This window comes from Bifidobacterium sp. SO4 (genome assembly GCF_018555355.1).
Classification (GTDB): Bacteria; Actinomycetota; Actinomycetes; order Actinomycetales; family Bifidobacteriaceae; genus Bifidobacterium; species Bifidobacterium miconisargentati.
This window is the reverse complement of record NZ_JAFEJP010000004.1, coordinates 1-57671: the sequence shown is the minus strand read 5'-3', so window position 1 is coordinate 57671 and position 57671 is coordinate 1. Positions and strand designations below refer to the sequence as shown.

43 protein-coding genes and 1 riboswitch (1 of these 44 running past the window's edge) are annotated in these 57671 nt (G+C 62.4%); of the genes, 32 read left to right on the top strand and 11 right to left on the bottom strand.

All coding sequences use genetic code 11. From position 1 onward, the window contains the following. The 3 genes from JS536_RS04305 to JS536_RS04295 all read left to right on the top strand — a co-directional run. A protein-coding gene (locus JS536_RS04305; protein ID WP_214355920.1) for an SDR family NAD(P)-dependent oxidoreductase crosses the window boundary here: on the top strand, window positions 1-17 show its 3' end. It extends 772 nt beyond the left edge of the window; the window shows 17 of its 789 coding nt (coding positions 773-789); its start codon lies beyond the left edge, outside the window; its stop codon occupies window positions 15-17. 447 nt (window positions 18-464) lie between these two features. Continuing rightward, window positions 465-2969, top strand: a complete 2505-nt coding sequence (locus JS536_RS04300) for a YhgE/Pip domain-containing protein (protein ID WP_214355919.1) — start codon at window positions 465-467, stop codon at window positions 2967-2969. Further along, the gene (locus JS536_RS04295) at window positions 2969-5200 is read left to right on the top strand and encodes a YhgE/Pip domain-containing protein (protein WP_214355918.1); all 2232 of its coding nucleotides are present in this window, start codon (window positions 2969-2971) and stop codon (window positions 5198-5200) included. The genes JS536_RS04300 and JS536_RS04295 overlap by 1 nt, the downstream gene beginning before the upstream one ends. A gap of 549 nt (window positions 5201-5749) precedes the next feature. Here JS536_RS04295 and JS536_RS11965 read toward each other — a convergent pair. Beyond that, a complete protein-coding gene (locus JS536_RS11965) occupies window positions 5750-5878 on the bottom strand; it encodes a hypothetical protein (RefSeq protein ID WP_274608213.1) in 129 nt (42 codons plus the stop codon). A 311-nt stretch (window positions 5879-6189) separates the two neighbouring features. Between JS536_RS11965 and JS536_RS04290 the strand changes: the two genes are divergently transcribed. Continuing rightward, window positions 6190-7224, top strand: coding sequence for a LacI family DNA-binding transcriptional regulator (locus tag JS536_RS04290; protein ID WP_214355917.1), 1035 nt, complete (start codon window positions 6190-6192; stop codon window positions 7222-7224). Window positions 7225-7322: 98 nt separating this feature from the next. Here JS536_RS04290 and JS536_RS04285 read toward each other — a convergent pair whose 3' ends face one another. After that, entirely contained in the window at window positions 7323-7934 is a 612-nt protein-coding gene (locus JS536_RS04285) for a TetR/AcrR family transcriptional regulator (RefSeq protein WP_214304832.1), read from the bottom strand. 206 nt (window positions 7935-8140) lie between these two features. Between JS536_RS04285 and JS536_RS04280 the strand changes: the two genes are divergently transcribed. Then, a complete protein-coding gene (locus tag JS536_RS04280) occupies window positions 8141-8842 on the top strand; it encodes an ABC transporter ATP-binding protein (protein WP_214355916.1) in 702 nt (233 codons plus the stop codon). A 2-nt stretch (window positions 8843-8844) separates the two neighbouring features. Next, window positions 8845-12240 carry an FtsX-like permease family protein gene (locus tag JS536_RS04275; RefSeq protein ID WP_240544255.1) on the top strand — a complete coding sequence of 1132 codons (3396 nt, stop codon included), beginning with the start codon at window positions 8845-8847 and terminating at the stop codon, window positions 12238-12240. 15 nt (window positions 12241-12255) lie between these two features. On the opposite strand, the gene JS536_RS04270 is transcribed toward JS536_RS04275, so the two are convergent. The 4 genes from JS536_RS04270 to JS536_RS04260 form a co-directional block, all read right to left on the bottom strand. Continuing rightward, window positions 12256-12903, bottom strand: a complete 648-nt coding sequence (locus JS536_RS04270; RefSeq protein ID WP_214355915.1) for a DUF6198 family protein — start codon at window positions 12901-12903, stop codon at window positions 12256-12258. 2 nt (window positions 12904-12905) lie between these two features. Continuing rightward, window positions 12906-13415 (bottom strand): MarR family transcriptional regulator, encoded by a 510-nt coding sequence (locus tag JS536_RS04265; protein WP_214355914.1) that lies wholly within the window; start codon window positions 13413-13415, stop codon window positions 12906-12908. Between the two features lie 526 nt (window positions 13416-13941). After that, window positions 13942-14070, bottom strand: coding sequence for a hypothetical protein (locus tag JS536_RS11960; RefSeq protein ID WP_274608213.1), 129 nt, complete (start codon window positions 14068-14070; stop codon window positions 13942-13944). A gap of 292 nt (window positions 14071-14362) precedes the next feature. Then, window positions 14363-15622 (bottom strand): MFS transporter, encoded by a 1260-nt coding sequence (locus tag JS536_RS04260; protein WP_214355913.1) that lies wholly within the window; start codon window positions 15620-15622, stop codon window positions 14363-14365. 468 nt (window positions 15623-16090) lie between these two features. Here JS536_RS04260 and JS536_RS04255 point away from each other — a divergent pair, with 468 nt between their 5' ends. The 13 genes from JS536_RS04255 to JS536_RS04195 all read left to right on the top strand — a co-directional run bounded on the left by JS536_RS04255 (window position 16091) and on the right by JS536_RS04195 (window position 38274). Continuing rightward, on the top strand, window positions 16091-17458 hold the full coding sequence (locus JS536_RS04255) for a glycosyl hydrolase family 28 protein (RefSeq protein WP_214355912.1): 1368 nt from the start codon (window positions 16091-16093) through the stop codon (window positions 17456-17458). 38 nt (window positions 17459-17496) lie between these two features. Next, window positions 17497-19725 carry an alpha-galactosidase gene (locus JS536_RS04250; RefSeq protein WP_214355911.1) on the top strand — a complete coding sequence of 743 codons (2229 nt, stop codon included), beginning with the start codon at window positions 17497-17499 and terminating at the stop codon, window positions 19723-19725. Between the two features lie 36 nt (window positions 19726-19761). Further along, the gene (locus JS536_RS04245; RefSeq protein ID WP_214355910.1) at window positions 19762-21426 is read left to right on the top strand and encodes a glycoside hydrolase family 43 protein; all 1665 of its coding nucleotides are present in this window, start codon (window positions 19762-19764) and stop codon (window positions 21424-21426) included. Window positions 21427-21601: 175 nt separating this feature from the next. Continuing rightward, window positions 21602-22915 (top strand): extracellular solute-binding protein, encoded by a 1314-nt coding sequence (locus JS536_RS04240; RefSeq protein WP_240544261.1) that lies wholly within the window; start codon window positions 21602-21604, stop codon window positions 22913-22915. A gap of 58 nt (window positions 22916-22973) precedes the next feature. Beyond that, the gene (locus JS536_RS04235; protein ID WP_214355908.1) at window positions 22974-23948 is read left to right on the top strand and encodes a sugar ABC transporter permease; all 975 of its coding nucleotides are present in this window, start codon (window positions 22974-22976) and stop codon (window positions 23946-23948) included. Further along, entirely contained in the window at window positions 23948-24856 is a 909-nt protein-coding gene (locus JS536_RS04230) for a carbohydrate ABC transporter permease (RefSeq protein ID WP_214355907.1), read from the top strand. Before JS536_RS04235 ends, JS536_RS04230 begins: the two co-directional genes overlap by 1 nt. A 4-nt stretch (window positions 24857-24860) precedes the next feature. Next, window positions 24861-25964 carry a LacI family DNA-binding transcriptional regulator gene (locus JS536_RS04225; RefSeq protein ID WP_214355906.1) on the top strand — a complete coding sequence of 368 codons (1104 nt, stop codon included), beginning with the start codon at window positions 24861-24863 and terminating at the stop codon, window positions 25962-25964. Between the two features lie 280 nt (window positions 25965-26244). Next, a complete protein-coding gene (gltB, locus tag JS536_RS04220; RefSeq protein ID WP_214355905.1) occupies window positions 26245-30816 on the top strand; it encodes a glutamate synthase large subunit in 4572 nt (1523 codons plus the stop codon). Between the two features lies 1 nt (window position 30817). Continuing rightward, a complete protein-coding gene (locus JS536_RS04215) occupies window positions 30818-32356 on the top strand; it encodes a glutamate synthase subunit beta (RefSeq protein ID WP_214304438.1) in 1539 nt (512 codons plus the stop codon). Window positions 32357-32696: 340 nt separating this feature from the next. After that, window positions 32697-33602 carry a C39 family peptidase gene (locus tag JS536_RS04210; RefSeq protein WP_214355904.1) on the top strand — a complete coding sequence of 302 codons (906 nt, stop codon included), beginning with the start codon at window positions 32697-32699 and terminating at the stop codon, window positions 33600-33602. A gap of 187 nt (window positions 33603-33789) precedes the next feature. Beyond that, window positions 33790-35430, top strand: coding sequence for an ABC transporter substrate-binding protein (locus JS536_RS04205; RefSeq protein ID WP_214355903.1), 1641 nt, complete (start codon window positions 33790-33792; stop codon window positions 35428-35430). Between the two features lie 318 nt (window positions 35431-35748). Next, the gene (locus JS536_RS04200) at window positions 35749-37701 is read left to right on the top strand and encodes a DUF5696 domain-containing protein (RefSeq protein WP_214355902.1); all 1953 of its coding nucleotides are present in this window, start codon (window positions 35749-35751) and stop codon (window positions 37699-37701) included. Window positions 37702-37809: 108 nt separating this feature from the next. Further along, window positions 37810-38274, top strand: coding sequence for a tripartite tricarboxylate transporter TctB family protein (locus JS536_RS04195; protein ID WP_214304442.1), 465 nt, complete (start codon window positions 37810-37812; stop codon window positions 38272-38274). Between the two features lie 181 nt (window positions 38275-38455). Here JS536_RS04195 and JS536_RS04190 read toward each other — a convergent pair whose 3' ends face one another. Beyond that, window positions 38456-39478: a zinc ribbon domain-containing protein gene (locus tag JS536_RS04190; RefSeq protein WP_214355901.1), complete on the bottom strand. Its 1023-nt coding sequence runs from the start codon at window positions 39476-39478 to the stop codon at window positions 38456-38458. Between the two features lie 325 nt (window positions 39479-39803). On the opposite strand from JS536_RS04190, the gene glgA reads away from it, so the two are divergent. The 8 genes from glgA (at window position 39804) to JS536_RS04150 (ending at window position 47922) form a co-directional block, all read left to right on the top strand. Next, window positions 39804-41054, top strand: coding sequence for a glycogen synthase (gene glgA / locus JS536_RS04185; protein ID WP_214355900.1), 1251 nt, complete (start codon window positions 39804-39806; stop codon window positions 41052-41054). 208 nt (window positions 41055-41262) lie between these two features. Next, window positions 41263-42111 carry an ATP-binding cassette domain-containing protein gene (locus JS536_RS04180; protein ID WP_214355899.1) on the top strand — a complete coding sequence of 283 codons (849 nt, stop codon included), beginning with the start codon at window positions 41263-41265 and terminating at the stop codon, window positions 42109-42111. Window positions 42112-42340: 229 nt separating this feature from the next. Beyond that, complete coding sequence (locus JS536_RS04175) at window positions 42341-43189, top strand: HAD family hydrolase (protein WP_214355898.1); 849 nt, start codon at window positions 42341-42343, stop codon at window positions 43187-43189. 106 nt (window positions 43190-43295) lie between these two features. Then, the gene (locus tag JS536_RS04170) at window positions 43296-44891 is read left to right on the top strand and encodes a hypothetical protein (protein WP_214355897.1); all 1596 of its coding nucleotides are present in this window, start codon (window positions 43296-43298) and stop codon (window positions 44889-44891) included. 23 nt (window positions 44892-44914) lie between these two features. After that, window positions 44915-45817, top strand: a complete 903-nt coding sequence (locus tag JS536_RS04165) for a TerB family tellurite resistance protein (RefSeq protein ID WP_214355896.1) — start codon at window positions 44915-44917, stop codon at window positions 45815-45817. 24 nt (window positions 45818-45841) lie between these two features. Beyond that, window positions 45842-46837: a hypothetical protein gene (locus JS536_RS04160; protein ID WP_214355895.1), complete on the top strand. Its 996-nt coding sequence runs from the start codon at window positions 45842-45844 to the stop codon at window positions 46835-46837. Window positions 46838-46848: 11 nt separating this feature from the next. Continuing rightward, a complete protein-coding gene (locus JS536_RS04155) occupies window positions 46849-47679 on the top strand; it encodes a nitrilase-related carbon-nitrogen hydrolase (RefSeq protein ID WP_214355894.1) in 831 nt (276 codons plus the stop codon). Window positions 47680-47718: 39 nt separating this feature from the next. Beyond that, window positions 47719-47922: a hypothetical protein gene (locus tag JS536_RS04150; protein ID WP_214355893.1), complete on the top strand. Its 204-nt coding sequence runs from the start codon at window positions 47719-47721 to the stop codon at window positions 47920-47922. A 119-nt stretch (window positions 47923-48041) separates the two neighbouring features. Here the strand turns inward: JS536_RS04150 and JS536_RS04145 are convergent, their stop codons facing one another. From JS536_RS04145 to JS536_RS04135, 3 genes are all read right to left on the bottom strand, one after another. Beyond that, window positions 48042-48893 carry an SDR family oxidoreductase gene (locus tag JS536_RS04145; RefSeq protein ID WP_214355892.1) on the bottom strand — a complete coding sequence of 284 codons (852 nt, stop codon included), beginning with the start codon at window positions 48891-48893 and terminating at the stop codon, window positions 48042-48044. 271 nt (window positions 48894-49164) lie between these two features. Further along, complete coding sequence (locus tag JS536_RS04140; RefSeq protein ID WP_214355891.1) at window positions 49165-50019, bottom strand: aldo/keto reductase; 855 nt, start codon at window positions 50017-50019, stop codon at window positions 49165-49167. A 170-nt stretch (window positions 50020-50189) separates the two neighbouring features. Beyond that, on the bottom strand, window positions 50190-50936 hold the full coding sequence (locus tag JS536_RS04135) for a phosphoesterase (RefSeq protein ID WP_214355890.1): 747 nt from the start codon (window positions 50934-50936) through the stop codon (window positions 50190-50192). A gap of 581 nt (window positions 50937-51517) precedes the next feature. Here JS536_RS04135 and JS536_RS04130 point away from each other — a divergent pair. Then, a complete protein-coding gene (locus JS536_RS04130; RefSeq protein ID WP_214355889.1) occupies window positions 51518-52261 on the top strand; it encodes a putative ABC transporter permease in 744 nt (247 codons plus the stop codon). Between the two features lie 113 nt (window positions 52262-52374). Beyond that, a riboswitch (TPP riboswitch) is annotated at window positions 52375-52538 on the top strand. Beyond that, window positions 52532-53275 carry a thiaminase II gene (gene tenA, locus JS536_RS04125; protein ID WP_214355888.1) on the top strand — a complete coding sequence of 248 codons (744 nt, stop codon included), beginning with the start codon at window positions 52532-52534 and terminating at the stop codon, window positions 53273-53275. It overlaps the preceding riboswitch by 7 nt. Before the next feature lie 6 nt (window positions 53276-53281). Here the strand turns inward: tenA and JS536_RS04120 are convergent, their stop codons facing one another. Next, window positions 53282-54004 carry a dienelactone hydrolase family protein gene (locus JS536_RS04120; RefSeq protein ID WP_214355887.1) on the bottom strand — a complete coding sequence of 241 codons (723 nt, stop codon included), beginning with the start codon at window positions 54002-54004 and terminating at the stop codon, window positions 53282-53284. A 272-nt stretch (window positions 54005-54276) separates the two neighbouring features. Here JS536_RS04120 and JS536_RS04115 point away from each other — a divergent pair, with 272 nt between their 5' ends. From JS536_RS04115 to JS536_RS04105, 3 genes are all read left to right on the top strand, one after another. Beyond that, window positions 54277-55518 (top strand): ATP-binding protein, encoded by a 1242-nt coding sequence (locus JS536_RS04115; protein ID WP_214355886.1) that lies wholly within the window; start codon window positions 54277-54279, stop codon window positions 55516-55518. 134 nt (window positions 55519-55652) lie between these two features. Then, a complete protein-coding gene (locus tag JS536_RS04110; RefSeq protein WP_214355885.1) occupies window positions 55653-56732 on the top strand; it encodes a tRNA (adenine-N1)-methyltransferase in 1080 nt (359 codons plus the stop codon). A gap of 205 nt (window positions 56733-56937) precedes the next feature. Then, window positions 56938-57495, top strand: coding sequence for a histidine phosphatase family protein (locus tag JS536_RS04105; protein ID WP_214304457.1), 558 nt, complete (start codon window positions 56938-56940; stop codon window positions 57493-57495). Window positions 57496-57671 lie beyond the last annotated feature (176 nt).

Below are 57671 nucleotides of genomic sequence, written 5' to 3'. Positions count from 1 at the left end.
ATGGTCGGGGTCTATAGCATCGCGGATGGGACGGAGGAATTCCGCCAAAAGGCTTTGTATGTTCGCGTGCTGACGAACGTCGCGCGAACATACAAAGGATTTGAGCATCGGAATCGACTGTAAGTTCGCGCTGTGTTCGTTGGCGCGCGAACATACAGTCGATTCGGTGGCCACGTCGATGTGTGGAAAACCCGCTGCCTGTGAATGCTTCTGGTTGATGCGGCGTAAATCATTGTTTGCAACCAGGTCATTCGAGGCGCGTGAGAGCATATCGTCCAAGTGCCGGTCGATGGTTGACCGCCTGACATGGATGCCGTTCATGCCGGCGAAATGAACACCTGCGTGGCCTCTGTTCATTGCAATGCGCCGAAGTATCCCGGATAATGTGTGCGTGTTAAATAGACACTCTGTTGTCTGATTAACGTCCGACATGTTCGACGGAAATCATCCGGAAAGGATTCGGCATGCGCAATGTGTGGAAGGTGTTCGCGCGGGATGCGCGGCGGGTGCTCGCCGTGCCGTTCGCGGTGCTGCTGCTCGTCGCCTCGTGCGTGATCCCGGGACTCTACTCCTGGCTCAACGTGACCGCGAATCTCGATCCGTACGCCCTGACCGGCAACGTGCCGATCGCCGTGGCGAACAACGATTGCGGCACCTCGGTCAACGGCAAGGACATGAACTTCGGCGACCAGACCATCACCGAACTCAAGAAGAACCACGACCTCGGCTGGCGGTTCACGGATGAGAACACGGCAATCGACGGCGTGGAATCCGGCGACTACTACGCCGCCATCATCATCCCCAAGGACTTCAGCGCGGACATGACCAGCGTGCTGCAGGGCACCGTCATCCGTCCGCGCCTCGACTTCTACGTCAACGAGAAGGCCAACTCGCTCTCGCCGCGCGTGGCCGAATCCGGTGCCGAGGCCCTGGAGAAGCAGATCAACGAATCCTTCGTCACCACCGTGAGCGCCACCGTGACCCGCGAACTGGCCAAGGAGGCCGGCGCGGCCAACGACAAGCTCGACGGCACCGCCGACACGTTGGACGGCAAGCTCGCCGAAGCCCAGCAGAGCATCGCCGACGCCCGCACCGGCATCACCGGCGCACAGGCGTCCATCGACTCCTCCCGTAAGACCATCGCCCAGGTGCGACAGGACATGACCGCGCTCGCGGGTCGTGCGGACACGCTCGCCGGCTCCATCGACGGCACCGCCAACGACATCAGCGCGGCACGCGGCGGACTGGCCGCCTTCGGACAATCCGCGAACGGCGCGATCGGACAGGCCCAGACCGGACTCGGCACGCTCTCCTCGCACGCGGGCAATGCCGTCGGCTCCATCAACGGCAGCGCCGCCGACCTCTCCGGACGTGTGGACGGCATGCTCGCCACCCTCGAATCGGCCAACGACCGACTCGGCGACGCCATCGACGCCATGGAATCCGACCCCGAACTCGCCCAATCCCAGGCCCTGCAGCAAGCCAAGGAACACCAGCAGGCCATCGAGGTGCAGATCGCCACCCTGCAAGGCATCAACAACGAGCTTCCCGGATCGCTGCAGGCCTCGGGCGACAAGATCACCTCATCGCTCGACTCACTCACGAAGAAGACCGAAGACCTCTCGCGCATTTTCGGCGAAGCGTCGTCCAAGGCAAGCCAGGGACTCGACGCCGTCTCGACCAGCCTCACCGGTCTGTCCGGCGCGGTCGGCGGCGCCGCGCAGGAACTCAAGGGCATGGATTCGAACCTGGCCCAGCTGAACGCCACCCTCGAATCCACCGCCACCGTGATGAAGCAGACCGACGACCAGCTCGGCCGCGTGTACGAGTCCGTGAACCGCACCCGCAACGACTTCGCCGTGCTGCGCGCCGGCGAGGCCTGGGCTAGGCTCAAGGGCCTGTCCGGCGTGGACGCCGACTCGGTCTCCGAATTCCTCGCATCCCCGGTGGAACTGGATTCGCGCGACTATTACCCGGTGAAGAACTACGGTTCCGCGGTCGCCCCGTTCTTCACCAGCGTGGGCTGCTGGGTGGGCTCGTTCGTGGCGCTCACCCTCTTCAGGCAGGACGCCGACTCGGACGGCATCGAAGGACTCACCGCACCGCAGGCGTTCCTCGGCCGTTGGCTGTTCATGATGCCGCTCGCCATGCTGCAGGGCGTGGTGATCTCGGTGGGCAATCTCCTCATCGGCATCCAGTGCGTGGCCCCCGCCGCCTACATCTTCGCCACGATGGTGTGCTCGATGACCTACGTCTCGCTGGTGTACAGCCTGGTCATGCTGTTCCGGCACATCGGCATGGCGTTGAGCGTGATCATCCTGATCCTCCAGGTGCCGGGCGCGGGAGGCATGTACCCCATCGAGATGATGCCGCGCTTCTACCGCCTGCTCAACCCCGTGCTCCCGTTCACCTACGGCGTCCAGGCGCTGCGCGAGCCGATCGGCGGCTTCTACGGCAACGACTACTGGACCGACCTGGGACGCACCGCCCTGTTCGCCGTGGTATTCCTCCTGGTTGCCGTGGCATGCCGACCGGCGCTGGCGAACCTCAACGACCTGTTCACCCGCGAACCTGCGGACACCGACCTGGTCAACGTCAGGAAGGTGGAGGTGGTCGGCGCGGACCGCAACGTGATGCGCACCGTGCGCAAGATGATGAACGACCCGACCTGGGGCGTCGGCGTACGCCGCCGCGCCGCATCGTTCGAACGCTGGTACCCGTACGCCAAGCGCATCGGATTCCACCTCATCTGGGCCATCCCCGTGGCCTTCCTCGCCGTGATGATGGTCACCGGCCCGCGCATCGGGTTCCTGGTGGCATGGCTGATCGCCGTGCTGACCATCGACGTGGCGCTCATCGTGGCCGAATACCTGCACCTCAACCTGCCGCGTCAGGCGGAGGAAACCCGCATGGACATGCGCGAGCTCATGCAGACCATGCAGACCAAACTCGGAAAGGCGATTCGCTGATGCGTAACATCTGGACCATCTTCACCGGAGACATCCGGCGCGCGGGCGGCAGCGTCATCGCGCTCATCATCTCCATCGGCCTCATGCTCATGCCCTCGTTCTACGCATGGTTCAACATCTACGGCAGTTGGGACCCGTACAGCAACACCGGCGGCATGAAGGTGGCCGTGGCCAATGCGGACAAGGGCTATCAGGGTGACATGCTGCCCGCCGCGGTCAACGTGGGCGACCAGGTGGTCAACGCCCTGCGCGCCAACGACGACCTCGACTGGACGTTCGTGACCGCGGACGAGGCCAAGGACGGCGTGCGCAGCGGCGAATACTACGCCGCCATCGTGATTCCGAAGGACTTCAGCTCGAACGTGTTCACGCTGTTCACCAGCGGGGGAGGAGCCTCCGGCAGCATCCGCCACGCCCGGCTCGTGTACTACTCGAACCCCAAGAAGAACCCGATCGCCTCCACGGTCACCAACCAGGGCGCCTCCGCCGTGCAGGCGCAAGTCAACGACACGCTCACCTCCACCATCGCCACCACGCTCATCGGCACGATGGACTCCGTGCTCGACTACCTTGACACGGACCAGAGCGGCCGGTCCGTCGCCACGTTGAGCGCATCGCTGCGGCAGGAATCCGAGGACCTCGCCTCGGCGGCTGAATTGAGCGCAAGCTACGCGGGACTCACCCGATCGGCGGCCTCCATGCTGCAGACCTCGTTGAAGGCGATGGATGGATCCAAGTCCTCCCTCTCCGGCCGCCAGACCGACATCGACGGCCTTACGGCTAAGCTCGACAAGGCCTCCGACGCCATCGACCAGGCCAACGCCGGCATGTCCGCCGGACTTGGATCACTGGCGGATGCCTTCGAAACCACCGGCTCGGACGTCTCCGCCGCGCTCGGCAAGCCGGCCGGCGCCGCGAACGACATGGCCGCGCGACTGCGCGCCATCTCCACCGACAAGGTGCGCCCGATGATCGCCAGCCTCACCGAATACCGGGACACGCTCGCCGGACTGCAGGGGCAGGCGCGCACGGACGCCGCCAAACACGCGCTCGGACTGGCCATCAAGGACGTGGACCGGACGCTCGCCAAGCTCGAGGCATACGACGCCAAGCTCAACGCGGCCGCCGACAGGGCCGTGGAAGGCGGTGCCGCAGCCGAACAGGCCGCCAAGGACATCCTCGACGAGGCCAACGTCTCGGCGCAGTCGATCCGCGACCTCGACAAGTCCTACCAGGCCAACGTCGTGACCCAGATGGGCAAGGTCTCCACCTCGGCGCGGCAGACCGGCAAGGATGCCGCCGCGCTCGTCACCGATGCGCGTTCGATGATCGCCGACGTGACCGGAACCACGCAATCCGGCGGACAGAGCGCGGGCGACGTGCTGGAGACCATCAAGGGGACCGCGTCCAAACTCGATGAGGCGCATGACACGCTTGCGGAGCAGTCAGGCAAACTCGCCCAGGCCGCGGACGCCATCGACGAGGCGATGGCCTCGGGCGGCGTGGACCAGGTGCGCAAGCTGTTCGACCAACCTGCCGACACGCTTGCCGCGGCCATGACCTCGCCGGTGACGCTCAACCGCAAGGCCATCTTCCCGGTGGCCAACAACGGCTCGGCCATGGCGCCGTTCTACACGCTCATGGCCATCTGGGTGGGCGTGATGTTCCTGGGCATCATCATGAAGCCGAACGTGTCCGAGAAGACTGTGGCCACGCTGCACAACCCCAAGGGCTGGCAGCTGTACATCGGACGCGGCATGACCTTCTCGCTGTTCGCGCTGGCCCAGACCACGATCCTGGGACTGGGGGACCTGCTGTATCTGCGGGTACAGACCGTGAACCCGTTCCTGTTCATGCTGTGCCTGTGGTGGACGGCATTCGCCTGCAGCGTGTTCATCTACACATTGGCCGCCGTGTTCGGCAACATCGGCAAGGCCGTGAGCACAGCCCTGATGATTGCGCAGATCGCCGGCACGGGCGGCACGTTCCCCGTGCAGATGCTGCCCGCCGGATTCCGTGAAATCTACCCGTACCTGCCGTTCTCGCACGCCATGACCGCGTTGCGCGAGACGGTCGCGGGTTTCTATGGAAGTACGTATTGGGAGCAGATGGGTCGCATGGGCATCTACCTCGCGGTGGCCCTGCTCATCGGCATCCCGCTCTACACCTCCATCAGCCGAGCCATGTCCCGCACCAACGATCTGGTGGCGAGCACGGGGGTAATGGGCTAGGCCGTAAGCGGACAGTCCGGTGGACTGTCCGCAGGCCTAGCCTGAGCGAGGCGACAGCCGAGCGAAGGTCGGATTGAGCCCGGCCGCAAGGCCGGTCCGTTCTTGCAGGGGCCGAAGGCGAGCCGTGAGGCAATCTAACAAGCTAAACCAAGCATGCAGATGACGATTAATCCTTCTGCCGTACGGGTTTGCTGTGTTCTGGTGTCCTTGGCTTCCTTTGTCGGGACGGTGCCGTGAGGCAAACGGCGGGGCCGTTTGTGGGCGATGTGCGGGGCGACGGCCGGGCCGATAGGCCGCGAACGGAGTTCGTCGTTGATGCGGGACGGGCTGTCGCCGGGGCCGACTGAGGGGAGTGCCGTGGTGGTGCACGTGCGCGCGGAAAAAGAATGAAGCGGACGTCGTTGTCCGATATATTCACTTATACCCGGATTGCGATCCGGTCTGTTGAATTATCGAATCTTCAGTTATGCGACCATATCCGGTCGGGGGAGGAACGCCGTTTGGCGTATCTCAGGGCGCTATGTTGGGCGTCGTGGCGAAGCCGTTGGTTCAGCGGGCGTTCTTGTCGACGTCGTTGATGATGTCGGCCATCACCTTGGAGTTGGACATGCCGGCCTGGGCCATGGAGTTGACGCCGTACATGGCGAGACCGCGCAGCATGGAATCCTTGATGGACATGATGTGTTCCTTTCGTTAGGCCAAGGCCCTGGGCCTTGAGCTCTTTTTTGTTCGGCTTCTTTCTGAAACCGGTTTCAGAATAGCGCGGCGGACCGTCCCCCGCAAGTGACCGTGTGGTCATCGGCGTTTCGCCCGGAATTCCGCCGTTCTTACTCCCACCTCAATCGAACCGGTTCGAGATTGTTGCGGTCGGGTTACGGGGGATATGTGGGCGTTCTTTTGTCGGCGATACCATCGGCCGTCGCCCTTGTGCCGCCGTCTTCCTATTGTTGGGGAAAAGAGAAACATCGTAACGGTTCAAAGGGGAGAACATGGCGAAAAGCACGGGGCGCGCACGCCCGGTCATCAAGGACGTGGCCAGGCTGGCCGGCGTATCCGCGCCGACCGTCTCCCGTTACCTCAACGGCACCGTGAACGTCACCGAGGACAAACGCCGCCGCATCGCCGAGGCCATCAAGGAACTCGGATACGAGCCGAGCGTGGTGGCGCGCGCCCTGTCCAACCGGGAGATGGATTCGGTGGTGGTCTTCGCCGCCAATCCGGACGCCTTCTCCACCTCCGCCACCAATCACGGCGTGGAGGCCGCCGCGCGCAAACGCCGGTTCCTCGTCACCATCGTCTCGCTGGACGAGTCGGACATGGATTCGGTTGAGGCCCGCGTGCGCATGGGCCTGGCCGTGCGTCCGGCAGGCGTCATCGTGTACGAATACGGATGGGCCGGCGTCGAGGCGCTCAAATGCCTGCCCAAGGACATCCCCACGGTGGTGGTGGGTGGCGGCTTCGGCGATGGCGACTACCAGGTCATCAACGCCGAACGTGATGGCGGCCGCTGGATGACCATGCATCTGCTGGATCTGGGGCACGACACCGTGTTCCATGTGGCCTGGGACAGGGAGACCGGCGACAATTCCCGTACGAACGGCTGGCGTGATGCGCTTGAGGAGCGGGGCATCGACGTGCCGGAGCCGATTCTCGTGCCGGCCGGCGACCTCAGGAAGGCCGTGGCCGCGGGCAAGGCCCTGGGGCGCCGCAAGGACGTGACTGCCGTGTTCGCCGCCAGCGACGAGATCGCCATCGCGGTCATGAAGGGACTCCGAGAGGCCGGTCGGCGCGTGCCGCAGGACGTGAGCGTGGTGGGCTTCGACGACATGGACTTCGACGCCATGTGGGAGCCCCCGCTGACCAGCTACACCCAGAACTTCCACGAGATGGGGGAGCGGGCCTTCCGTATGCTCTACGACCAGGTGCGCGCCAAGCGCGCCGGCCATGAGCCGCCGCAACCCCAGGTCGAAGTGGTCCAGGGCAAGCCGCGCCTGCGCGCCTCCGAAACCTCGCCGATTCGCTGATCCGCGGCGTTCCGGCCGTGAACCGGAGACGCCGCGGATCGCTTCCGCATCTCACCGCAATGGTACGCGGCGGGCGCATGGGCGTGCGTGGCGGGAGGTCACCACAGCACGTCGATGGGGGCGGTCGTCTTGTTGGTCTCGATGATGCGGCAGATCTGCTCGGGCGTCTCCTTGCAGCCGCGGCGGATCCACAGCCAGATGATGGAGGAGACGGCGGAGACCAGGATCTCCATCGCATAATCCGCGGGGATGCCGTTGTAGTTGGTCTTCGGCTCGGCTCCGAAATGCTGCGCCTGCGTGATGATGAGACGCTTGAGCACGGCCTTGACGCGGTCGTAGAGCTGCATGTCGTTGCCGGAATGGGAGATCGCGTCGAAGAACGCGAAATCGTCCTTGACGTAGTGCAGCGCCTTGGCGATGGACTCCTCCTTGAAGGCGTCGCATATGGCCCTGCCGTCCGCCGTCACCACCTGCCCGTCCCCGTCGGCGTTGTCGATGAGGATCTGCGTGAGATTGTCGATGGCGTCGTCGATGAGCTGCTGGCGCAGGTCGAACTTGTCGATGTAATGCATATAGAACGTGCCGCGATTGATGCCGGCCGTGCGGGCGATGTCGCTGACCGTCAACGAGTCGAAGCCCTTGGTTTGGACGAGCGACGTGAACGCCGCCTTGATCTTCGCCTCGGTTTTGGTGTTGCGTTTGCCGGCCATGTGATCCTCCTTTGCGTCATGCCTCCATCATCATAACAACACGTTGTTGATTTAAAGCCCGAATCACCACTTTTCGCCAAGGTGTCCAGATTGGACGTTTTGCCCGAATGTGGTCATTGACGCCCGTTTTTCCGTGGCTTTACGATGCAAATAAATCAACACGTTGTTTATTCAGCGTTGTACTGCACGGAAACGGATGCACCAACATGGCATACATCGAAATGGTCCACAGCTTCAAGCGCTACCACATGGGAAGCACCACCATCACGGCCAACAACGACGTCAGCTTCGGGATCGAGAAGGGTGAACTCGCCATCATCCTCGGCTCGTCCGGCGCGGGCAAATCGACCGTGCTCAACATCCTGGGCGGCATGGACACCAACAGCGAGGGCCAGGTCATTATCGACGGCAAGGACATCTCGAACTACACCGCCCACCAGCTCACCGACTACCGCCGCTACGACATCGGCTTCGTCTTCCAGTTCTACAACCTCGTGGCCAACCTCACCGCCAAGGAGAACGTCGAACTCGCCTCCGAAATCGTGAAGAACGCGCAGGACCCGGTCCAAACGCTCATCGACGTGGGCCTCAAGGACCGCATCGACAACTTCCCGGCCCAGCTCTCCGGTGGCGAACAGCAGCGCGTGGCCATCGCCCGCGCCGTGGCCAAGAACCCGAAGATCCTCCTGTGCGACGAACCCACCGGCGCGCTCGACTACAACACCGGCAAACAGGTGCTGCGGATACTCCAGGGCCAGAGCCGTGAAAAAGGCGCAACCGTGGTCATCGTGACCCACAATTCCGCCATCGCACCCATCGCCGACCGAGTGATCCACATGCACGACGCCCGTGTCAAATCCATCGAAACGAACGAGCATCCGATGGACATCAAGGATCTGGAGTGGTGAACATGACCGATTTCACGGACTTCATCGAACCGGACGAATCGCAGGGTCCGGGCGCTGGAGCGCGGACCCGCGCGGCCAAACGCAAACACCGCAACGGCCCTCCGCGCAAACGCATGCTCTGGAAGGACATCCGCATCACCCTGTCCAAAACCAAGGGACGGTTCATCTCCATCGTGAGTCTCATGGCATTGGGCTCGTTCGCCCTCGTGGGACTGTTCGTCACCGGGCCAGACATGCAGATCACCGGCACCGAATTCTACGGCGGCAACAACCTCGCGGACGTCACCGTCATCAGCGATTACGGGCTGACCCGGGACGACGAGGACATCATCCGCACCACGGACGGCGTGCGTCAGGCCGAATTCGGCTATTTCAAGGACGTGACCATCGCCGGCAGCGAACACAGCCTGCGCATCTACTCCACGCCGCGCACGGTCTCCACCTACCAGGTTGTGGAAGGCCGGCTGCCGGCCAAAGACGGCGAAATCGCGCTCGACGCCAAGGAACGCGACCGGTTCGCGGTCGACAGCACCATCACCATCGACGAACAGCCGGACATCGCCGGCGACACCGTCCTCACCCATACGAAATTCACCGTGGTGGGCTTCGTGAACTCCAGCGAGGCCGTATCCAACCTCAACATGGGCCAATCGACCGCAGGCAGCGGCGAACTCAACGGATACGCCGTGGTGCCCGCAACCACCTTCGACTCCGACGTGGCCATGATCGGCCGCGTGACCTTCACGGACACGCAGGATGTGGACTATTGGACCGCCGAATACCGCGACCGCGTGCAGGCCCACAAGAACACGCTCACCAAACGTCTGGCCAACCAGCCCGAGGCGCGCGCCGCCTCCATCAAGGAGGACCGTCGCACACAGATCGACAAGGCGCAGCAGCAGGTGGACGACGCCAAGCAGCAGCTCGCGGACGCCGAACAACAGCTCGCGGACGCCAAAACCCAGATCGAGGACGGCAAGGACCAGATCACCTCCGGCTCGATCGAAGCCACCGAACAGGCCTCCGCCGCGCTCGCCGAACTGTCCGGCGGACTGGCGCAGATCGCCTCCGCCGGCTCCACCATCACCTCCGCCCAGACCCAACTCGCGGCCGCAGCCCAACAGCTCACCCAAGGCCAAAGCCAGCTCGATTCCTCATGGCAACAGCTGGTCCAGGCCAAAACCCAACTCGACCAGGCGCGCGCAGTACTCGACGCCGTCAAACCCGTGCTGGACAAGACCGGACGGCTGCTGGCCCAATGGGAAAGCACCGGCCTGACCGGTCCGCTGTACCGTGACCTCGCCGGCAAATACGCGCAGGCCATCGACGCCTACAACGATGCCGTGGCCGAATACAACAACGCGCTGGCACAATACCAGAACGGCCTGCAGCAATGGCAGGACGGCGCCTCGCAGCTCAAACAGGGCAGCGCGGAATACCAGAAGAACGCGGCGGCGCTCGCGGACGCCGGCAGACAGCTCGCCTCCAAGCAGTCCGAACTCGGACAGGCCGTCTCCCAGGCCGCCGGAACCGCGTCGGGCGGTGCGGCTCAGCTCATCGAAGGGCAACGCCAAATCGAAAAGGCCGAGGACGAGTACGACGCCAAGAAGCAGGAATACGAGGACGCCAAGCCCGAAGCCGAACGGAAGATCGAGGACGCCGAACGACAGATACGGCTCGCCCGCGAAAAAGTGGACACGCTCGAAGTGCCGGCCTACTCCATCGACGGCCGACGCGAGGGACTGACCTCGGAAGGCTACCGCGTCTACGAGATCATCGCCGGCATCGTCAATAAACTCGCGATGATCTTCCCCGTGTTCCTCTACCTCGTGGCCGCGCTCGTCACGTTCACCACCATGGGACGCATGGTGGACGAGGAACGCACCAACTCCGGCACCTTGAAGGCCCTCGGCTACCACAACAAGGACATACTCAGGAAATTCACGTTCTACGGGTTCACCGCATCCACCCTCGGCACCGTCATCGGCGTCGCGGCCGGACACACGCTGCTGCCGCTCATCGTGAACCACGCCTACAGCACCGGCTTCACCATGCCGCGCATCGCGCTCGCCTTCCACCCCGTGATCACCGTGGTGGCGTTCGCGGCCGCATGGATCAGTGCCGTGGTGCCCGCCACGTTGGCCGCCGCCCGCGAACTGAAGGAGAAACCGGCCGCACTGCTCCTGCCGAAGCCTCCCGCCAAAGGCTCGAAGATCTTCCTCGAACGAATCACGCCCCTATGGAACCGACTGAACTTCACCCGCAAGGTGACCGCCCGCAACCTGTTCCGCTACAAATCACGCGGATTCATGACCATCTTCGGCGTGGCCGGCGCCGTCTCGCTCCTGACCGCGGGCCTCGGCGTGCAGGCATCCATCGGTCAGATCAGCGAACGCCAGTTCAGCGAACTCATCCACTACGACCTCATCGTGGCCGAGAAACCCGACAACAACGACGAGCAGCGCGCGAGCGTGGCCAAGGCCATGAAGTCGTCCGCGGTGAGCGAATCCATGCCGATCCGCTACGAGGAGCTCACCAAAACGGCCGGCAAGGAGGACGACAAGCAGTCCATCACCCTGCTGGTGACCGACGACGCCTACAATTTCGGCGACTACATCACCCTGCGCTCGCGTGCGGGGCACGCGCCCCAGGTGCTCACCGACCGCGGCGCCATCATCTCGGAACGCATGGCGGACATGCTCGGCGCGCAGGAGGGGGACACTATCGCCGTCACCGACTCCACGGGCGCCGAACGCAAGGTGCGCGTGGACGGCGTGACCGAAATGTACATCGGACATTTCATGGTCATGTCCTCCGGCGGCTACGAGCACATATTCGGCGAGGACTACCAGTCGAACGCCTATCTGGTGTGTCTCAAGGACCCGAGCATCGCCAATGCCGGCAAACAGGGCGCCCGGTTCATGAAGAACGACGGGGTCAGGGGAGTGGTGCAGAACACCACGATGAAGAACCAGGTGGCCACCATCGTCGACTCACTCGACCAGATCATGGAGGTGCTCATCCTCGTGGCCGGCCTGCTGGCCGTGGTGATCCTGTACAACCTGACGAACCTGAATGTCTCCGAACGCATCCGCGAGCTGTCCACCATCAAGGTGCTCGGCTTCCACACCAACGAGACCACCATGTACATCTACCGCGAAACCATCGTGCTCTCGGCGCTCGGCATCCTTGCCGGCTATGGGTTCGGTGCGGGACTGCACCGGTACATCATCACCGAGGTGCCGCCGGACGAGGTGATGTTCGACCCGGCCTTGGGCTGGCTCGCGTTCGTGGCACCCCTCGTGCTCATCGCCGTGGTGCTCGCCGCGCTCGGCTGGGTGGTCCACCGGCGCCTCAGGACCGTGGACATGCTCGCCGCCCTCAAGTCCGTGGAGTGACGTGAGCGGTGTACTCTACCTGTTCACGGGCTCTACGGAGGAGACGAAGCGGATGTGACGGTTGAAGAAATTCACGATGAGTCCGGTGATCGCGGCGGCAATGATCGTGCCGATGCCAAGGCCGTTGAGCCGGCCGAAGAAGAGGAACGAGAGCACGCCGGCGATGACGATCAGCGAGATGTCGAAGCAGACCTTGACCGTGCCGAAGCGCACCTTGGTCACCATCGAGAACGCGCGCACGATGCCCTCGCCGGGCACCATGATGAGCTTGGGGGAGACCTCCATGCAGATGCCGAACGCCAGTAGCGCCGTGCCCAGCAGCAGGCCGATGCCTCGCAGCCACCATTCGGCGGGGGAGAACCAGGTGAGCAGCATCATGCTGACGTCGAGCGTCGCCGCGAACCAGAACGTGACGGCCAGCTGCAGGTACTGCACCGGATGGAAGTCGCGGCGCAGCAGCAGGATCTCGATGGCCACGAATATCGCGTTCATCGCGAACGTGGTGACGCCGAAGCTGATCCAGGGGAACCTGAGCGTCACCACCCATGCGATGCTTGAAATCGGCGAGGTACCGAGGTTGCTTTTGGTGATGAGGGCGATGCCGAAGGATTCGATGGCAAGTCCGGCGAGCATCGAGACCAGGCGCTTGATGAAATATGGCATGGTCAGGCCTCCGATCCGGCTGCGGTGTGGAGGACCTCATCATGATGGGGTTCGGTGTTGGAGGCCGCCTGACCGGCGCGTTCGCGGGCGTCGGCCCGTTCGAGATTCGCGATGATGCACCGCAGCCCCTCACGCAACGACTGCCGCTCCTCATCGTTCATGCCGTCCGTGGCCGTGGTGTCGGCGGCCGCCATGATTTCGGCCACGCGCCCGGCGCAGTCGCGACCCTCATCGGTGAGAAACACCAGATATGATCGACGGTCGGACTCACTGGCTTCGCGGCGGACCAGGCCTTTGTGCTCCATGCGGGTGAGCAGACCGGTCATGGTCGATTTGTCGAGGATGCATTCGGCGCAGATCTCCTTCGCGGTGCGGCCGTCCTGTTCGTTGAGGCATTCGAGGATCTTCGGTTGCCCGGGCAGCAGGCCGATGCGTCTGATGGCCGCGTCGATGCGCCGGTTGGAGTGATTGAACGCCCGCAACAGCAGGAAATGCAGTTCATTGTCCAGCATGGAGTCTTCTTCCGATGATGGTCTTCGCGGGGTATGTTCCGCGATTCGATTCCATCGTATCGCCATATAGTTTGCATGCAAACTAATTTGTTCGACTAGCGAACCACGGCAGGTCCTTGAGTGGCAATGTGCGCGATGCCCTCGGGCTTGCTGTGTACGGGTTTGCCGTGTTCAGGTTTTCGTGGCTCCCTTCTGTGAGGACAGTGCCGTGAAGCAAACGGCAGGGCCGTTTGTAGGCAGTGTGCGAGGCGATAGCCGGGCCGATGGGCTGTGAACGGAGTTCGTCGTTGCGGGGCGGGCTGTCGGCGGGGCCGACCGGGGGAGTGCCGTAGTGGTGCGTATGCGCACGGGAAAAGAATGAAGCGGACGTCGTTGTCCGATATATTCACTTATCGCCGGATTGCGATCCGGTCTGTTGAATTATCGAATCTTCAGTTATGCGACCATATCCGGTCGGAGGAGGAACGCCGCCATATGCGTTCTCGGAGCGCTATCGGAAGCGCTTTAGGCAGTGAGGGCCGTTGGTTCAGCGGGCGTTCTTGTCGACGTCGTTGATGATGTCGGCCATCACCTTGGAGTTGGACATGCCGGCCTGGGCCATGGAGTTGACACCGTACATGGCGAGACCGCGCAGCATGGAATCCTTGATGGACATGATGTGTTCCTTTCGTCGGGCCAAGGCCCTGGGGCCTTGAACTTGTTTCCGCTTGGCTTCTTTCTGAAACCGGTTTCAGAATAGCGCGGCGAATCCCCCTTCGCAAGTTACCGTACGGTCATCGGCGTTTCGCCCGGAATTCCGCCATTCCTACTCCCGCCTCAATCGAACCGGTTCGAGAACATTGCGCCCAAGTTACGAATGTTGCGGGGAATACGGAAAAGGGGCGTGGCCATGACGAGCCACGCCCCTTGGGCAGGAGTAGTAGTCAGAGATCAGCGAAGAGCGGGGATCACTTCACGTTCTTCATGCCGAGGATGGACAGCGCGCCGAGGGTCAGCACGATGAAGCCCATCGGGAACAGGCCGGCGTAGCCGAACATGTGGAAGACCCAGGCGCCCAGCAGCGGGGCCAGCATCTGGCCGACGGTGCCCATGGCGTTGATGAAGGACAGATCCTTGGCGGCCTGGTCCGGGTTCGGCAGCACGGAGGTCATCAGGGACTGGTCGATGGCGATGAACAGACCGCCGCCGATGCCGGAGAGGGCCACGTAGATGGTGTACATGAGCGGGGTCTGTACGATGAGCGGCAGCCAGCACGGAACGCCGACGAGGAACATGCCGACGGCAGCCGGGATCTTCATGCCGCCCTTGAACAGCATGGAGACCGGACCGGAGAGGGCGGACATGAGCACGGCGAAGATCAGGCTCAGCAGGGACATGAGCGCCATCCAGCTGGCGGCGGAAGCCGCGGAGGTGTGCATCCAGTCGGTCAGAGTGTACAGACGATAGGTGCCGATGCCGCCAGGGAGCATGTAGAGCAGACGGGAGAGGCAGGCGAACCAGTAGTCACGGCCTGCGTGGGTCGGAGGCAGGAACTGCTTGAAGGCGGACAGGTCCATCTTGACCGGCGGAACGTCCTTGTTGGACGGCTCGGCGGTGACGATCACGGCGATGATCATGGCGATATCGGCGATGACCAAGGTGACGAACACGCCGTTGGACACGTCGCCCACGGAGGCGACGAACAGGGAGCACAGGGACTGGAAGCCGTTGAGGCCGATCTGAGTGGCGATGCCGAAGGAGGAGGACGCGGAGCCGCGGTACTTCTCGGGGATCAGATCATGCATCCAGGCCATGCCGGCGGACATCATGGCGCTATAGCACGCAGTGTAGATGAACCAGGCGCCCATGGCGATGGCGGTGTTGTCGTTGATGGCGAAGATCACGAGGCAGACTGTGGCGACGACGGAGGTGCCGATGAGCCACGGGGTGCGGGCGCCGAAGCGGGAACGGGTCATATCAGACAGGGCGCCGAAGATGATGCCTGCGAACACGGAGATGATCAGGGTCACCGTGGTGGCGGTGGCGGTGAGGTTCACCTTGTTGGCCGGATCGATGAAGCCGATCTTGGCCGGCAGCAGGATGCCGCTGATGCCGAAGAACGGGCCGTAGAAGGCGATGGTGCAGAAGAACTGGCCGATGACCGGACGCCACGGGTACTTGCCCGAGTCTTTCGGCTCCATGGTCTTGGTGGATTCCGCATTACTCATTGTGGTGTTTCTCCCTCCTCAGGAAAAAACGCATGGCCGCGATGCCTTGGCAAGCTGCCGTGCTTGGTTTTGTAATTAGTTACATCGTAACATCATCTTTGACGACGACAAATCCAGATGAGCAAATCTTGTGAGCGTTAACGGCGTGTTGCAGGGTCTGCGAAAAAGTTTTCGCAATGCTGGGTATGCTGAGAAATGGCGAAATTTCAACGGTATCCATTGTCGACAATCTCCGGCGGTGATGTGTTATCGATAAAATGTTACCTCGGCGTGTTGCATGTAACTGGTTTCACAATATGAGGGAAACATGTTACATTGAATGCAGCAAACAAGCAGTGCGGCAACGCATGCGGGAACGAGCCGATCGCCGTCTCGTCCCCGTGACGGAGCGGTCCGCGGCGCCCATGTGGTGACGTCCGAACACGATGCGCGCGGCAGCACAAGACAATAAGGAAAGAACAAGCAGCCATGACCATCCATGATGTCCGTGATTACGGTGCCGTCGCCGACGGCGTCACCAACAATGCCAAGGCCATCCAGGCAGCCATCGACGCATGCGCCGACAACGGCGGCGGCATGGTCACCCTTGCGGGCGGCACCTACATGTCCGGCACCATCCGGCTCAAGTCCAACGTGACCCTCAACATCGACGTCACCACCATCCTCCTGGCCAGCCCGAACATCGCCGACTACGCGGCCGAAGGCGTGCACCACCAGCGCTACCGCAATGAGCATAACCTCGACCGCTGCTTCATCTACGCCGAGGACGCCCACGACTTCGCCATCATCGGCCACGGCGAGATCAATGGCAACAACAAGGCCTTCCCGAACGAGGGCTCCAACTACCGTCCGATGATGTTCCGCATGCTGCGCTGCAACCACGTGCGTCTCGAAGGCATCAAGATGGTCGACTCCTCATCCTGGACCTGCGCGCTGCTGGACAGCGAGTACTTCTGGGCCCACGGCATCGACATCCACAACTCCGGCAAGCCCAACGGCGACGGCCTCGACTTCGACGGCACCTCGCACGTGTACATCTCCGACTGCCACATCCAGGGCACCGACGACAACATCTGCCTGCAGTCCAGCTCCAAGGACTACCCGGTCCACGACTACCACATCACCAACTGCGAGCTGTCCAGCGTGTGCGGCGGCATCCGCATCGGGCTGAAGTCCATCGGCGACATCCACGACGTGGCCGTCTCCAACTGCACGTTCAGCCGCATCTGGCGTGAGGGCATCAAGATCGAATGCACCGAAGGCGGTTCCATCTCCGACATCACCGTCTCCAACTGCACCATGCGCGACGTGACCCGCCCACTGTTCGTCATCCTCAACAACCGCTACGAGCCGGATGGCTGGGGCAGTTCCGTGGAACTCGACCACATGCCCGAGATCGGCACCTTGGAGCGTCTGTCCTTCTCCAACATCACCGTCACTGACAGCGAGGAGATGGCCAACATCCACCACGGCTTCGGCAGCGACATCCAGGGCCAGCCCAAGTTCGCCGGCATACGCTTCGACGCGGCCGAAAGCCACCCCATCAGAGACGTGACCCTGCGCGACCTCCGCTACACCTTCATCGGCGGCGTCAAGGAATCCGACATCCCGTCCGAATACCCGCGCCTCGTGGACAAGCTCGCCGAACCGGACGTCAGGTCCAGCGAGAATTACTGGCCGGACTGGTCCCGCACCGCGTTCATGGACATCCGCAACGTGGACGGCCTCGACGCCCAAGGCATCCGTCTCAAGGCCATCCGCCCGGACGAACGCCCCGCCACGAAGTTCGACGGCACCCGTTTCGTGACCGACCCGGACATCATCGTCGCCGAGTGACGACGATCGGCAACATTTCCATATACGAAGGAGCACACATGTCCACCATCGAACGATTCGAAGGCGCCGGCTCGGACGGCACCACCATCAGCGTGGTGTACGCCGAGCAGAGGGAAGCGAACACCGCGTTTGCCTTGGCTTTCACCGGCGATCAGCTGCCGCGCCTCGTGCATTGGGGCCGTCCCCTCGCCGACCCGAAGGCCGCCCTCGCGCTCTACGACGCCGTACGCCCGCAGTGCGTCTCCGGCGTTCTCGACTACACGCCATGGCCGTCCGTCCTGCCCACCCAGGCCGAGGGCTGGATGGGAGCCTCCCGCATCAACGTGTCCCGCGACGGCGTGGAACTGTTCTGCAAGTTCACCGTGACCGGCATCGCCATCGACAGCCATGAGGATGCCGGCATCAAGGACGCGACCGTGCCGACCGTCACCGTCAACGCCGCCGACGAGGAACAGGGCGTCGGACTTGAATGGACCGCCGAACTGCTGCCGGGCGGACTCATCCGCCAGCAGGCCACCGTGCGCAACCTCAAGGACGGCGAGCTCGCGGTGAACAGGCTGGAACTCGGCTTCGCCCTGCCTGCCAACGCCACCGAGATGCTCACCACCACCGGTCACCACCTGCGCGAACGCCAGCCGCAGCGTCGTCTGCTCGCCGTCGAACGCATCGAGAAGGTCTCCGTGGTGGGCCGTCCGGACTTCGACGCCTCGCTGCTGCTCGCGGCCGGCGAACCCGGATTCGGCTTCGAACGCGGCGACGTCTACGCCGTGCACGTGGCTTGGAGTGGCAACTCGCTGCTGTCCGCAGAGCGCACGCCGTACACGCAGGCCCTGATTGGCGGCGGCGAGGTACTGCTGTCCGGTGAAATCGCACTGGCCAAGGGCGAGTCCTACGCCACCCCGTGGATGTTCGGCGCCTACGGCGACGGCCTCAACGAAATTGGCACCCGCTTCCACTCCTATGTGCGTTCCCTGCACCCCGAACTGACCGCTAAGCCCCGCCCGGTGATGCTCAACACCTGGGAGGCCGTGTTCTTCGACCACAACTTCGACACCCTGAAGGCCCTGGCGGACAAGGCCGCCGCCTCCGGCGTGGAACGCTACGTGGTGGACGACGGCTGGTTCGGCTCCCGCCGCGACGACACCTCCGGTCTCGGCGACTGGCAGATCGCCCAGGACGTCTGGCCCGACGGCCCGAAGTCCCTCACGGCCCTGGCCGACTACGTGCACGCCAAGGGCATGGAATTCGGCCTGTGGTTCGAGCCCGAGATGATCAACCCGGACTCCAACACGTACCGTGCCCACCCGGACTGGGTGCTGAAGCCCACCGACAACCGCATGCCGCTGGAAGGCCGCCACCAGCAGGTGCTCGACCTGAGCAACCCGGACGCCTATCGGTACATCTACGACTCCATCGACGGCCTGGTCAACGAGCTCGGCATCGACTACATCAAGTGGGACCACAACAAGCAGGTCACCGAAGGCGTTTCGCCGTACACCGGCCGCCCGGCCGTGCATGGTCAGACCCTCGCCGTCTACCGCATTTGGCACGACCTCAAGGCCGCCCACCCCGGCCTCGAAATGGAAAGCTGCTCCTCCGGCGGCGGCCGCATGGACCTCGGCATCCTGCGTTACGCCAGCCGCGTGTGGACCTCCGACTGCGTGGACCCGGTCGAGCGCGAGGACACCCAGCGCTACACCTCGCTCGTGGTGCCGCCGTGCATGATGGGCGAGCACATCGGCCACAGCCCCGCCTACGCCACCCATCGCGCCACCAGCCAGGAGATGCGCATGGCCATGGCCTTCTTCGGCCACATGGGCATCGAATGGAACCTGCTCAAGGAGCCGGACGAGGCGCTGGCCAAGCTGGGGGAGTGGGTCGCCGAATATAAGAAGCACCGCGAATGGTTCGCCCAGGACACCTGCGTGCACGCCGACCAGTGCGATCCCGCCGTGCGTGTGGACGGCATGGTCAAGCCGGACAAGTCCGCCGCGATCTACCGGTACACGATGCTCACCACCTCCGGCACGTACCCGACCGCGCCCGTGCACCTGCCCGGACTTGACCCGGACGCCAACTACCGCGTCTACCCGCTGGCTGTGAACCTCGACCTTAACGCCTCCGGCGCCAACGTGGGCTTCTCGCCGCTCGGCTGGTGGAACGAGCAGGGCATCGTCCTGCCCGGCCGCGCCCTGACCACCTACGGCATCCGCCCGCCTGAGCTCAACCCCGCCCAGGCCGCCCTCTTCGCCGCAGTCAAAGCCTAAATCATTCGCCTCGAACACATAGGGAAGGAACATACCATGACCACCATGATCAAGAACCCGATCCTGCCGGGCTTCCACCCGGACTCCAGCGCCCTGCGCGTCGGGGACGACTATTACATCGCCACCTCCACCTTCGAATGGTGGCCGGGCATCGACATCTACCACTCCAAGGACCTCGTGAACTGGGAGTGGGTCGCCGCCCCGGTCAACCGCGAATCCCAGGTCAACCTGCTCGGCAACTACAACTCCGGCTCCCTGTGGGCCCCGCACCTGAGCTACGCGGACGGCAAGTTCTGGCTCGTCTACACGGACGTGAAGACCTTCGGGCCGATCATGAACACGCTCAACTACGTGATCACCGCCCCCACCATCACCGGCCCGTGGAGCGAACCGCACTTCCTGACCGCCTCCGGCTTCGACCCGTCCATCTACCACGATGATGACGGCCGCAAGTGGTTCCTCAACATGCTCTACGACCCGCGCCCCGGCCACCAGCTGTTCTCCGGCACCGTAATCCAGGAGTTCGACCCGGACACCATGGAGCTCATCGGCGAACGCAAGCACTTCTACAAGGGCACCAAGCTCGGCGTGTGCGAGGCCCCGCAGATCCTCAAGAAGGACGGCTGGTACTACCTGCTGTGCGCCGCCGGCGGCACCGGCTACATGCACGCCGCCACCGTGGCCCGCGCCAAGAGCCTCGAAGGCCCGTTCGAGGACAGCCCGTACACCCCGATCATGACCACGCGCGACGAGCCGACCAACCCGCTGCAGAAGTCCGGCCACTGCTGCTTCCTGCAGATCGGCGACGAATGGTACATCACCCAGATCTGCGCCCGCCCGCTCACCGAACGCGGCAACTGCACGCTCGGCCGTGAGACCGGCATCCAGAAGATCTACTGGACCGAGGACGGCTGGCCGCGCATGATCAACGACTCCGTGATCCCGATGCTCGAAGTGCCCGCGCCGAAGGGCTCCCAGGGCGTGGTGCAGAACACCGACCATTCCGAGCGCGTCGAGTTCGAAGCCAACTGGGACGTGCAGAAGAACGCGCCGCTCACCTCGGTGACTGACCCGTCGATCCCGTCCAGCTTCAAGACGCTGCGCACCGCACTCGTGGCGGAGGAGGACTACTCGCTCACCGCCCGCCCGGGCTGGCTGCGCCTCAAGGGCGGCCAGACGCTGTGCTCCCTGTTCAAGCAGTCCCTGTTCGCCCGTCGCTGGGAGTCCTACGACTTCGACGCCGAGACCGTGCTCGACTTCGACCCGAAGAACTACCAGCAGCAGGCCGGTCTGGTGCTGTTCTACGACACCGACAACTGGATCTACGCCTACGTGTCCTTCGACTCCGAAGGCACCGACCGCCGCGTGGTGCAGGTGCTGCAGAACGACCACGGCAACCTCACGCAGGGCTCCGAACTGGTGCCGCTTGGGGATGGCCCGGTGCGTCTGAAGGTGGAGGTCCGTCGCGACAAGGCGAACTTCTTCATTGCCCAGGGCGAGACCATGTATGGTGACAACCCCGAGTGGAAGGCCGTCGGCGGCGACCAGCCGGCCGACCACATCAGCGACGACTACCTCGAGAAGCACAGCAACCCCTTCCGCTGCGCGTTCACCGGCGGCATGGTGGGCATCTGCGCCCAGGACACCGACGCCCACAAGTCGTACGCCGACTTCCACTACTTCGACTACCAGGAGAAGTAGCGGTAGGTACTGGTTCCCCTCTCTGAGGGGGAGCTGGCCGCGGAGCGGGCTGAGGGGAGTGTTCGTGGTTTAAGCTGAGACTTCCCTCAGTCAGCCTGCGGCTGCCAGCTCCACTCAAAGAGAGGAGCCCAAAGGAGCGTAGAATGCACGAACCAAGGAATTAGGATTGAAGGTTATGAAGGGTTTGCATCGTTGGGGCCGCCTCGCGGCCGTCATCGCCACGGCAGCCGTGTCGGTCATGCCTTTGGCCGCCTGCGGTGCCGCCACCGCCTCCGATGGCCGTGTGACCATCGAATGGTGGGGCTACGAGCAGGGCCAGCAGGAACAGGCCGACGCCTTCAACCGTTCCCAGGACAGGATCCATGTGGTCTACCATCGGCAGGCCACCAACACCAAGGCCGAGGAATCGCTGGTCAACGCCGTCAAGGCCGGCCAGAACGTGCCCGACCTGTTCGAGGCGAACATGGAATCGACCATCTCGCTGCTCGCGGACGGCACCATCCAGGACATCGCCCCGTACAAGCCGGACCTTGCGAATCTCAACCCGAACGCGGTCGAATCGTTCACCGTGGCGAACAGGCTCGCCGCCATCCCGTTCAAGTTCAGCCCGCAGTTCATCATCGCCAACCAGCGCACCTTTGACGAGCACGGCGTCAAGGTGCCCTCCACCTGGGATGAGTACATATCCGCCGCGGAGCAGCTCAAGGCCGTCGACCCCAAGATCAAGATCATGAACCTGGCCGGCGAGGACCCCACCATGCTGGTGGTGCTTGCCCAGCAGTTCGGAGCGCACTGGTATTCGGTCAAGGATGACTCCTGGGTCATCGACATCAACGGCGCCGAAACCCGCAAGGCCATGGGCTACCTGCAGCGCATCGTGGACGAGAGCCTGTTCAGCCAGAAGACCTTCATCGAATGGGACGCCTTGATGCAGTTCTTCCAGTCCGGCGACCTGGCCACCATCCTCACCTCCACGTGGCAACTTTCGGCCTACCAGTCCAACTTCCAGAAGTCGCTCGGCGATTGGAAGGCGTACGACTGGCCCAGGGAGTCCGCCGCCTCTCCGCTCGTCTCCCCGCTCAACGTGCAGGGCTACGCCCTGCCCAAAGGTGCCAGGCATCCGCAGGAGGCCCTTGACTTCGCGCTGTGGCTTGCCACGAACGACAGGGCCGCGCGCATCGCCGCCAGTCCCACCACCGGCAACGGCACGTTCCCGGCCATGAAGGACGCCAGCGCATACATCGCCGATTCTCTGCCGGACAAGCTCCTCCAGGACAAGACCGGTGCCGAACAGGTGGTCAAGGATTCCATCGAATCCGCCACCCCGTACTCCACCGGCGTCAACTGGTCCGGCATGTACAAGCAGTTGCAGGACCAGTGGGCCAAGTTCCTCAACAAGCAGGTCACGGGCGACGAAATGCTCGACTACCTGCAGCGATGGACCGTCAACGATCTGAAGACCAAGGGCATCAACGTCCGGGAGACATGATGATGACCACACTTGATACTCATAAGCTCAGCGCGCACAAGCGCCAACGTTGGAGGGCATGATGAACACCACAGTCAAGCCGGCGAAACCGGCGAACGTGGGCAAGGCCGCACAGCAGGGGAGCGGCATGAACCCGGTCACCTCATGGCATCGCCACCGTGGACTCAAGGGCGCCCTGTTCGGCCTGCCGTTCTTCGCCCTGTTCCTCTTCTCGTTCATCCTGCCCTTCCTCTACGCCCTGTGGAAGAGCCTGTTCGAGCTCAAATACAGTGGGCTCGGCCTCGACGGACCGCACCCGCGCTTCGCCGGCCTCGCCCAATACGCGCGCGCATTCCAGGATGCGGCGTTCTGGAGCGGCATGGGCCGCGTGGCTCTGTTCACCTGCGTGGCCACGCCGCTGATCATGGCCTTCGCCGCCGTGGAGGCGTTGCTGCTCGATGCGGCCAAGCGCGCCGCCAAGAAGGCGTACCGCATTCTGCTGCTCGTGCCATACATGGTGCCCACCATCGTCTCCACCTTGGTGTGGGTCTACCTGTACTCGCCGGACATCGGCCCGCTCAAGCGCTTCTTCGCCCTGTTCGGCGTCACCGTGGACTTCTTCAGTCCGCAGCTGCTGTGGGTGTCCATGGCCAACCTCCTGCTGTGGGTCAACATCGGCTTCAACATGCTCATCATGTACGGTTCCCTCACCGCCATCGACCCCTCGCTCTACGAAAGCGCGCGCATCGACGGCGCCAGCGAACTGCGCATCGCCTGGTCCATCAAACTGCCGATGATCCGCGGCACCCTGCTGCTGACCGGCCTGCTTTCGATGATCGGCATGCTCCAGCTTTTCGACCAGCCGCTGCTGTTCCGTTCGGCCTCCCCGCAGACCGTCACCGCGAACTTCACGCCAATCATGACCATCTACAACTACACGTTCTCCGCGGGCGGCGACTACAACTACGCGGCCGCCCTGTCCGTGGTGCTGGCGCTCGTCATCGCCGCCATCTCCGCCGTCGTCTACGGCGTGACCAACAGGAAGGGGCAGTGATGGCAACCGCATTCCTGCGCCCCCGCTACGGCAAGCCCGTGGCAGGCGCCGTTCGCGTCTCTCGCCAGTCCAAGTGGAGCCGCCCCGGCATCCTCGTATACCTCGCCATGCTCGCGTTCTACTCCATCGCGCCCCTGTGGTGGCTCATCGTGTCCGTGACCAAAAGCCGTGTGGAACTGTACAACACCAACGGCCTGTGGTTCGGCGCCGAAAACCATGTGGTCGAGAACTTCCGCCAGCTGTTCACCTATGAGGACGGCATCTTCTTCCGCTGGATGGGCAACTCCATCCTTTATGCCGGCGTGGGCGCCATCGTCTGCACCGTCATCTCCCTCGCCGCCGGATACTCGCTGAGCAAGTTCGACTTTCCCGGTAAGAAGATCGAGATGGCGCTCGTCATGGCCTCGTTCCTCGTGCCCACCGCGCTGCTCACACTGCCGCTGTACCTGCTGTTCGCCGGGCTCCACCTCACGGACACGGTCTGGGCCGTGCTCATCCCGTCCTTCGTCAACGCCTTCGATGTGTACCTCGCCAAGGAGTACATCGACGGCACCGTGCCGGACGAACTGTTGGAGGCCGCCCGTGTGGACGGGGCGGGGGAGCTGCTCATCTTCCGCAAGATCGTACTGCCGATGCTCTCCACGCCGGCCGCCACCATCTTCATCCTCACGTTCGTGCTGCAGTGGAACAACTTCTACCTGCCCATCACCATGCTGCGCGGATCCGACAAATGGACGCTCGCGCTCGGCCTGTACAGCTTCATGCAGACCAAGCAGTCCTCCGTGTTCGACCCGACCACCATCGCGCTTGCCGGCTCGGTGGTCTCCATCATCCCGCTCGCGGTTGTTATGATGCTCATGCAGCGCTTCTGGCGCTCCGGTGTGGCCTTGGGCGCAGTGAAGGGATGATGTGATGACCGAAATGATGGATACCGCGGTTGCCGGCAAAACCGCAACCACCGTCAAGACCACCAAGGGGCCCGCCAAGACGTCCAACGCCAACATCAGGGACATCGCCGCCGCCGCGGGTGTCTCCGTGGCCACCGTCTCCCGTGTGATGCGCGGCAACGCCCGCGTCTCCGACGCCACGCGGGCCAAAGTCGAGCAGGCGGTCAACGCATTGGGGTACGTGCCCAACGCGCACGCGCAAGCCCTGACCACGCCGCCCAACTCCATCACACTCGTCATGCGTGCCCTGTCCGGCGGCACCTATAGCGACATGGCCAGCGCACTTGCCGAGGAAGCGGTGCATCGGGGCATGACGTTTCGCGTCATCGTCACCGGCGGCGCATACACCGGCTCCCGCGTGGACGCCAAGGCGGTGCTCACCGATCTGCTGGGACAGCGCCCGCGCGTGGCCGTCATCACCGCGGACGACGATCCGGGCGCCATTCAGGATGATGCGCTCAACGAATATGCGGATAAGTTCCAGAAAGTAGGTACGTCCCTGGTGGCGCTGGCCAGGCCCCGGCTCGGACTGGATTCGCGCATCAGCACGATCTACTATGCCGGTGAACGGGGCATGCACGAACTCACCAGATACCTTATTTCCCTAGGCCATCGTGACATGCTGTTCGTCGGCCTGCGGGACGGTTCGGAGGTGTTCGACGAGCGTTACCGGGGATTCCTCGGTGCGCTCGCCGAAGCCGGCATCCGTCATGACTCCTCGCAGGATTTGCCGTTCGTGCGCGACCGCGGCGCGGATATGCAGCAGATCGCGGACCGCTACCGCAATGGCGCCCCGTTCACCGCGGTGGTCGGTGTGACCGATGTGGTGGCGCTGGACGCCATCAACGCACTGCTTTCGATGGGGGTCTCGGTTCCTGATCAGATTTCCGTGGGCGGATTCGATGACATGCCCTATGCCGGTGACCTCATCGTGCCGCTGACCACCGTCCGCGTGCCTTTTGACCGCCTCGGCGCGGCCGCCGCCGACGCCGGCCTCAACGGCATCCGGGATGTGATTATGCCCACAGACGTGGTGGTACGACGCTCCACCGCCCCCGTCGCCGCGTAGCTCTGATTCCTTGTCAAAGGCTTCCCGGAAGGGGAGCCTTTATTCTTGCAAGCGCGCCATTGCCGCGATTCACAGGCATATGCGGCGTCAAGGATGGCCCATGACGCGGCCGATGCAACGCGGCGTCAGGAAATTGGGTAAAATTAACCCTTGACTTTTTCCGCAACTCGGTATATGGACAGCGAAACGTAAAAGACATACCGCGACGCTACGCTGTCAACAGCAACTTAGAGGAAGAGGCACGTTGTGAGCGCGCCCATAACCAATTGAGGTGATTTCGGTGACATTCAAAGCCCCGCTTGATCTCACGGTCCATGCTCCGGACGGCATGTATGACCCCTCCAACGAGCATGACGCCTGTGGTGTGGGTATGGTCACCACCCTGAATAAGCGCCCCGAACGTAAGATCGTCACCGACGCCATCGAAGTGCTGGTCAACCTCGACCACCGTGGTGCCGTGGGTGCCGAGGAGAATACGGGCGACGGCGCCGGCATCCTGATGAGCATGCCGGACGAGTTCATGCGCGCCACCGTTCCGGCCGATCTGCCGGAAGCCGGCCACTACGCCGCCGGCATCGCGTTCCTCGACCGTGACATCGAGACCTCCGGCCAGCAGGAGCAGGCCATCGCCAACATCGTGCGCGAGGAGGGCCTCGAAGTGCTCGCCTGGCGCGTAGTGCCCACCAACCCGGACGGCCTCGGCCTGCAGGCCCTCGCCGCCATGCCGGGCTTCAAAACCCTCGTGGTCGCCTCCCCGGACGGCTCGCTCGGCGGTCTCGAACTCGACCGCAAGACCTTCCGCATCCGCAAGCGCGTTGAGCATGAGGTGGGTGTCTACTTCGCATCCCTGTCCGCCCGTACCATCACGTACAAGGGCATGCTCACCACCATGCAGCTCACCCACTTCTTCGAGGATCTGAACGACGAGCGCATGAAGGCCACCGTGGCCATCGTCCACTCCCGCTTCTCCACCAACACGTTCCCGAGCTGGCCACTGGCCCAGCCGTTCCGCCTGCTGGCCCACAACGGCGAGATCAACACCATCCAGGGCAACCGCAACTGGCTGTCCGCCCGCGAGGGTCGCCTGAGCTCCGAACTGCTCGGCGAGTTCAAGCCGCTGTTGCCGATCACCACTCCGGGCTACTCCGATTCCGGCACCTTCGACGAATGCCTCGAACTGCTGCATCTCGCCGGCCGCTCCCTGCCGCACGCCATCTGTATGATGCTGCCGCCGGCCTGGGAGAAGAACCCGGACCTCGACCCGGACGTGCGCGCCTTCTACGAGTACAACAACACGCTCATCGAGCCGTGGGACGGCCCGGCCGACATCGTCTTCACCGACGGCACCCAGGTGGGCGCCCTGCTCGACCGCAACGGCTTCCGTCCCGGCCGTTGGCAGCTCACCGATGACGGCTACATCGTGCTGGCCTCCGAGGCCGGCGTGATCCCGGAGATCGCCCAGGAGCACATCGTGTCCAAGGGCCGTCTGGAGCCGGGCAAGATGTTCCTCGTGGACACCGCCGAAGGCCGTATCATCCCGGACGAGGAGATCAAGAAGAACCTCGCCTCCCAGCACCCGTACCGCAAGTGGGTCGAAGGCAACTCCGTGGAGCTCTCCGACCTGCCCAAGCGCGAGCACGTCAACCACTCCGGCCAGTCCGTCCAGCGCCGCCAGCGCGCCTTCGGCTACACCGAGGAGGACCTCAAGCTCCTGCTCACCCCGATGGCCAACACCGGCAAGGAGCCGCTGGGCTCCATGGGCAACGACACCCCGCTGCCGGCCCTCTCCAGCCGCAGCCGCATGCTTTTCGACTACTTCACCCAGAAGTTCGCGCAGGTCACCAACCCGCCGCTGGACTGGGAGCGTGAGGAGATCGTCACCTCCCTCGAATCCGCCATCGGCCCCGAGCCGAACCTGCTGGCCGATTCCGAGCTGCACGCCAAGAAGATCCTCATCCCGCTGCCCGTGGTCAACTCCGACGAAATGGCCCAGCTGAAGCGCCTCGACCGCGCCCGCGTGCTCGGCGACTACTACCGCCCGTACGTGGTCAAGGGCCTCTACCAGGTCGCCGGCGGCGGCAAGGCCCTGAAGGAGCGTCTGGACGAGATCTTCGCCGAGGTGGACGAGGCCATCGAAGCCGGCAAGAACTTCCTCGTGCTCTCCGATCGTGATTCCAACCACACCTGGGGCCCGATCCCGTCCCTGCTGCTCACCTCCGCCGTCCAGCATCACCTGCTGCGTCGCCACACCCGCACCCAGATCTCGATGGTCGTGGAGGCCGGCGACGTGCGCGAGATCCACCACGTGGCACTGCTCATCGCCTACGGCGCCGCATGCGTGAACCCGTACCTGGCGTTCGAATCCGTGGAGAACCTGGCCCGCACCGGCTACCTCAAGGTCGACGCGGACACCGCCGTGAAGAACCTCACCAAGGCCCTCTCCACCGGTGTGCTCAAGATCATGTCCAAGATGGGCGTCTCCACCATCATGAGCTACCGCGGTGCCCAGCTGTTCGAGGCCGTAGGCCTCAACCAGCAGGTCGTGGACGAATACTTCACCGGCACCACCTCCCGCGTGGGCGGCGTGGGCCTCGACGAAATCGCCGAGGAAGTGGCCATCCGCCACCGCGTGGCCTACCCGAACCAGTGGACCGCGGCCCCGCACCGCAACCTGCGCACCGGCGGCGACTACAAGTGGCGCCGCACCGGCGAGGACCACCTCAACGACCCGGAGGCCATCTTCCTGCTCCAGCAGTCGACCCAGCGCGGCGACTACCAGATGTTCAAGAAGTACTCGCACCACATCAACGACACGTCGAACCGACTCATGACCCTGCGCGGCCTGATGAAGTTCAACTCCAACCGCAAGCCCATCGACATCTCCGAGGTCGAGCCGGCCTCCGAGATCGTCAAGCGCTTCTCCACCGGTGCCATGAGCTACGGCTCCATCTCCCAGGAAGCCCACGAGACGCTCGCCCTGGCCATGAACTCCATCGGCGCGCGCTCCAACTCCGGCGAGGGCGGCGAGTCCGAGGACCGCATCAACGACCCGCAGCGCTACAGCCGCATCAAGCAGATCGCGTCCGCCCGTTTCGGCGTGACCTCCGACTACCTGGTGCACGCCACCGACCTGCAGATCAAGCTCGCCCAGGGCGCCAAGCCCGGCGAGGGCGGCCACCTGCCCGGCGCCAAGGTCCCGCCGTGGATCGCCAAGGTCCGTCACGCCACCCCGGGCGTGGAGCTCATCTCCCCGCCGCCGCACCACGACATCTACTCCATCGAGGATCTCAAGCAGCTGATCAACGATGCGAAGATGGCGAACCCGAAGGCCCGCATCCACGTCAAGCTCGTCTCCGAGTTCGGCGTGGGCACCATCGCGGCCGGCGTGGCCAAGTGCCATGCTGACGTGGTGCTCATCTCCGGTTATGACGGCGGTACGGGCGCTGCCCCGCTCAACGCCATCAAGCACGCCGGCACCCCGTGGGAGATCGGCCTGTCCGAGACCCAGCAGACGCTGATCCTCAACGGCCTGCGCTCCCGCATCGTCGTCCAGTGCGATGGCGAGCTCAAGACCGGCCGTGACGTGGTCATCGCCGCCCTGCTTGGCGCCGAGGAATTCGGCTTCGCCACCGCGGCGCTGATCGTCGAGGGCTGCGTCATGATGCGCGCATGCCAGAAGAACACCTGCCCGCAGGGCATCGCCACCCAGGATCCGGAACTGCGCGCCCGCTTCCGCGGCAAGCCCGAACATGTGGTCAACTTCTTCATGTTCATCGCCGAGGAAGTGCGCGAGATCCTCGCCCAGCTCGGTTTCAGGACACTCGAGGAGGCCATCGGCCACGTCGAGTGCCTGGACCAGAACGAGGCCATCAAGCGCTGGAAGTCCGACGGCATCGACCTGACGAACGTGCTCAAGCAGGCCGGCCCGGTGCCGGGCACCATCCTGCACCAGACCATCGAGCAGAACCATGAGCTCGAGAAGGCGCTGGACAACAAGCTCATCGAGCTCGCCCAGCCTGCGCTCGACCACAAGGAGCCCGTGCGCATCGAAATGCCGATCCGCAACGTCAACCGTACGGTCGGCACCATGGTCGGCTATGAGATCACCCGCCGCTACGGCGAGGAGGGCCTGCCGGACGACACCATCGACATGACCCTGCACGGCTCCGGCGGCCAGTCCATCGGCGCGTTCATCCCGCGCGGCGAGACCATGCGCATCTACGGCGAAGTCAACGACTACGCCGGCAAGGGCCTGTCCGGCGGCCGCATGATCGTGCGCCCCGAAGACAACGTCACCTTCGACAAGCACGAGAACGTCATCGCCGGCAACGTGACCGGCTTCGGCGCCACCTCCGGCCAGATGTTCGTGGCCGGCCGCGCAGGCGAACGCTTCGCCGTGCGTAACTCCGGTGCCACGTTCGTGGTGGAAGGCGTGGGCGACCACGGCTGCGAGTACATGACCGGCGGCACCGTGGTGGTGCTCGGACCCACCGGCCGCAACTTCGGCGCGGGCTTCTCCGGCGGCAACACCTACGTGCTCGACCTCGACATGAAGAAGGTCAACCCGGGCGCCATCAAGTCCGGCGCGCTGCTCTTCAAGTCCCTGGACGCCGACACCGCCAAGCTGGTGTACGGCCTGATCAAGCAGCACGCGGAGGAGACCGGATCCCAGTTCGCCGCCGCTCTGCTTGAGGACTGGTCCAACACGGTCAAGCGCTTCACGCACGTGGTGCCGAAGCAGTACCTGGCCATGACCAAGGCCATGGAAGACGCCAAGGCCAACAACATCGATTTCAATTCGCCCGGAGCCTGGGAAGAGGTTTACGAGCACGTTACGGAAGGAGTGCGCTGACATGGGCGACCCGAGAGGATTCCTGAAGGTCCGTACCCGCCGCGAGCTGGCCGAACGCCCCGTCGAGGAACGCATCAAGGACTGGTTCGACGTGCACGCCGAATCCGGCCTGCAGCCCTGGACCAAGGAGCAGGCGGCCCGCTGCATGGACTGCGGCACCCCGTTCTGCATGACCGGCTGCCCGCTGGGCAATGTCATCCCGGAGTGGAACGACCTGGTACGCCAGGGCAAGTGGGAGGATGCGTACAACCGTCTGTCGCAGACCTCCAACTTCCCGGAGTTCACCGGCCGTATCTGCCCGGCCCTGTGCGAGCAGGCCTGCGTGCTCGGCATCCACCAGCCGCCGACCATGATCAAGAACGATGAGGTCACCATCATCGACCAGGCCTGGGAGCTCGGCTACGTCAAGCCCCTGCCGCCGCAGCGTCTGACCGACCAGACCGTGGCCGTGGTGGGTTCCGGTCCCGCCGGCCTCGCCGCCGCCCAGCAGCTCACGCGCGCCGGCCACACCGTGGTCGTCTACGAGAAGGACGACGCCATCGGCGGCCTCATGCGCTACGGCATCCCGAACTTCAAGCTCGAGAAGGGCCTGATCGACCGCCGCGTCAAGCAGATGGAGGCCGAAGGCACCCGCTTCTACACGAACGTCGAGATCGGCAAGGACATCTCCTGGGACGATCTGCGCGATCGCTACGACGCCGTCGTGGTGGCCATCGGCTCCCGCGTGCCGCGCGACATGAAGATCCCCGGCCGCGAGCTCGACGGCATCCACTTCGCCCTCGACTTCCTGCCTGACGCCACCCGTCGCGTCTTCGGCGTCAAGCCGGTCAACGATATCACCGCCAAGGACAAGCACGTCATCGTCATCGGCGGCGGCGACACCGGTTCCGACTGCCTCGGCACCTCCATCCGCCAGGGCGCGAAGGACGTGACCGTGCTGCAGATCATGCCGAAGGAGCCCGAGACCCGTCCGGCCAACCAGCCGTGGCCGACCTTCGCCCGCACCTACCAGAAGACCACGTCCATGGCCGAGGGTGGCACCTACCTGTACAGCACCGACTCCGTGAACTTCATCGGTTCCGAGGAGGAGCAGGCCAAGGTCAAGATCGAGAACTCCACCACCGCCGAAGGCTTCGTGGCGGACGAGCATGGTCACGTGACCGGCCTCAAGGTGGTCTCCGTGGCCCCCGGCGAGGATGGCCCGTTCACCCGCCAGCCCGGCACCGAGCGCGTGCTGCCCGCCGACCTGGTGCTCATCTCCGTGGGCTTCCTGCACCCGGACACCACCACGCTGCTCGACCAGCTGCCCGTGGAACTCGACAAGCGCGGCAACATCGCCCGCAACGACAACTACGCCACCAGCCAGGACGGCGTGTTCGTGTGCGGCGACGCCGGCCGTGGCCAGAGCCTCGTGGTGTGGGCCATCGCCGAAGGCCGCTCCTGCGCGGCCGCCGTGGACGAGTACCTCTCCAGCGAGAAGACCAGCGAGCTACCCGCCCCGATCAAGGCCAGCGCCCGTCCGATGATGCTGCCCCGCTGATACGAGCTGATACGGTCCGCAGGTTCGTCTCCCGCTAGCTCCCCTTCCTCCCGGAAGGGGAGCTTTGTTTTTCTAGGCCATCCCAGGCTTTCCCGTCAGAGGAACTGGCCGTCGGAAGCGGCCTAAGGGGTGTAGCAGGCGAGCATCTAGCGGTCGAGGGAACGCCACATCACCCGAAACCGTCACTATGTATGCGGTTGGACCATGCTCCCGCATACATAGTGTCACTTTTGCGTTCCTAACCATCACTATGTATGCGGGACCTTCGTTCAGCCGCATACATAGTGTCGTTTTGCGCGCACGCACGGTACCATGGATTCATAGGGAAAGGCGGTACGCAATGAAGCGCACGCGAACAGCCGTATTGGCGGCCATCATCGTCCTTGCTGCATTGCTTGGAATCGGCGCGCTGATGTGGAATGCGGGCCGGATTCCTTCGCGCTCTGCCGCGGGCTCCCACACGAACCAGACCGGTCAATCGCAGGAAATCACGCCCGGCGGAGACCAATCCGGGACAAAACAGGCCGTGCCCGAACCCGCGTCACTGCACGACCCCAAGGAACTCGCCGGACTCAACGCAGGCGTGGACGACTCCTATCCCGGCGACGACTGGTTCTGCAATGCGGCCGGCGAAAAAGCGGATGCGTCGTCGGAATGCGCGGACAAGACAGACCGGACCGAGCCGAACACCGACCGCGTGATGCTTGACGTGCCGCAACGTGTACAGGAGACCGGCTACTGGTGCGTGCCGGGTGCCCTGCAGATGGTCCTGGCATACAAGGGAATCGACGCGGACCAGACCACGCTGGCCGAACGCATGAACACCAAGCCGGTGACCGGCACGGAATACGTGGATCTGGCGCGCGTGGCCAACGCCTATCTGTTCGGAGATGAGACCGCGACGCCTTCCGGCGCGGGATATCGCGTACAGACCATCGCCATAGGGGACAGGGATCCGTCCGTCGCACAGACGTTCGCCGAGAGGGTGAAGGCCGATCTCGCCGATGACTATCCGGTGTTCGCCGCCGTGGACGTCCACGTGCTCTACCCATGGTTCGGACATGGCAACCATGTGGTGGTCGTCATGGGATACGACACCGACGAGAACGGGACGATCACGCAATACCACATCCTCGACCCGTCCTACAACATGCAGGATCCCGTCCATGCGGGCCACAAGGTCGTGGACACGGCCACCATGATGAGCGCCATCGTGGATAACGAGGAGCCCGCCTACGTGTGGTGAGGCGGGCAAAACGGGCATACGAGGAATTCCCCCGGTATCCGTTTACAGCTCCGCGCGTCCGTCTGCGAGTTCACCGCGCCACTCCGCGCGCGTCTGTATTTCGGAATATGCATACAAAGTTAACAAACGGCTCCTAAAGTATCAGCCCGTTGTCAAAAAGACGGCACATCTACTTTGGGAGAGGTTCATGAAGAATCGTCACATCACGACGCTGGTCGCGGCGGGCGCCGCGCTCGTCATGCTGCTCAGCGGCTGTGGATCGACCGGCACGTCCAACAACGCCGGCAGCACTGCGGGCTCCAACATCATTTCCGTGTACGGCAGCGAGCCGGCACATCCGCTGTTCCCCGGCGCGGTCACCGAGGCCGGCGGCGGCAAGGTGGTCGACCAGCTGTTCGCCGGCCTGGTCACCTACGACGCCAAGGGCGGCATCCACAACGAGGTCGCCGACAGCATCACCTCCAGCGACAACGCCACCCACTACGTCATCAAGATCAAGAAGGGCTGGAAGTTCACCGACGGCACGCCGGTGACCGCCCACTCCTTCGTGGACGCCTGGAACTACACGGCCAACAGCGCCAACAAGCAGGGCAGCGCCAGCTTCTTCAGCACCATCGAGGGCTACGACGACCTGCAGAAGTCGGACGTGGATCCCAGCGCCACGCTCTCCGGCCTCAAGGTTGTGGACGACTACACCATCGACGTGAAGCTGAGCCAGCCCGACTCGGCGTTCCCGGTCAAGGCCGGCAGCCACGCCTACATGCCGCTGCCCGAATCCGCGTTCAAGAACCCGAAGAAGTATGGCGAGAACCCGGTGGGCAACGGCCCGTACAAGTTCGTCTCCTGGACGCACAACCGCAGCATCAAGATGGTCAAGAACCCCGACTACAAGGGCAACCGCGTCGCCAAGAACGACGGTCTTGACTTCATGATCTACACGTCGCCCGATTCCGCCTACGCCGACCTGCGTGGCGGCAACCTCGACTTCACGCACGCGATTCCCGCCACCGCGCTGAAGACCTTCCAGTCGGACAAGACCATCAAGGCGTACAACCAGCCCGGCGGCAACACGCTGACCTTCACCATCCCCGAATGGCTTGAGCACTTCGGCCAGAACGAGGAAGGCAACCTGCGTCGTCAGGCCATCTCCATGTCCATCGACCGCAAGACCATCGCCGAGAAGATCTTCAACAACACCTCCACGCCGGCCGTGGACTTCCTCGCCGCACCGATCAGCGCCTACTCCAAGAACCTCAAGGGCAACGAGGTGCTCCAGTACAACCCCACCAAGGCCAAGGAACTGTGGGCCAAGGCCAACGCCATCTCCCCGTGGAGCGGCGATTTCAAGATCGCCTACAACGCCGACGGCAACGCCAAGGGCTGGGTCGAGGCCGTGTGCAACTACGTCAAGAACACGCTCGGCATCAAGGCCGAGGGCGCCCCGATGTCCACCTCCGACGAGTTCCTGTCCAACGTGGACTCCGGCAAGATGACCACCGCCTACCGCAGCGGTTGGGGCCCCGACTACCCGTCCGCCGACAACTACCTGGTACAGCTGTACGCCTCCAGCTCCGCCGACGGCAAGGGCGCGAACTCCGGCAACTACAAGAACCCCGAGTTCGACGCGCTCATGGACAAGGCCCTCTCCGCGCCCTCCACCGAGGAAGCGGACAAGTACTACCAGCAGGGCGAGGAGATCCTGCTGCAGGACCTGCCGGCCATTCCGCTGTGGAACCAGAACGCCACTGCCGTGAGTACCCCGAGCGTCTCCGGAGTCGAGTTCGACTACGGCGGCGGCCCGGTGTTCACCGAACTGACCAAGAAGTGATAATGCGATATCGGTGATATCGCGAGCGACGTTCGTTGCGCCACGTCCGCTGATACCGGTCGGATACCATCCGGTCCGGTACCATGGATGAGGCTTGAGACGAACGTCCGTCGACGCCCGCCGGCCCTATGCGACCGGCGGGCGTTTTGCCGTGAACTGGCCCGTACGTACCGTACGTACCGTGCGATTCGTACGAGCCATACGATTCGCGCGAATCGGTTCACGGCAGAACATCGCGGGACAGTCGCACTTATCAGGACAATGACGACCCGGACCAGGGGAGTCGAGGACACAGAACAACAGGAGCACAAGCACATCATGGAATTCACCGCAGCCGGCACCACCGTGCGATTCGACGAGCGGACGGGGCAGTTCGCGTTCCAGCGAAACGGCGCCGAATGGAACACCGTCATCGATGACGGAACCCATGGCACCGAGGCCTCCGCCGATGCCGGAACCATCACCGCACAGCCGCGACTGGAGACCAAGCAAGGCACGTTCGCGTTCACGGACGCCGTCGCCATCACCCACGAAAGCCGCGAGACCGGCACCGGCGTCGGCGTGCGCAGCGTGTACACCGGCTTCGGCCATAGCGCCTACTCGTTCGCCACCTACGTGTGGATCGAGCGTGCCTCCGGCGACGTGTTGTTCGAATGGATCCCGCTCAACGAAAGCGGACTGGACGTCACCAAGGTGGTCTGGCCCGCCGAAATGGCGTTCGATCGCGCTGAAAGCCACGACGTGACCCTCATCACCCATGAGCAGGGCGTCATGATCCCCAACACCTGGCCCACGGCGGTTGCCACCAAGGACATCGCCTTCGAGGGCCGCTTCGAGACCGCCGGCGGCTACATGCCCTGGTTCGCCCAGCTGCGCGCGGACGGCCACGCCTACATCGCCATCTGCGAGACCCCGTGGAACGCCGGCTACGGTATCGACCATCCTGCGGACGGTCCCTACACGCACGTCGGCACTTGGTTCGACCCGAGCCTGGGCACCATGGACTACCGTCGCGTGGTACGCTACCGCTTCCTCGACCACGCCGATCACAACACCGTCTGCAAGTCCTACCGCGCCTACGTCAATGAACGCGGACGTCTGCGCACCCTCGCCGAGAAGGCAGCGCGCAACCCCTCCGTGCGCGACCTCATCGGCCGCTCCTGGGTGCACGTCGGCATCAAGACCAAGGTCCAGCCGGATTCCTACTACTACGACAAGGACCATCCGGAGAAGAACGGCTCACTCGTCACCTTCGCGCAGCGCGTCAAGCAAATGCGCACGCTGCACGAGATGGGCGCGGGACGCCTCTACATGCACCTGGACGGTTGGGCGCAGCCCGGATACGACAACGAGCACCCCGACTACCTGCCCGCATGCCAGGAAGCCGGCGGTTGGGAAGGCATGAAGGAGCTGGTCGACACCTGCCACGAGCAGGGCGACATCTTCGGCACGCACGACCAGTACCGCGACTACTACTTCACCGCGAAGACCTTCGACACCAACAACGCCATCCGTCTGGCGGACGGCACCATGCCCGAGCACGCGCGCTGGGCCGGCGGCCACCAGACCTACCTGTGCGCCGAACTCGCGCCCGACTACGTGCGCCGCAACTTCGCCGAAATCGCCGCGCACGGCATCAAGCTCGACTGCGCGTATCTCGACGTGTTCACCTGCAACGAGGGCGACGAATGCTCCAACCCAGAGCATCGCATGACCCGTCGCGAATGCTACGAGCGTCGCGCCGAATGCTTCGAATACCTGCTCTCGCACGGCATCCTGTCTTCTTCCGAGGAGGTCTCCGACTGGGCCGTGCCGAGCCTCGTGTTCTGCCATTACGCGCCCTACGACTTCCAGATGCGCTCCCCGGACGCGCCGCGCCAGGGCGTGCCCGTGCCGCTGTACAACCTCGTCTACCACGACTGCGTCATCGAGCCGTGGATGATGGACCGCGTGGTGGACGGCGACGACTACATGCTGTACGCCCTGCTCAACGGCGGCGCCCCGTACCTCATCCGTGACGCCGCGTATATCGGCGTGGACGGCGACATGGACGCCGAGCAGCGCGCCCGCACCGAAAACGAGATCGAACGCTGCCACGCGGTCGCCGCGTTCCATGAGAAGGTGGGCATGCAGGAGCTGGTGCGCCACGAATTCGTCGATGGCGACCCGCTCGTGCAGCGCTCCGTGTTCGCCGGCGGCGCGTCGGTCACCTGCGACTTCCACACGCAGACCTACCGTATCGAGGAGTCCGCCGACGGTGAAGAACGCTGATGGGTAGTGTTGCTGGCATCGCCGGCTGAACGGTTCGCGCTGAGTTCGCCGGCATGCGAGTAATATAGCCAACAGTGTTTATCCGTCTCGTAGTAGAGGAGTAGTGAGATGGCGAATCGCGCCGAGCGTCGCGCCCAGGCCAAGGCCAACCGCAGGGGAGTGCCTTCCCAGTATGATTCCACCCGCGGTCGTGGCCGTGCGGGCATGATCGACGAATACCAGCTGCAGGAGCGTTCCCGCAGGCTGCAGGACGGCGAGTCCCTGGGCCCGTGGAAGCCGAGCGCCGTGGTGGAGTCCGAGCCGGAGACCGTGCTGAACACCAACCCGGATTACACGAATCCGAAGATGTTCAAGGCACCGCACTCCGTGCGCCAGTGGTTCCGCGTGGGCAGCTGGACGCTCATCGCGTTGGCCATCATCGCGTTCTTCGTGGTCATGTGGCTGCCGAGCCACCCGATGTGGCTGATCGCCACCGTGTCCGGCGTGTTCATCGTGGGTGTGGTGAGCCTGTTCTTCACCGCCGGCGATTCCAAGCACAATCCGAATTTGGACCAGAACGGCACCGCCGTCTGATTCGTTTCGATGCTGAGACGCCGTGTCTCGCGGCATATGCGTAAGGGTTGGTGGGTTGCTCCTCGTACGGGAACAACCCACCAACCCTTATTCGTTGTCTGCTGTTCGATGGCGATGAGCCATTCCGCGGCGTTCCGGACGGCACAGTGCGTACAGTACCGTCCGGACCTTGTTGGTTCGCCTACTGGAGGAAGTGCAATGTCGGGGGCACGGTTTCGGTCAGTGGGTCACCGGCGGCGCGATCGGTATTGGGATAGGAGATCTTCACAGCCGCGATCTTTTCGTCGGTCACGATTTCGCGGATGTAGTAAATGGTGTCGTCCTTCTCATAACTCAGGTACACGGACTGGCCGGCCACCAGCTCGAATGCCGGATCGGCACCGGCGTTCTCCTTGAGGAAGTCCAGCTCGTCCTGCGGTGAGTGGAACAGGGCGTTGTACTGGCCCCAAACGGCGATCTGCACGCCGGAATCAGGATCGGAGAATTTCACGCCGTCACCGTTGTCCGATTCCGGGCCGCGATCATAGCTCGCCGGAACGTCCACGGCATAGGCGAAGCGCCCGTTGGAGTACGTGGCGGTGCCGGCGTCCATGGCTTTCTTGTCCTTGCTGTCTTTTGTTTCCGATTGGCTGTCGGAGTCGGTGCCGGACTTCTTCTTTGTATCAGTCGAATCCTTGGCATCGGACTTGGTCTTGGACTTGGACTTGCCGGACTGTTTGGCATCGTCGCCGGATGATGCGGCACCGGAATTGCCGTTGCCCGTCGAAGCCGAGGTCGTCGTATCGCCCGACTGGCCGAGACGGCCGGTGCCGTATGCCACGATGCCTACGATGCATAACACCACCGCGACGATGGCGGCGATAAGCACGACGATGACGATCTGGGACTTCACCGTCTTGCCTGTCGCCGGGGAACCGGTTGCCGGCGACGGAGTAGTCGCGGCGGCGGACGCTCGCGATGCATTCCCCGCACCGGCTTGGAACTGATAACCCTGCTGGGGAGCGGCCGCGGAAGTATGCGCGGGCACGGCGGGCGGCAACGGCACCGGGCTGACCGGAATGGGGGAGGTGGGAATGCCGTCGGACGGGATGTTGTCACGTAGCGTCCTATCGGTCAGCGTCCCGTTGTCATCCTGAAGAGCGCCGCACGCCTGGCAGAACGTATCGCCGGGCTGCAACGGATTGCCGCAATGCAGACAGTTCATGACATGCTCCCTTCCTTTGCTTGGCTCCCACATTACACATGCGTTCGCACAGGGAAGGCCTGCCAGGCGCTCCGGGTCGCCGACGGGATTCGCGCGGAAGAGCGAGCCGAGACGGTGGAGAGGATTCCTATGGGTCGGGTCCGGCGAGAGGTGCCAGGCCGGGCTGGGGTGAGGGGTCTCAGGGCGATTCCAGGCAGGCCGCCGGATGCCGGCAGCGTGACGTTTTCCGCAAAACGCACGTTGGAGGTTGTGCGTTTTGCCGTATGCGGTGTTTTAAAGTAGGAGGTGCTTGATTACTGACGCACGCACGAAGGAGAGCAGGCAGATGAAAGTTGATATTTTGACCCGTGAATACCCGCCGAAGGTCTACGGCGGCGCAGGCGTCCACGCCGAGGAGCTGTCCAAGGTGCTCGCCGAGCGCATCGACGTGACCGTGCGTGCGTTCGACGGCAAGCGCACCGAGGCGGACATCCCCGCCATCCCGCATGCGGACGAGGCCAAGGGCAGCCTGAAGGTCGTGGGCTACGACGTGCCTGCCGAGCTGTCCGACGCGAACGCCGCGCTGAAGACCTTCGGCGTGGACCTGCAGATCGCCAACGATGTCGACGCCGACATCATCCACGCCCACACCTGGTACGCCTGCCTGGCCGGCTACCTGGCCAAGATGCTGCACGGCACTCCGCTGGTCATCACCGCCCACTCCCTGGAGCCGTTCCGCCCGTGGAAGCGCGAGCAGCTCGGTGGCGGCTACAACCTGAGCTCCTGGGCCGAGAAGGACGCCTACGAGCACGCCGACCGCGTGATCGCCGTCTCCGGCGGCATGAAGAAGGACATCCTCGCCGCCTACCCGAACCTTGACCCGGACAAGGTGGTCGTGGTCTACAACGGCATCACCATGTCCGAATTCGCCACCCCAGCCGACGACGATCCGGGCTGGAAGGTGTTCGAGCGTTACAACATCGACCGTTCCAAGCCCACCCTGCTGTTCGTGGGCCGCATCACCCGCCAGAAGGGCCTGCCGTACCTGCTCAAGGCCCTGCACTTCGTGGACCCCGGCGTCCAGATCGTGCTGTGCGCCGGCGCTCCGGACACCCCGGAGATCATGGAGGAGGTCAAGAACTCCTTCGCCGAGCTGGACAAGGAGCGCGGCAACATCATCTGGATCGAGGAGATGCTGCCGAAGAACGAGCTGAGCGCGCTGGAGCACGGCTGCGACGCCTTCATCTGCCCGTCCATCTACGAGCCGCTGGGCATCGTGAACCTTGAGGCCATGGCCTGCGGCCTGCCCGTGGTCGCCTCCGCCACCGGCGGCATCCCCGAGGTCGTGGTGGATGGTGAGACCGGCTTCCTGGTCCCGATCGACCAGCTGCACGACGGCACCGGCACCCCCACCGACCCGGACAAGTTCGTGCACGACATGGCCGACGCCATCAACAAGATCATGGCCGATCCGGAGCTTCGTAAGAAGATGGGCCAGGCCGGCTACGAGCGCGCCCGTGACGTGTTCAGCTGGGAGTCCATCGCCGACGAAACCGTCAAGGTCTACCAGTCCGTCCTTGACGAGCAGAAGAAGTAAGTCCGGAAGCAAATCCCGGTAGTTCCCGGATAACGGCTCCCCTCAGTCGCTCGCGCGATAGCTCCCCTCAGTGAGGGGAGCCGATTTTCTGTATAGGTCATTGGCTCTGCTGCGTAGAGCCTTGTATGTTTACTGGCTCCCCTCTCTGAGGGGAGCTGTCACCGTAGGTGACTGAGGGGAGCCTACGTATCAGAAGGAACCTCGACACATGCCACAAACCGTCCTCCAGCTCGACAACGTCGAATTCCGCCGCAATCGCCGCGTCATCATCACCGATGTGAACCTGACCGTCAAGGCGGGGGAGCGGTGGGTGCTGTTCGGTCCCAACGGCATCGGCAAATCCACGGCGGTCGGCATGCTCGCCACACGCACCTTCCCATCCGAGGGGCGCGTGTTCATCCTCGGCCATCAGCTCGGCAAGTACGACGTGTTCAAACTGCGCACCCGCATCGGACTCGCTTCCGCCGACTTGGGCCGTCAGTTCCCCGACTTCGAGGATCCGTTGGACGCCGTGGTTACCGGTCTGTCCGCTGTGACCGGCCGCTGGCAGGACACGTACACCGAAGCGGAATACGCGCGCGCACGCCAGCTGCTGCATGACTTCCGTGTGGGCTACCTGGAGGGCAAGCAGATGTGGCGCCTGTCCGAAGGCGAACGCACGCGAGTGCTCATCGCCCGCGCGCTCATGGGAGACCCGGAACTGCTCATCATGGACGAACCGACCACCGGCCTTGACCTGGGTGGCCGCGAGCAGGTGATGCGCACGCTGAGCCGCATCGGCAAGGAGAGTTCTAATCGTGCGGTGGTGCTCGTGACCCACCGTTTGGAGGAGATTCCAGCGGGCTTCGACCATATCGCCATCATGGGCCGCAAGCCGATTCCGGCCGAGGATGCCACGAGCGATGGCATCGACGCAATGGGCAACCCCGGAGCTGGCACCATCATCTACTCCGGTCCGCTCGAAGAAGGCCTGACCGACGAGCGTCTCTCCGCCCTGTTCGGCATGCCCATCGAAGTCGAGCACAGCCACGGCCGCTGGTCCGCCTACGCGGTGTGATTGTTGATGGCTCTGTTAAACCAAGATTGACATGAATTCCACCGGGCTACCCCTCAGTCGGCTCCGCCGACAGCTCCCCTGACAAGGGGAGCCAAGAATAAGGGACATGTCAATCTTGTTTTAACAGAGCCTTTTTGATTCCGTCCGTTGCTGGTTGCCAAGTCATGCTTGAACGGTGACATCACTGGTAGGATACAGGCGGATAATCGGTCGGGCCTCGGAATGGAGGATGGCAATGGTCTCAAGCAAACTGGTGTTCATCGACATCGACGGCACGTTGGCGGACGAGAAGCACGTCGTGCCGGAATCGGCGAAGGCCGCGTGCCGCAAGGCGCAGGCCAACGGGCACAAGCTGTTCATCTGCACCGGTCGTTCCCTGCCGAAGATCGAACGCAGCATCCTGGATCTCGGTTTCGACGGCGTGGTGTCCGTAGCCGGTGCGCAGGCGAACGTGGGGGATAAGGTGCTGTTCCAGCACCTCGTACCGGCCGAGGCCGTGGATGCGGCGATGGAATACTTCAAGCTGCACCACATTGAAAGCTATCAATGGCAGGGCGCTGACGGCATGTATATTTCCGAAGGCTACCGCCGTCATTTGGAGTCCAAAGGCAAAGCATTCAACCGCGGTGAGTTCGCGAAGTTCTGGCATCGTATCGACGAAGTGGAGGTGCCGTTCGGCTCCACGCTGGGCGAGACCATCAAGGTCAGCAAAGGCTCGTATTTCACCGGTCCGAACCCGGATGTGACGTTTGAGCAGACCAAGCGTGATCTGTCGCCCTGGTTCGAAACCGTGCACGGCTCGTACGACAAGATCTCTCCGAACAATGGCGAACTGTTGATCAACGGCATCGATAAAGGCACTGCTGTGCGCAATGTGGCCGACGCGCTCGGCTACACTATTGCCGACACGATTGCCATCGGTGATTCGGACAACGACACTGCCATGCTGAAGGCCGCGGGCACGTCCGTGGCAATGGGCAACGCGATTCACGGCATCGAACAGTTCTGCAATCTGCAAACCACCGATATCCATGACAACGGCCTCGCCAACGCTTTCCGCGCCCTTGGGCTGGTGTGACAGGGAAAATTTTTACCGCGATGAAACATCTGGCATACCATCGATAGCAAGGGAGTACGCAGACGGCAACGCTACGGTAAGGCTTTGTTGGTGGAAGGAGCATACTTTGGTCGCAAAGGCTGACAACGACGTCACGCCCACGAATCATGAATCGCAGCATGAGCAGGAACGCCGCATTGTGCAGAAGGCTTTGGAAGGAGCCGCTGCGGAAACGGTGCAACGCTTTGGCTCCGCTGCCAAAGAGCATCTTGTGGCATACGCTGGCAAGGATTATGAAGCAGGTGCCGTTGACGGCAAACCAGTGCCGCATAATAGTCTGAAAGCCAACGCTGATTTGGCGGACAGACAAGGAGTGAAGCAGCTAGCTGGTTTTAGCGCGGAAGTCGAGTCATCCGCCCGGAGGAATGCCGACCGCATTATCAATGGCGAATCGGAACGTTTCAAGCGCTACGACGCAGTGAAGGGCAAGGCCAACGATCCGATTGTCGACATCGTTGAGATTGATGCTTCCGGGAACATTCTGGCTGGTTCCGAGTCTCAGATGAAATTCGTGGGTAGCGATCCCAAAGCTCTACTGAAGGCTTTGAAAAGCAAAGAGTACGCAAAGTATCGCGACAGCGGTGTCATCATGGATATTCCAGATGATTACTATGACGTGCTGATGGGCGCGGGGCCGGATGGCATTGACGCCCAGATTCACAGCATGCAACGCAAACTGGATTCGGGACAACTCACGGAAGCATCCTCTGAACGCGTTCAGCAAGAGATCGATAAGCTCCAAACCATTAAGAAGAGCCTGCGCAAAAGCGGACTCACCAAACGCGAAGCCGAGCAGGCGGTTATGCACCCGAAGCTCACAGTGGCGAAGGACGTGGCCAAATTGGCACATCGTTCCGGTATGGCTCAAGCGAAAACCGGTGCGTTGATTGGTAGTGGGACCTCGCTGGTTCGTAATCTGGTCGGCTGCATCAACGGCACTATTGAGCCGCAAGAGGCGGCGAAACGCGTGGGAGCGGATACCGCGACAGCCGCGGCATTCAGCTATGTCACGGCATTTTCAGGCACCGCCATCAAAGGCGCGATGCAGAATGCGTCGAACGGATACGTGCGGAGTCTATCCAAGACCAATGTTGCGGCGACGCTGGTCTCCACGACCGTTGACGTGTCGAAAGCTATTTCCGGGTATTGCCGTGGCGAGTTGACGGCAGCGCAATGCATCGAACACATGGGGCAGCAGGGGCTAGGGCAAATAGGTGCGGTAATGGGCACGGCCGTAGCGACGTCCGCTGTCAGCGCCGCTGGAATCACTGGGGCCGCCGCGATTGCCGCTGGCATGCTGGGCAGTACGCTTGGCTATACCGCTGCCATCGCCGTATATGAAGAGCTTGCAACGGCATTACGCGAATATGATATGGCGAAAGAGGAACGTATTCGCGTGGAGCAGGAGTGTGCCGAAGCCGTTGAACTTATCCGCCGGTATCGTAAAGACTTCAATACTGCGGTCGATACGTATCTGGCCGATCAGACGGAAACCTTCAATGCAGGCTTCGAGGCCATGGATGAAGCGATACTCGCGAACGACATCAACGGGTATCTTGTCGGTAATGCTGTGGTGCAGGAGGCTTTGGGATATCAACCGCGATTCCGTGCCCAGCAGGAGTTCGATGACCTGATGAACTCCGATGACGACTTCGTTCTCTAGTTCTATAGAAAGGCAGGGATGCAATGACCTACATTCAGCGTAAGGCTGCTTTGCAAGCATTCTATTATCTGATGGCCGTGGATGGATCCGTGAAAGCCGAAGAAATAGAACGGTTCAACGACATCGGCAAGGAATTAGACAACGATCATTTCCATGAATACGCTGACCGATTGGTGCATTCCTGTGATGATTACTTATCACAGTATGCCGGTAAGGATGACGACTGGTATGACGTGATCGTCGAAGGGGCCGATAAGGCTTTGTCGAATCATGCTGATTCGGGAGATGGCGTGGCATCCCGCCTGCTGCTGTGGAACATGCTTGCAGTGGCGTATGCGGATGGAGACTACGATCAGGTTGAGCGAAAGCTGATTCAGCATATTGCGAGAACGGTTATCAAGGAACGCTCCATCTATCCTGAGATGGAACACCTGATGAGAGCCGCTCAGTCGGTACGTGAGGAACTGGCATGGATCACGTCATCGGATCGCCCGTATGCTGAAGTGCAGCCTGTGGTGGAGACTCTTCGCGAGCGGGAAGAGGCAATCCAACTGGCGGCGACTCAGCTGGTGGCGGATGAAATGGTTCCTCAAGCACCTGCGGCCATGACCGTGCAAAAGGATGTATTCGATATCGCCAAGGAGAATGTTGACAAGGCAGTGTCTCCAGTGGTTGGACAGGTACAACAAGGTATGCAGGAGGCAGCCGATACGGTGAAGCATGCCGTCGCCAATGTTCCTGGTGTGGCACAGGCTGGTGATGCTGTTAGCTCCGCTGTGAAAACGGTTGGCGATGCGCTGAATCCGGTTGGAGATGAAGTGCGTAAACAAGCTGATCAGGCAGCGAAGGAAGCGCAAAAACAGGTCGGGAATGCAGCCAACGCGGTGAAAGGTTTCGTTGGCGGATTATTCGGCGGCAAGCGGTAAAACACTCAAAGAAGGAGAGAAAACATGCCGGTTTTCATCGCACCATTATTCATGGGTCTTGCCGCTGTCGGCGGTATTGCCGGAGTCGGAATGGGTGCCAAGGGTGGTCTGGATCAGTTCAAAGCCGACCGTCTGAATGTCAACTCCAATAATCGCATTCAGTGGGCCGCCAACCGTCTCGAACAACTTCGCAAGCAGTGTTCGCAATCGCTCAATGCGCTCGGTAAAGAGAAGATCATTGTGCTGGATGGGAATATGAGACGCTTCCTCAACGCGTTCGGCCAACTGAAGAACGTGGATTTCACGCCGCCGGAAGGCCTGGATGAACTGGAGAAGCTTCGTATCGATAAAGCCGCTTTTGAAGAGCTTGAATCCATGGGCAATATGGCGTCCTCTCTTCTGCAAGGCGGTATCACGGGGATTGCGAGCGGGGCACTTACCGCATTTGGCGCCTATAGTGCGGCCACTACGTTTGCCACGGCATCCACTGGAACCGCCATTAGCGCATTGAGTGGCGCTGCAGCTTCCAATGCCACGCTGGCGTTCTTCGGTGGCGGTTCTTTGGCCGCCGGCGGAATGGGTGTTGCCGGAGGAGCTGCCGTTCTGGGAGGATTGGTGGCTGGGCCAGCACTGCTGGTGATGGGTGCCATCGTCGGTGCCAAAGGTGGTAAAAACCTCGAAGAGGCGAAAACCCAGTCGGCCAAAACCGACCAGTACTGCGAAGAAATGATGGCCGGAAGCGATCAGTGCGTTGCCATCCGTCGTCGCAGCTCCATGTTCTATGCGCTCTTGGCTCGGTTGGACGCGAAATTCCTACCGCTGATTTACGAATTGGAGCACATCCTCGATACCGAGGGTGTTGATTATTCGCAATTTACGCTCGAAAGCAAGCATAGTGTAGCGGCGGCGGCCTCCACTGCTGCCTCCATAAAAGCGGTATTGGATACGCCGTTATTGTCTGAAAACGGAGCGCTCACCGCGCAGTCCGCAGCTCTTGTGCAACAGGAACTCGGCGAGTGACTGGCGGCCGTATGAGAAACGATGGATGCGCTACCAGGCTGCCGGTAACCGTGGCGCAGTTCACTGTGGCACGGGAACCGGAGCGCAATCTCGAGATCATCGACGGATTCGCTGGCGAGGCAGCCGCCCAAGGTGCGCGATTGCTGGTGCTTCCCGAAGGACTGATCGCACGCGATGGCGACGATGATGCGTTCGCGGCAGCGCACGCACAGCCCATGGATGGACCGTTCGTCTCCGGACTCACAACCATCAGCGCTAAACACAACATCACGTTGATGGGCACGGTTCATGTTGCTCCAGTTGAAGGTGCAGAAGACTCACGCGTATCCAATGTGTTCCTGGCGATTCGAGACGGCGAAATCGTGGCATCATACCGGAAACTGCACTTGTATGATGCGTTCTCGGCCGAGGAATCCGCAGTGGTCGAACCCGGCGAGACATTGCCGCCCATCATCGATATCGATGGGTGGCGCGTCGGTGTCATGACCTGCTATGACGTGCGCTTCCCTGAAGCCGCGCGTTCCCTAGCCGTTCGAGGAGCGGATGCGATTGTGGTCGCGGCAGCATGGGTGCAAGGCCCGCTCAAGGAATATCACTGGAAGCTGATGACTGCCGCGCGGGCGGTGGAGAACACGTGCTATGTGCTGGCTTGCAGCGAGGTAAGCAGCCGCAACATCGGCTGCAGTCGCATCATCAGTCCACTTGGCGAAGTGCTCGCCGAAGCTGGCGACAGTGCCGCGGAACTGATTGCCGCCAACCTTGACCGCAACGCTCTCGAATCAGCACGGCAAACACTACCCGTGCTGAGCAATCGTCGTTTCGCTGATCCTCAATTACGATAGATGGTCTGCTGAATGATGGAATGACAAGGTGATGCGTGCATGGATGAGCGATGGGTGAAGGCGTTGCAGGCCAAGAACATGAGTGTTTCGGGGCGCGCGAAGAGCGGCGGCAATCAGATGAATGGCGGCAATGCGCATGCAAACAAATCGGCTGTACTCGGCACATCGAACACGTCGATGCGTCACGCACAGCCGTTCAAAGCGACCGGTCACAAAGGCGGCATCAGCCGGCAGGAGAGTTGAGCTGAGTGTGCCGTAGAAACTACCCCTCAGTCGGCTTGCGCCGACAGCTCCCCTGACAAGGGGAGCCGAAGTTGCGTGGACTCGGCATTAGCCGGCAGGGGAGCTGAATTGGTGAGCGATTAGTACACGGAGTAGCCGCCGTCCACCTGAAGGTTGGTGCCGGTGACGTACGATGAAGCGTCGCTGGCGAGGAAGAGCACCGCGGTGGCGATCTCCTCGTTGGTGCCGAATCGATGCATCGGCACGGGAGCGGTCATCACGTCATGCGCCTCGGGCACGATGCGACCCTCGAAGATGCCGGACCACACGTAGCCGGGCGAGACCGCGTTCGAGCGGATGCCATACGGGGCCAGCGCGGCTGCCAGATAGCGAGCGTACTCGTAGATGCCGGCCTTGGACGCGCCGTACGCGGCGACGGGGGAGGGGCCGCCGGCGATGAAGTTCGCATTGTGTGCGGACAGCGATGAGGTGAACACCAGAGAGCCGCCATGGCCGTGCTCGCGCATGATGTGCTGCGCGATCTGCGCGGTCAGGTACGCGCCGGTCAGGTTGATGTCGATGGTCTTCTGCCAGACCTCGTACGGTTCGTCCGCGTCGTCGCCGGGCACGTTCACGCCGGCGTTGATGAACGCGACATCCACGGTGCCGAGCTCATCAACGAGCGAAGTCTTCAGTACATCGACCTGCTCCCTATCGGAAACATCGCAGTACAGCGGCACGACCTTTACACCGTATCGCTCGGACAGTTCCTGTGCGAGCGGCTCCAGCGTCTCCTTGGTGCGCGGCAGGTCGACGATCGCCACGTCGGCACCCGCCTCGGCCCATGCGGCGGCCACGTTGCGGCCGAGACCGCCTGCGCCGCCGGTGACGAAGCCCTTCTTGCCCTTGAGCGAGAACCGGTCCATGATGCGATGGGCGGGGTCCTTCCACTGATCGAGCGGGTACTGGTCGAAGATTGCGGCGTCGGTCATACGGTTCCTCCGTTCTGTTCGTGTGGCGGCGTCATCGTCGCCATCGTCAGAGCGAGCGTACCACAAGAGGTCTGATGAATATGGGATTGCGCAAACGAAAATCTCCGGTAGCGAATACTCCGTCGAATGGACAGGAATGACGCTACCGGAGACTCGATTCATCTCACCAGACGAGCTGATGAGCCGGCTCCCGGCCAATGTGCGATTGACGGCGGCTGAGCGGGCCATCAGACAGCCAGGTAATCAGGTAGTCGGGCTTACGCGATTGTGCTCACGCCTCTTCATGCCAATGCGGGTTCTGGCCGAAGGTGTACCCTTCCGGATTGTCCATCGCGGCGATGTCCTGCATGTCCTGCTCATCCAGCGCGAAACCGGTCAGATCGAGGTTCGCGCGCTGACGTTCGGCGTGCATGGACTTCGGAATCGCCACATCGCCCAGCTGCAGATGCCAGCGCAGAATGGCGGCCACCGGGGAGACGCCGTGTTTTTCGGCGATGCGCACGATGGTCGGATCCTTCAACATCTGGTTGGCGCGGCCAAGCGGACTCCACGCCTCGGTGATGATGCCATGCGCGTCGTCGTAGGCGCGCTGCTCGTTCTGCTGGAAGAACGGATGCAATTCCACCTGATTCACGGCCGGAGTCACACCAGTGGCGCGAATCAGCAGATCGATATGGCCGGGCAGGAAGTTGCTTACGCCGATATGCTTCACAATGCCTTGTTTTTGCGCATCGACCAATGCCTGCCATGCTTCCACGAACTGGCCTTGCGAGGGGTTCGGCCAGTGGATGAGGTACAGGTCGATGTAGTCGAGGCCCATGCGCGCCACCGATTCCTCGATGGTCGCGCGCGCTTCATCATACTGGTGGTGGCGGCCCGGCAGCTTCGAGGCCACGATGATGTCCTCGCGTGGCACCTCCGATTCGCGGATGGCCTTGCCCACGATGCCCTCGTTCTCGTAGTTGAATGCGGAATCGATGAGACGGTAGCCGACCTCAAGCGCCGACTTGATGGCCCCCACGCCGGCGAAACCGTTGACCTTATACGTGCCGAAACCGATGGCCGGAAGCTCCAGCCCATCATGAGCCTTGCGCACCGGGATCGCCGGTGGTTCCATAAGCGTCATAATCGCTCCTTTGCCGTTGTGCCTGCCCCACGCGAATGGGCGGGAACCGAGGTTTGCGCCGGGCGGATGCCCTGCCACGCACCACTGTACTCGTCGTGTTCTTGTTAAGCCGGGAGCCGATTGACTGTTGCGGTATGGCCGGATGGCATCGAATCGACGGAAGCTTGCCTTCAGAACGTGGGCATGTCGAGCGATACGGGAGAAGGTGAGGCGTCACCGTCCATCCCATGCGCCGTTGGCCAGTCGTTGAACCATGCGATGATCTGTGACTCGCTTACCGGACGCAGGTCCCAAGCATCAAGTCCGACATTGACCGACTCCGGTCGCGCCCCATCGGGGGAGAGCTGATGGGTGTGCCCGTACAGGAGTCTGCGGCCGTCGAACGGCAATGCCTTCCCGCTGTACTTCGCCACGTCGTCCGGCCAGCCGTATGCGAGGTCCTCCCGGTATGGGAAATGCGACAGATTGACCGCGCCGAGGCCCTCGATCGTGGCTGAACCGTTGGCCTCGAGCGTCTCGAACAGGTTGCGTGCCGGGCGGTCGCCGAGCCACCAGTCGTCGTGGTTGCCGATGATGCCGTGCAGGTGCCTGCATCTGAGCCCCCGCAGACAGGCCTTGAGATGGTTCAGGGAGGTGCGGAAACCGATATCACCGAGGATCCAGAGTTCGTCATCCGGTCCGACTGAAGCGTTGATGTTGTCAATCACCGCTTGATCATGTGCGTCGGTATCGGCTGCCTCGCGGAAGGTGAGGTCCGAATCGAGCGTGGTCTGCCTGGCCCAGTCCTCGGCGGCTTTGCGGCCATGGGCATGCAGGATGTCCCGATAGGTCGAACCGTTCGGATCGAACGTGGTGAACCCGCGCAGCACCGTGACCAGAGGATGTCCGAAATGCGTGTCCGTGGTGAAGTATTGCATTGTTTTTCCTTCGTTCCTTCCTGGCGTTTGGCGTTTACGGTTGAGGCTTCGATGCATCCGTTCCAGCTTTCAGAATAGGTGTGCGCGGTGGCCTTGGGGAGGACGTCGACATGATTCCGGTCAATTGGAAGGGAAGGCGGGTGGTTTTTGTCTTCGGGCATCTTCGGACGGGTAATTGTAGGCACCTGATGGCGGAATACCGCGCTGGGCGGGTCGTCGGCGGGGCGGATTCGTTATCTGATGCCCGATTTGCCGCGGAGAGGGAGCTCTGACGCGGCGAACATGGCGGTAGGTATCGGATTCGCCTCGCTGAATACCTGTGAACGGAGCGAATCCGCTATCGAATGACTGATTCGCTGCGCTGCGGAGTCCGACACCGCGGCAAAACGGTTGGCATATGACCATCCAGCCCCTCGGACACCGCACTCAGCGAGATGATTCAGTCATTTCGTACCGGAATTGCCACGCTGAATCATGATGGCAGCCGATGGCCGATGCCCGACAGCCAAAGCCAGGAATCAGGGGAGATGCGGATTTGGTTTTAAGCTGTCAATATCACGGATTCCACGGGAAGGATGCACATGGAAACGTTGCCGGCGTTGTTGTTGGTCATGGCGCGATGGTTCCTCTACTGGACGGCGTACTCGTTCGTGGGCTGGGCATGGGAGACGATGCTCAGCGTGGTGCTGCGCAAACGGTTCGAGGATCGCGGCATGCTCAATGGTCCTATCTGCCCGATCTACGGGTTCGGCGCCCTCTTGGTACTGGGACTGTTGCATGACGTGCGTGACCCGGTTGCGTTGTTCCTTTCCAGCGGTGTGATCGCCTGCACGCTGGAGTACGCCTCGTCGTGGGCCATCGAGAAACTGTACCATGTGCGGTTCTGGGATTACACGGGCAAACCGTTCAACATCAACGGTCGCGTGTACCTCAACGGATTCCTGGCATTCGGAGCCGGGGCCACTGCCGTGGTGCTGGTGGTCCAGCCGTGGATGACGGCCATCGTGGAATCATGGCCGAACCTTGTGACCGGCATCGCGGCGTCCGTGCTGTTCGTGGCCACGGCGGTGGACTGGGCGATCACCCAGGCCGGCCTGCACAGCTTCGATTCCCGCCTCGCGCGCGTATCCGAACAGATCAAGATACTCAAGCTCGAGCAGATCGAAGCCATCGACACGCGCATCGACATGGCCGACGAAATGCTCACCCGTTCGCTCAGCTGGCAGCAGCGCCGACTGGTGCGCATTTTCCCGGGTCTGACCTCGCTGCGTAACCCGGACATTGCCTCCCGCGTCCGCAGGATACTGGAGCGTCGCGGCTGGTGACGGACGCTTGGTGTCCGGTGAGGCCCGATTCGCCCGATATCGGAGCGATTATGCCCGCGATGTCATATTCCCAGCCTGACCCTCGACCCGCAGTCGTATGCAACGTATAATGGGCGGCGTTGCAGGGGAACCCTCATCGGAACCGAACGTACGAGCGCTTGCCGTGCCGTGCGTTCATCGGCTGAATAGTCGGCCGGCCGGCGGGTTGAGAAAGGCCTGGCCTGACCCTTGGAACCTGTTGGCCAACACCATCGAAGGGAGCAATCACCCATGACTTTCGACGCATCCGCATTCGGACCGATCACGCTCGACCATATCCCGCCGTTTGCGCAACGCCTGCGCGAGGCCGCCGACCAGGTGTGGGAGGAAGGCTACAGCCAGCCGTTCCTGCGCGAGCTCGGCAACGGCACGCTCGCCCGCGAGAAGTTCGCGTTCTACCTGCTGCAGGACTACCGCTATCTCAACGACTACGCCAAGGTCCACGCGCTCGCGCTCACCAAGACGCAGGATCCGGAGATCATGCGGTTCATGGCCGACGTGCAGAACGGCATCTTCAACGTCGAATCCGCCATGCACCGCAAGTACATGACCAGCTACGGCATCAGCGCCGAAGAAATGAACAACGTCCGCCAGTCCGCGTTCGCCCGCGCCTACACCTCCAACATCCTCGCCATCGCCTACGGCAACCCGCTCGTGGACGTCCTGGTGGGCGTGCTGCCGTGCGCCTGGGTGTACGCCGACTATGGCCAGCGTCTCGCCCGCGAATTCGCCGACACGCTTGACGTCAACCCGTACAAGAGCTGGGTCGACATGTACAAGACCGAGGAGTTCTGGAGCTCGTCCGCATGGCTCATCGCGCACATCGAGCAGCTGGCGGAGGGCCTGAGCGAGGAGCGCAAGGCCGAGCTGACGGATATCTTCGTCACCGGCGTGCAGAACGAGTACATGTTCTGGGCCTCCGCCTACGACATGCAGTACTCCTGGAAGCCGGAGTGGGACGCACCGCGCGCGTGACGCCGGCTACAGCGACCACACGAAAGCGCGGATGTCTCTGATCTCCTCATCACAAATGGCGTGTCCCATGCCGGGGTAGCCGTGGTATTCGAGATGACCGGCGTCGTCGAGCACCTGACGTGCGGTGCACTGGTCGAGCAGCGGAATCGTGTGGTCGTTCGAGCCATAGGCCAGGAAGAAGCGGGTCGACGAGTCAAGTCGGGCCGCTTCCTCGCCTTTGAAGGACGGATTCAGCAGCACCGCCGCGTCGAATAGGTCGGGGTACGCCTTGACCATCCGGTACGACAGGTACCCGCCCTGCGAGAAGCCGACCAGCACTTTCTTGCGATGCGCGAACATCGGGGAGTCCAACAGCTGCGTCACAGCCTCGCCGACCGCCGAGCATTCGCGACGACGTTCCTCGATGCTGCACCCATCGGGATACCAGTAGGTGCCACCCATATAGGGCCGGTCGTACGTGCCGCGGAACGACAGATAGCTTGGTTCGATTGCGGATTCGGCGGATGATTCGGCCGGTTCTGCATCGTCGACCGAATCGGTTTCGGTGGCTGCGTCGTCCGCGCCGGCCGCAACGTGCGCCGCATGGTCCACATCATTCGCCGCATGGTCTGCATACACCGCATCGATGATGCGCACCATCTCGCTTTCGTCATTGCCATACCCATGGAACATCACAAACAGCGGATCGCTGCCGCCCGCGTTGATCTGACTGGTCACCCGAAGACGCATAGTGAATCACCTCTTGACTAGCGAGTGTAGCCGGTCATCCGCAGTCTTGGATGGTCCTTGTCTTATCAGACCATCGAACGCATGGAGGCTTCGAAGATTCACGGTGGCCGGATTAATGCGGAATACTGCTGAATTGCTGAGCGTGAAGCATTCGCTGCCGTGTAGTATGCACATGCCCGAAGAGAAATCGCGTCGCTTATTTTAAGTCTATTTTAAATACTGGTGGAAACTGATAATATTGCAAATACATTTGCGATAGGGTTGGTGAAGTGATGATTGGTCGACCGCAGTACTTGCAAAAACTTGACGCATGGAAAGACCGTGACGTAGTCAAAGTAATTACCGGAGTGCGTCGATGCGGCAAGTCCACGCTGATGCTGCTGTGGAAGCAACGGCTTATAGAACACTATGGTGTTGCTCCGGAATCCATAGTGCACATCAATCTTGAGCTGTTGGAAAACGAGCCGTTACTTGAATACCATCATTTGTATGAGGAGATTCTTCGCCGATGTGGTGCCCGGTCAGGAGCATCTTTCGGACTGACGACAGGCCGATACTATGTGCTCATTGACGAGATCCAGAATGTGCCGGACTTCCAAAAAACGCTTGATAGCCTGCAAGCCAGAGGGGACATCGACCTGTACATCACCGGATCGAATGCCATGCTGCTTTCTGGAACATTGGCGACCCTGATTTCCGGCCGATACGTGGAAATCTCCATGACGCCTTTGTCGTTCGCCGAGTATTGGAGCGCACGTTCCAGCGACGGTCTGTCTATACAACGTGCATGGTCGGAATATCTGCATGATGGCGCGCTTCCTGCTACGGTTGGGTTTTCCGGTGACGAGACGATGCTGCATGACTATCTTGACGGCATTCTCAATACCGTATTGTTCAAAGATGTAGCTGCACGCCTTGGTGTTTCCAATATCGCCGCATTGGAAACAGTGACTCGTTACCTATTCGATAATGTGGGCAATCTGGTGAATCCCAAATCGATTGCGGATGCCATGACTTCGATGGGAACGAAGATATCATCACCCACGGTGTCCAATTATCTGGAAGGATTGGTGGCGGCATTCATCTTCTACCCGGTACAGCGTTATGATGTCAAAGGCAAGCGTGCATTACGACAGGAACGCAAGTATTACGCTGTGGATCTCGGTATACGGCGAGTGCTTTGCTCTAATAAGGTCCGCGACACCGGTCGTTTGCTGGAGAATGTGGTATTCCTCGAACTGATGCGCCGCGAAGGTGACGTCTACGTTGGGCAAGGCGCAGGTGGCGAAATCGATTTCATCACCAACGGTGCGGGAGGACCCCGGTATTACCAAGTCAGTGAGTCAGTGCATGATTCGAATACATTGGAACGTGAATTGTCATCACTGCGCGCGGTGCGGGACAACTATCCGAAAATGCTGATTACGTTGGACGACGAACGTCCGATCTCTCATGAGGGAATACAGCAGATATATGCTTTGGACTGGCTGCTGAGCAATGAGTGGGAAGCATGAGTATGGGGAATGCTTCAGTATGCTGTCCGTCGGCGCGAAGCAGAATCATGAGCAATTCTCCCGCGCCGGCATTACACTAAAACGGTTTTCCGGGTTTCCGCATCGGAACGGATTGGACACTTCAAGGAGGGACTATGGTCAGGCGCGGGCCGCTGGGCGCGGGGGAGAAGGTGCAGTTCACCGACCGCAAGGGCAAGAAGATCACCGATCAGCTGGTGGCCGGCGGGTCCACGCAGACCGAGCACGGGCTCATCCTGCATGACAGCGTGATCGGCCAGTCCGAGGGTGCCGTGATCGTGACCGTGCACGCCAAGCGCGAGGCGCAGGTCAACCAGGTCTACCCGGAGAAGGACAGGAACAAGCCGTGGAAGTCCTCGCGCGCGATCGGCGGCTGGGAGTACGCGGTGATGCGCCCGCGCTTGGCCGACTACGTGCTGTCCATGCCGCGCGGCGCGCAGATCATGTATCCCAAGGACATCGCGCAGGTGATCCAGCTCGGCGACATCCGCTCCGGCATGCGCGTGCTGGAATCCGGTGCCGGCTCCGGCGCGATGGGCGTGAACCTGCTCGACGCCGTGGGGACGTCCGGCCATCTGACCACCATCGAGCTGCGCGCTGAATTCGCGCGTGTGGCCCAAGCCAACGCCACGCTCTATTACGGCGAGCAGCCGGCCTGGTGGGACCTGAAGACCGGCGACTTCGACTCCGTGGCCGCCGAACTGCCCGAACACTGGTACGACCGCATCATGCTGGACATGCTTGACCCGTGGAACCGACTTGAGCAGGCGTACCGCGTGATCGCCCCCGGCGGCGTGCTCGTGGCGTACGTGACCACCACCACGCAGATGAGCCGCATGGCTGAGGCCCTGCGCGCGGCCGGCTGCTGGACCGAACCGCAGATTCAGGAGACGTTGGAGCGTACATGGAAGGCGCAGGGACTCGCCGTGCGTCCGGATCATCAGATGATCGGCCACACCGGCTTCCTCGTGGTCTCACGCGCGATGGCCCCCGGATTCGAGGCGCTGAAGAAGCGCGAACGCTACTCCAAGGACACCGTCACCGACGTGGACGAGCTGACCGACGAGCAACGCGAGGCACGTCTGGAGGAGCTGGAGCTGCGCGACATCTCTGACCACAAGCTGCGCAAGGTGCTGCGCGACCTCGATCGTCAGGTCGGTGTGCTCGGCGAGATCGGCGGCGAATCGGCCGAATGACGAATACGATACCCCCCCTACGCGCCCCGATATTTTCACGGATGTCCGCACTCGCCTATGATGGTAGGACACGAATAATCGAATAAGCGGCCCGCTGTGCGATGCGTATGGCGGGCGGCCGCAGTGCGACGGTAACACATGCCCGTGCGATGCCATGCACGTATGCGTTGCTGTCGCGCAATCGGGCCCTCGAAGGGAGCCATTGATGGGTATCAAGCTGAGCAAAGTCGCCAAGGCGGCCAAGAAGTACGAGCACATCCTCGTCATCATGCGCCACGCCAAGGCGGAGCCGTTCGGCGAGAAGGGCGATGTGGAGCGCCGACTCACGGACAAGGGCCTCAAGCAGGCGAAGATCGTGGGCAAGGGTCTGGAGGAGCTGGGCCTGAAGCCCGACCAGATCTCCTGCTCCGCGGCCACCCGCACGCGCCAGACGCTTGACCGCATGCTCAAGATCTTCGGCGACGACCCGATCGTGGACTACCGCATCAACCTGTACGACGGCGGTGTACAGTCCGTGTTCGACGAGCTCGCCCACGTCAAGCCCAAGATCCGCGTCTTCATGATCGTGGGACACGAGCCCACCGTCTCCATCGCCTCCCAGTGGCTGGCCTCCGCCGATTCCGACGCCGAACGACTCGACCTGCTCAACCTCGGCCTTTCACCGGCCGGCGTGGTGATCATGGGCTCCAACAAGCCGTTCGACGAATGGCAGGTGCACAGCGGCGATCTGCTTGCGGTGATCAACGTCAAGGATTTCGACTGACATCTTCATTCGGAGGAATCGCGCCTCGGGCGTCTTTATCCGCCGGCCGGGCGGATTCTAGTGGTGGTTGCAACACCTGTGTTGCTGTTTGATTTGGTGGTGTGATCGTATCATGCGGCGTTAATCAGGTCGAGGATGGCCTCGGAGGGTTTCCGGAACCCGAGCGTCTTGCGCGG

Bases quoted from the DNA above. Each gene is read 5' to 3' on its own strand.
- JS536_RS04300 (WP_214355919.1), top strand. From the start codon at position 465: ATGCGCAATGTGTGGAAGGTGTTCGCGCGGGATGCGCGGCGGGTGCTC.
- JS536_RS04295 (WP_214355918.1), top strand. From the start codon at position 2,969: ATGCGTAACATCTGGACCATCTTCACCGGAGACATCCGGCGCGCGGGC.
- JS536_RS11965 (WP_274608213.1), bottom strand. From the start codon at position 5,878: ATGTCCATCAAGGATTCCATGCTGCGCGGTCTCGCCATGTACGGCGTC.
- JS536_RS04290 (WP_214355917.1), top strand. From the start codon at position 6,190: ATGGCGAAAAGCACGGGGCGCGCACGCCCGGTCATCAAGGACGTGGCC.
- JS536_RS04285 (WP_214304832.1), bottom strand. From the start codon at position 7,934: ATGGCCGGCAAACGCAACACCAAAACCGAGGCGAAGATCAAGGCGGCG.
- JS536_RS04280 (WP_214355916.1), top strand. From the start codon at position 8,141: ATGGCATACATCGAAATGGTCCACAGCTTCAAGCGCTACCACATGGGA.
- JS536_RS04275 (WP_240544255.1), top strand. From the start codon at position 8,845: ATGACCGATTTCACGGACTTCATCGAACCGGACGAATCGCAGGGTCCG.
- JS536_RS04270 (WP_214355915.1), bottom strand. From the start codon at position 12,903: ATGCCATATTTCATCAAGCGCCTGGTCTCGATGCTCGCCGGACTTGCC.
- JS536_RS04265 (WP_214355914.1), bottom strand. From the start codon at position 13,415: ATGCTGGACAATGAACTGCATTTCCTGCTGTTGCGGGCGTTCAATCAC.
- JS536_RS11960 (WP_274608213.1), bottom strand. From the start codon at position 14,070: ATGTCCATCAAGGATTCCATGCTGCGCGGTCTCGCCATGTACGGTGTC.
- JS536_RS04260 (WP_214355913.1), bottom strand. From the start codon at position 15,622: ATGAGTAATGCGGAATCCACCAAGACCATGGAGCCGAAAGACTCGGGC.
- JS536_RS04255 (WP_214355912.1), top strand. From the start codon at position 16,091: ATGACCATCCATGATGTCCGTGATTACGGTGCCGTCGCCGACGGCGTC.
- JS536_RS04250 (WP_214355911.1), top strand. From the start codon at position 17,497: ATGTCCACCATCGAACGATTCGAAGGCGCCGGCTCGGACGGCACCACC.
- JS536_RS04245 (WP_214355910.1), top strand. From the start codon at position 19,762: ATGACCACCATGATCAAGAACCCGATCCTGCCGGGCTTCCACCCGGAC.
- JS536_RS04240 (WP_240544261.1), top strand. From the start codon at position 21,602: ATGAAGGGTTTGCATCGTTGGGGCCGCCTCGCGGCCGTCATCGCCACG.
- JS536_RS04235 (WP_214355908.1), top strand. From the start codon at position 22,974: ATGATGAACACCACAGTCAAGCCGGCGAAACCGGCGAACGTGGGCAAG.
- JS536_RS04230 (WP_214355907.1), top strand. From the start codon at position 23,948: ATGGCAACCGCATTCCTGCGCCCCCGCTACGGCAAGCCCGTGGCAGGC.
- JS536_RS04225 (WP_214355906.1), top strand. From the start codon at position 24,861: ATGACCGAAATGATGGATACCGCGGTTGCCGGCAAAACCGCAACCACC.
- JS536_RS04215 (WP_214304438.1), top strand. From the start codon at position 30,818: ATGGGCGACCCGAGAGGATTCCTGAAGGTCCGTACCCGCCGCGAGCTG.
- JS536_RS04210 (WP_214355904.1), top strand. From the start codon at position 32,697: ATGAAGCGCACGCGAACAGCCGTATTGGCGGCCATCATCGTCCTTGCT.
- JS536_RS04205 (WP_214355903.1), top strand. From the start codon at position 33,790: ATGAAGAATCGTCACATCACGACGCTGGTCGCGGCGGGCGCCGCGCTC.
- JS536_RS04200 (WP_214355902.1), top strand. From the start codon at position 35,749: ATGGAATTCACCGCAGCCGGCACCACCGTGCGATTCGACGAGCGGACG.
- JS536_RS04195 (WP_214304442.1), top strand. From the start codon at position 37,810: ATGGCGAATCGCGCCGAGCGTCGCGCCCAGGCCAAGGCCAACCGCAGG.
- JS536_RS04190 (WP_214355901.1), bottom strand. From the start codon at position 39,478: ATGAACTGTCTGCATTGCGGCAATCCGTTGCAGCCCGGCGATACGTTC.
- glgA (WP_214355900.1), top strand. From the start codon at position 39,804: ATGAAAGTTGATATTTTGACCCGTGAATACCCGCCGAAGGTCTACGGC.
- JS536_RS04180 (WP_214355899.1), top strand. From the start codon at position 41,263: ATGCCACAAACCGTCCTCCAGCTCGACAACGTCGAATTCCGCCGCAAT.
- JS536_RS04175 (WP_214355898.1), top strand. From the start codon at position 42,341: ATGGCAATGGTCTCAAGCAAACTGGTGTTCATCGACATCGACGGCACG.
- JS536_RS04165 (WP_214355896.1), top strand. From the start codon at position 44,915: ATGACCTACATTCAGCGTAAGGCTGCTTTGCAAGCATTCTATTATCTG.
- JS536_RS04160 (WP_214355895.1), top strand. From the start codon at position 45,842: ATGCCGGTTTTCATCGCACCATTATTCATGGGTCTTGCCGCTGTCGGC.
- JS536_RS04155 (WP_214355894.1), top strand. From the start codon at position 46,849: ATGAGAAACGATGGATGCGCTACCAGGCTGCCGGTAACCGTGGCGCAG.
- JS536_RS04150 (WP_214355893.1), top strand. From the start codon at position 47,719: ATGGATGAGCGATGGGTGAAGGCGTTGCAGGCCAAGAACATGAGTGTT.
- JS536_RS04145 (WP_214355892.1), bottom strand. From the start codon at position 48,893: ATGACCGACGCCGCAATCTTCGACCAGTACCCGCTCGATCAGTGGAAG.
- JS536_RS04140 (WP_214355891.1), bottom strand. From the start codon at position 50,019: ATGACGCTTATGGAACCACCGGCGATCCCGGTGCGCAAGGCTCATGAT.
- JS536_RS04135 (WP_214355890.1), bottom strand. From the start codon at position 50,936: ATGCAATACTTCACCACGGACACGCATTTCGGACATCCTCTGGTCACG.
- JS536_RS04130 (WP_214355889.1), top strand. From the start codon at position 51,518: ATGGAAACGTTGCCGGCGTTGTTGTTGGTCATGGCGCGATGGTTCCTC.
- tenA (WP_214355888.1), top strand. From the start codon at position 52,532: ATGACTTTCGACGCATCCGCATTCGGACCGATCACGCTCGACCATATC.
- JS536_RS04120 (WP_214355887.1), bottom strand. From the start codon at position 54,004: ATGCGTCTTCGGGTGACCAGTCAGATCAACGCGGGCGGCAGCGATCCG.
- JS536_RS04115 (WP_214355886.1), top strand. From the start codon at position 54,277: ATGATTGGTCGACCGCAGTACTTGCAAAAACTTGACGCATGGAAAGAC.
- JS536_RS04110 (WP_214355885.1), top strand. From the start codon at position 55,653: ATGGTCAGGCGCGGGCCGCTGGGCGCGGGGGAGAAGGTGCAGTTCACC.
- JS536_RS04105 (WP_214304457.1), top strand. From the start codon at position 56,938: ATGGGTATCAAGCTGAGCAAAGTCGCCAAGGCGGCCAAGAAGTACGAG.